The organism is Streptomyces sp. NPDC001093, from assembly GCF_040298985.1.
Classification (GTDB): domain Bacteria; phylum Actinomycetota; class Actinomycetes; order Streptomycetales; family Streptomycetaceae; genus Streptomyces.
Genome location: NZ_JBEPBF010000042.1, coordinates 1 through 57,671, shown reverse-complemented (window position 1 = coordinate 57,671; position 57,671 = coordinate 1). Strand labels below are relative to the sequence as shown.

The window sequence follows — 57,671 nt, the reverse complement described above, 5'->3', positions numbered from 1 at the left end:
GCTGGACCGGATCGGCGAGCAACCTCCAGAGCGCGTGGCTCAGCGTCTCACCGACGGTGTCCTCGCACGTGGCGGGCGCGCGCGTCACGCAGGAGTCGATCAGTTCGCCGGCTCCCGACGCTCGCAACTCGGCACGGATGGTCTGCCAGGGCAGGGCCCAACTGCGACGCAGGACCTGCTGACTGGCCAGTGGGCCCTGGGTGTGGTGATGCGCGACGACCAGGCCCACCGCGACCGTGTCGTTCCTGACCCAGAGGGGCCCACCGCTGAACCCGGGCGCGATCGCGCCCCCGGAGAGCAGGCCGTCCAGGTAGTAGACGCCCTGGTCGGCCAGTTTGGCCTCGGTGTCGGCGAAACCGCCCACCGCACCGTCACCGCCCCAGGCACGCAGCTGCTGGCCCTCGGTCATGTCCAGCCACACCACAGGGCGGACCTGCTCGGGCGCTGCGTCGGCCAGTTCGAGCACGCAGAGGTCGCCCTGCCACATGCCGGACGGTGCGGACCGAGGCGGCACCCAGACGCTCACGTGTGCGGTTCGCCGGGGTGCACCGGTGACATGGAACATCACGTCGAGCCCGTGCGCCGTGGGCCATTCAGTCGCCAACAGAGGCAGGCCCAAGGCGTCGTTGACGACGTGCGCGCAGGTGAGGACCTGACGGGGCGACAGCAGAACTGCCGCTCCCGCTTCTTGGACCGAGGCCTTCGCAGTGTCCCCCGGGGCATGCTTCAGCACAGACACGACGGGCCCGGGCGGGCCGTCCTGTCGGAACCACCCCATGGCTCAGTTCGGCTCTCCACCGAGGCGCCAGCTGGCCGTGATCTTCATGGTGGCCTGCCCGCTGCCGCCGACGATGCCGAGTTTCAGATCCTGACCGATCTGGACACCGAACTCCACGGAGACATCGCGCGGGGGGTTCGGGGCGCTCGCGATCGAGTCGTGCACCTGCTGCAGGACGGGGCCCAGGGGACGCAGCGCGGCCCTGAGCGTGTCGGCGGCCACCTCGGCGACCCTGGAGCCGCCGGCGGCCACCGGTGTCCACTGGCCACCGCCTGCGACCGGCTCCCCCACCTCGGCGACTTCCAGGCGCAAGTCCGCTCCGGCCAGGCTGAGTTCGATGTACTCGGGCATGGAGTCATTGTGCCGACCGTCGGACGGCTGAGTGACGCTGTTCCCACTCTGTTACGGGCGGCTCCCGCCGAGGCGCGCCGGAGCGGTGCACCGGCGCAAGGGCAACCTCGGTCCGCATCCCGGTGCGCAACGGCACATGTGTTCGCTCCTTCGTGCGCGACGCCTTCTCCGTGATCGCCAGGGGCTCGGGAGGAATGGCGGCGGCCACCGTCCGGACGACCTTCTGACGATCAGTCAGGTGAGCCTTATGGAGCCGCCCGGAGGGCGCCGATTGCAGCGGTGTGTGCCGTTTCACGCATTCCAATGCCGCCTAAGTTGTCTGCATCACAGCGGAAATGTCCATTTAGCATCCATGCTCGAAACGGACATCGACGACCGAAGTGGAGCCTATCGCCAACCTTTTGGGCGCAACGCTCCAAAGTGACCCATGACACAGCACTCGCGACATTCCTGCCTGTTTTCCCTGGAAAGGTGCCCCATTATGGCCGCTTATCTCTGTCCTCCTGCCGTGATACACGGCGAGCACGCCGTGAAGACCAGCGAGATCGTGGCGGAGGTGCGCGACCGGCATCCGCACGCGGCGTGGGCGCCGCGGATCGACGGCATCGCGGCCGGCACGGGCATCGAGAGCCGCGGGTGGATGCTGCCGCTGGAGACCGCCGTCGCGCCGGGCAACGGCGGCGGACTGCGGGGCGTCGGCATCGGGGCGGCCCAAGAGGCGCTGGCACGCGACGGTTTCACCCAGCAGGACGTGGACCGTGTGATCGCCGCCCTCGAGGCGATACCCGGGCCGCAGACCGTCCAGGAGCGCACCGCGCCGGCCTGGGAGGCCGTGCAGTCCTACGGCGAGCGTGCGGCGCGTGGGGCCCTGCAGATCGCCGGGCTGGACGCCGCGGACATCGACTGCCTGATCACCAGTAACTCCACCACCCCGGCACTGCCGGGCCTGGACATCTCTCTGGCCAACAAGCTTCCGCTCCGCAACGACGTGATGCTCCTGCCGGCCACGCAGTGGGCCTGCATAGCAGGGACCCGCTCCCTGGCGCTGGCGGCGGATCTCGTGGCCGCGGACCCCGACCGGGTGGTCCTGGTCGTGATCGCGGAGGCGCTGAGCACGACCTACCAGCCCGCGGACGACACCCTCGAGTCCCTGATCGTCCGGCTGCTGTTCGCGGACACCGCGGTCGCCGCGGTGGTCACGGGCCGCCCGAGGCGCGAGTCGGTGCTGCGGCTGGACTCCGCCTGGCACCACACCCTGCCCGGCACCCAGGACCTGCACCGCCTGGAGACGAGGGCGGACGGCACCCACTTCGTGATGGACCGGCGCGGGCCGCGCGCCGTACAGGAGACGGTCAGCGCGATGTGGGAGTGGCTGCGCGTCCGGTACCAGGACGACCCCGACTCCTGGCACCCCGACGTGCTGCTGGCGCACCCCGGCGGGACCCGGGTGCTGGAGTACATGGAGCAGACGATGCCCGAAGCGTGGCCGTCGGGCCTGCTGGACTACAGCCGGGACAGCTACACCAGCGGCAATCGCGGAGGCGCCGCCGTGTTCGACATCATGCGGCGGGCGCACGACGCCGGGCAGAAGCCAGGTAGTCGCGCCGTCCTGTACGCGGCGGCACCGGGCCTCACCGCCACCGCCCTGGAAGGGGAGTGGCTGTAGTGCGAGCCCGCGCCACCCGCACCGGCGAACGGGCGGTCCGCGTCGCCGGTCACGCCACCGGTACCGCTGAGGGCACCGTCCGTACGGCCGGTGGCGCCGGTGGCGTCGGCTGACGGCTGACGGCTGACGGCTGACGGCTGACGGCTGACGGCTGACGGCTGACGGCTACGCCTGTACCCCCGCCGCGCCCTCATACGCCGACCGCACCCCGCCCCACGGCCGCGTCACCGCGCCACCTCCGCCCAGACCACCTTGCCGGTGTCCGTCCACCGCACCCCCCACCGGGTGGTGAGCCTGTGCACGATGTGCAGGCCACGGCCGCCGTCGTCGAGGAGGCCGCCCCGGCTCAGACGTGGCCTGCCGTTGCCGGTGTCGCCCACCTCGCACAGCAGGCCGTGACCGGCCCTGATCAGCCGCACCGTGATGGGACCGGTGGCGAAGCGCACCGCGTTCGTGACCAGCTCGCTGACCAGCAGCAGCGCGTTGTCCCGGGTGTCATCCCTGGTGCACCATTGCCGCAGCAGCGCGGAGACCTGCGCGCGGGCACGGGCGGGGGCGTCGTCGCGGGCGGCCAGCCGCCAGGTCGCGGTGTCCCCCTTGCGGTAGCCGATCATCCGCGCGAGCAGCAGGGTCACATCGTCCCGCTGGTGCGCGGGTGCCAGCGCGGAGACGACGTGCCGTGCGGCCTGCTGCAGGGCGTCCCACGGATGCACCCTGGACACGACGTCCGCCAGCCTGGCGATGCCCTCGTCGATCGACACGGAAGGATCCTCCACCAGGCCGTCGGTGTAGAGGGCGAGCAGGGAGCCCGGGGACGCGTCGAACGTGTGCACGTCAAACGGCTCCCGTAGCGCGAACTCGGCGCCCAGGCCGGGGTGAGGGCGGACCGCGAGCGCGCCCGCGTGCCCGTCCGGGGAGACCAGGACCGGGGGGAGGTGGCCGGCGCTGGAGAGCGCCACATGGTGGCTGACCGGGTCGTAGAGGGCGATGCAGCAGGTCGACCCGAGGGCGCTGTACCCGGCCGCCAGCCCGGACTCCGCGTCGTCCAGCAGCGTCACGGTCTCGTCCAGGTGCTCCAGCACCTCGTCGGGCGCGAGTCCCGCGGACAGCAGCGCGCGGGCCTCCATGCTCAGCTGGCCCATGGTGGCCGCGGCTCCCAGGCCGTGCCCGACGACGTCACCGACCACCAGCGCGGTACGGCCGTCGGGCAGCGGAAAGCTGTTCACCCAGTCGCCACCGACGCCCGCGCTGTCGGGCGTGGCGGGCTGGTAGATGCTGGCGATCTCGATGGTGTCACCGCCGGTCCGCGGCAGCAGCCGGCGCTGCAAGGCCAGCACCTGCTTGTGCTCGCGCTGGTGCTGACGGGCCAGGTCGACGTGATGGGCGGTCCTGGCAACCAGTTCCTGCAGGTCGAACAGCTCGCTGTCGCGGAAGGGGCAGTCCGCCCGCCGCCATACCTCCGCCACGCCCAGCACGACGGGCGGCGAGCCGTCCAGGACCAGCGGTATGCACGCCACACCCGCCGACCGGTCACCGGGCACCAGGGCACGCATCACCCGCGGACTGCCGAGCACCCGCTCGACCGCCTCCCGGTCGGGTATGACGATGGCCTGCGGGGCGTCGTCCCGCCGTACCGCCTGCGCCAGCAGACGACTCGCGTCGCTGGGCAGATCATCGCCCGGAGTCACGTAGCCCTCGGGCCATGCCCGGTCCGGCACCAGGGCCGCCCGCCGTAGCCGGATGCGCCCCTGCCCCTGCCCGGTGACTCCCTCGCCCGTCCACACGGCGAAGTCGAGGTCGACGGCGGCCACGTCTCCCCAGGCCAGCAGGGACTGCGCCAGCGACTGCGCGGTCTCGCCGATGTCCAGCGAGGTGCCGATCGCGGTCTCGGCGGCGTAGAGGTGCAGCCTCCTGGCCATGGCGATCAGGGAGACGGTCAGCCCCTCCTGAGGCGCCGCGGCGGGCAGGATGCTCATCGAGACCACCAGCTCCGACCCGTCGCCGCGCCGCAGGCGCTGGATCCGGGCGACGTGCGCCTCACCAGTCTCCAGGACCTGCCGCAACCGCCGTGTGACCGTCGGTACGTCCCCGGGGGGCAGGAGATCGACGAAGGGACTCCCGGCCACGGCGTCCAGACCCGCGAACACGGGGGCGGCGAGATTGCAGCGACTGATTCTCAGATCGCTGTCCAGGTTGACCACGCCGAGAATCTGGTCCTGACCGCCGGCTGCCGGGTTGCCGGGTGCGGGCCGGCGGGTGGTGCGGTCGTCCCGCGTGTCGGCAGGACCGGCGGCCGCTGCCGCTCCGCCGCGCGGGATGTAGCGCCCCAGGGCGCTGCTGACCAGGTCGAACGGCGACGAGGACGAGGGGGAGGGTGTGGAGTCCATGCGGCTCTCTCAGCAATCCCCGGCGCAGCGCCGAGGCCGTACTCGGACCCGTGCGAGGGGGCCCCGAGATCCCCGACGGCACACCTCATTGAATAACACCGGGGGTCCCTTCGCCCACACCAGCGCATCGCGCGGTGAACACGGACAGTGAGGGACTGCCCGGCCGGTGGAGCCGTGCTCACCTTGCCGGGGCCGCGGGAACCCGTCCGAGACCGCAGCCGCGCATGCGGTAGCTGTCACCCATGAGGGAGGTCACTTCGCCCTGGTGGGCGAGGCGGTCCGGAAAGCTCATCGGAGGATGCTGCACAAGTAGAGGCCGGCCGAGCCGCCGAGCAGGACGCGGTCGTCGTGCGGGTGGAAGGAGCAGGAGGACAGGTGATTGTCGACACGCAGTCGGCACACTTGGGCCTCCGATTCGGTGTCCCACAGGAAGGCGGAGCCTCCCATCGTGACGGCGACCAAACGGCTTCCGTCCCTGGACAAGGCCACGCCCCACACCGCCGTCCCGTCGCCTTCGAGCACGCAGCGAGGCAGTCGGGTCCCCGTATCCCACAACAGCGTGTAACCGTCGTACCCACCGGTGGCCAGGTGCCGGCCGTCGGGTGACCAGGACACCGCACCGATCGAACCGACGTGGCCGTCCCACTCCCCGACCGTCCCCGTGGGCCGACCGGCCTCGTCGAGATGAACCACGCGGAGTTCCATGGACGTGGTGGCCGCGGTCAGTTGTGACCCGCCGGGTGCGAACGCCAGAGCGTTGACACTGGCGCCCACCGAAATGCTGCCGACCCGCTGCCAGTCCGCCGTCCGCCACAGCAGCACGTCGCTGTTGTCCCCGGCGGCCACCCAGCGGCCGTCGGGACTCCATGCGACGGCGCCCGGGTAGGTCAGCGTCCGGGCCAGGACGCGGACCCTCTCGTGTCCTTCGGCGTCCCACAGCAGCAGTCGGCCGTCGTCGCCGACGCTCAGCAGACGCCGTCCGTCCGGTGCCCAGGACACACTCCGCAGATCGCCGTCGTGCGCGTACACGGCGTACCGCGACCAGACGGGGAGGTCCGCGAGACCGGCCTCGGTCGCCATGAGCTGACCGCCCGTGTTCCCCGCGGCCAGGGCACTCCGTGAGGACCAGGCCACGGTGTTCACCCGGCCGGCCAGCCCGGTGTCCGGATCATCCTGCTGGTCGGGGGTCCACAGACGTACCACGGGTTGCCGGGTGCCGACGGCGATCCTGTGCTCCTGCGGATGCGGAGCGATCGCCTTCACCTGGACGCCACGGGCGGAGAAGCTGTCGGTGAGCTGCAGGCGAGGGGTGCTCCCCCACCAGGAGACCTTCCACACGAAGACGGTGCCGTCGTTGTCGCCCGTGAGCAGGGTGTCCCCGGACGGCGTCCACGCCAGCGACCGCAGCCAAGCGGCGCCGCTGGGTTCGTCGCCGAAGACCCGGGCCGTGGCGTCGGCACCGGCGCAGTCGATGAGCGTCACCTCCGCCGAGTGCCCGGCGACGGCCAGCATGTTCCCGTCCGGGTGCCAGTCCAGGGCCTGGACCACGGACTGACCGGTGTCGAGCACCGCCGGTTCACCCTCCGGCTCCCCCCTCCACCGGTGGACCCTGCCGTCGGCGAGCCCGGCCGCCAGCCCGCCCCGGCGGTGCCAGCCCAGTACCGTGCAGGTGGCCTCGCGCCGGCCGGCCAGCGGTGGTCCCAGACTGTCCTCGGTGAACGGCGCGTGCCAGAGCCGTACGTCTCTCCCGCACGCCACGGCCACGGCCCCGGAGTCGGGGGCGAAGGCAACCTGGACAGGGGGACGGTCATCGCCGCCGAGGTCCAGCCGCCGCATGATCCGTCCCTCCGACGGGTCCACCAGCAGCACCTCGCCCCGGTCGGTGCCCACGGCCAGGGACACCACGTCGGGGCTCCACGCCAGGCCGGTCACCGCTCCGCCGCCCGCCGCGTCCACCACCAGGTCCGGTTCCCCGTCCTCCTCGACCCGGTGGATCCGTACCGTGCCGTCGGCGCTGCCGGTGGCCAGCAGCCGACCGTCCGGCCGCCAGCAAAGGGCGTGCACGGCACCCGTGTGGCCGGTCAGCACCCGCCACAGCCGCCCGTCGGGACCGTCGGGAAAGGGTGCTTTCGCGACCAGTCTTCCGGCCAGGGCCTCATGCGTGTGGTGCAGCCGCGCCATCACCTCCCGTGCTGCCAGACAGCGGCTGTACAGGGTGACGGCGAGGTCGACACGCCGCGCGTGTCCGGCCAGCAGGTGTGCCTCCCCGTAGACCAGCAGACCCAGTTCCCTCGCGAAGGAATCCCTGCCAAGAGGCAGGAAGACCCGGCTGCGGCGGCCCGCTTCCGCTTCCAGGGCCGTGGGGCCGCTGCGCCAGACCCGGGCGACCAGGAACCGGAAGTCGGTGGTGGTGTGGTTCAGGCCGATGCCGTCACCGGCCGCCGCCAGGTGGTAGGTGACGTTGTCCAGGAACTCGGGGTCGGCGTCCGGCCCGGCCAGGGCGTGCCAGCCCGTTCCGGCGCACAGCGGCGCGTGGGCGTCCAGCAGGGTGCGATGCGCCTGCCGTACGGTACGCGGGTCGCGGCGCTGCAGGACGTCCCGGATGACGTCGTGCAGCCGTACGCCGTCCGCGTCGAACTGGGCCAGCAGGAAGTGGTCGTCCAGGCGGGCGCACTCGCGTCGCGCGGTCAGTTCGGTGACGTGCCAGAGCCGGGCCAGCCAGCGGTACGGGATGTGCTGGTCCTCCGGGAAGCAGGCCATGGCCAGCAGCCGGGCCAGGGAGTTGCGGCCGGTGCGCGGGATCCGGGCGAGTTCCTCGAGGCTGAGGTCGACGGTGGCTTCCACGGTGCGGGTGTGCGGGTCGGCGTACTCGTCGAGCGTTTCCTGCAGTCCGCGGTGGTCGAGGTCGTCGGCCATCTCCCGCACGGCGTCCGCCAGGTTCATGCCGAGGCGCTGCACCATGCTGCGCAGGACGCCGTTGAGCAGGCGCAGGGCGAGCGGCCAACGGCCGGAGCGCTCGAACAGCGGCAGTACGGTGGTGTTCTCGGTCCCGTCGATCCCCGCCGTCAGCAGGCTCAGCGACTGGGCGAAGGACATCCGGTCGATGCGGACCAGCGGCGCCGACGGGTCCAGGATCCCGCGGCTGCGGGTGGTCACCAGCCGCACGCAGCCGCTGCCGCCGCGCAGGAACGGCTCCAGGTCTTCCCGGCGCCACACGTCGTCCACGACCAGCAGGACGCGCCGTCCGTCCAGTGCGGCGCCCAGGTCGACACCGGCCGCCTCCACGGTGGCGTAGGCCGGGGGTTCGGCGCCGGTGAGCAGTCTGACCAGATCGCGTGCCACGGTGATGATCCGCTGCCGCGGCACGTCCCGGCCGAGCTGTACCCACAGCACCCCGTCGGGGAAGGCCGCCAGCACGTCCGGGTGATGGCAGGCCCACGCGGCCAGTGTGGTCTTGCCGAAGCCGCCGGTGCCGTGGACCCCGGTGACGGACGAGGACAGACCGACGGCGAGAGCCGTGTCGGCGGCTCCGGCCCGCGCCTCCGCTGCGGCCGCCTTCAGCAACGATCTCAGCAAGTCGTCGCCCTCTTCGAGCCGTTCGACGAAATGTGAGGGGACCGCGGGAGCCATGTGCGGCATGGCCCTGGGCCTCGGCGCATCCACGAGAGGCCGGTCGGAGGCCGGGATGGTCATCGGGACGCGTTCGCGGCGGGGGTCGGCGGGCGCGGCCACAACGGCCGCCGAGGGCGGCGGTACGACTCGCAGTGCGGTGACTGGCGGTGCCACGTCGTGGCGTGCCAGTAACTCCTTGCCGGCGTAGGCCGCCAGGCGGAAGAACCGCCACCTGCGGATGTCACCCAGGTTCTCGTACGTGGTGAAGCGCAACGCCGTGGCCAGGACGGACAGCAGCAGCTGATCCGCCCACAGATCCCGCCAGTTGTCCGGGACGACCCCGGCGCAGGCGCTGTGCATGCCGTCCAGGAGCTGTGTCAGCCGGGGGACGAGATGGGCGACATGGGCGTCCTGGGGATTGACCACATAGGCCAGCAGCGTGCGTTCCTGGTCGGCTTCGAGGTCGACGGGCACCTTGTCGGCCAGGACCGAGAGCTTCAACGTCGCCAGGTCCCGTGTCAGGGGGGCCGCCTCTGCGAAGTCCGCCAGGTCGATGAGCCGGTAGGCGTCGGGGCACAGCGTTCCTCTGCGGAAGGGCACCATGACGTTCTGCAGGTGCAGGTCGGAGTGTGCCGCACCGCGCACCACCCTGAACCGCGGATCGGGCAGCCGACGGTTTCCCAGGGCCATGAGCAGCGGGTTCGGTACGACTGTGCCGTCGACATCGATCCAGGCCCCCCGCGACCCGTCCAACAGGAGCGCGTCGATCCCGGCGGCGTGGGCCCGGGCCTCACCGCCGTCCGCGAGCAACTCGCCGAGTTCCTCCCGCAGGAACCCGGAGAGGGAGACGTCCTCGGCCTGCCGGTCCTCGACTCCCCCGTTCCAGTCGATCACCAGTCCCGTGGCCACCGCGCGGAAGGCGGACATCAGATCGTTTCCGTCCAGGCGGGCCATCGTCTCCACACCCCGCAGGCTGCCGCCGGCGGGGTTCTGGAACGTCAGCAGCCGTCCGTCGCCCACGGGATACGGCGGGTAGGCCGGCTCGGTCAGGTGCCGCTCGGCGAAGTCCCGGGAGGCGCGCCGGGCGCGTTCGTGGGCAGCGTGTTCGGCGCGCTGAGCGTCGGGACACAGTTTGACGACCACGATTCCCGTCCCCGGGATCACCGTCACCGCCGCGAGCGCGGCGCCCGTGTAGCCCTTCCCCGACGGTTTCCAGCGCGGGCTGACCGGCTTGACCGTCGTCCCGAGGTCGTCGGCCCAGCGGAGCAACGCCCGTGCCGCCTGCTCGTCCCCCAGGCAGGTGATCAGCTCGGCAAGCTCGGTCATCATCTCCCCCGCACTGAGACCTCGACACGACGGACACGACCAGCCGCGCGTCGACCGGATCCATTGTGGCACTGCCGAGAGCGGCGGCCGGTCGCTCCGGGTACGGCCACGGGGGATCAACTCGGCCTCTGTTGCCACGCGGTGGGCCGAAGCACCTGTGTACACGACACGGACCAGCGGGCAGAGTAAGGGCACGGCCGAAGACGAGGGGGGAACGTCATGGGCAGCGAGCCGCTCGGGGGCTCCCGCATCCTGTCGGAACAGAACGACGAGGCGGCCCTGCACCGGCTGCGGGCCATGACGGCATCCCATCGCAGGGCCCAGCGTCTGGCCAACGCGCGCATGGGCGTATCGGTGCTGCTGGCCGTCGCCGGGCTCGTCATCATCTTCCTCCCAGGTCTCAGCGCGTCCGTGACGGTGCTGGGCGGGGTGTGGGCGGTGGCGTACTCGATCGGCCTCACGCACTGGGAGAGCAGCGAGGCCCGTCGCGCGGCACTGCTGCAGGAGTCGTTCGATGTCAGGCTGTTCCACCTGGAGTGGAACAGCGCGATGGCAGGCTCCCCGCCCGCGGCGCAGCTGATCAACAGCCTCAGCCGACGCTTCTCGGGTGACGAGGCCGAGCTGCGCGACTACTACGAGATTCCTGAACTGCCGCATCCTTACGAGGTGCTTGCCTGCCAGCTGCAGAACCTCGGATGGGGCGCCCGAGTCCGCCGCCGCTATGCCCGCACGGTGCTGACAGCGGTCCTGTTCTGGCTGGGCGCGGGGCTCGTGGTCGGTCTGTCGACGCGTATGAACGTGCTCGACCTCGTGCTGCTGTGGTACGTGCCTTCGCTCGGCGCGGCGATGATGGGCCTGGAGGTGTGCCGTACCCAGTGGCAGGTCGCCGGGGAACGGGAGCGGGTGATGGAACTTCTTCAGGCCAGGGTCGCCGCAGGCGGTGAGACGAGCGCACTGCTGGCTTTCGCCAGGCAGGTGCAGGACGTGATCTTCCAGTCCCGGCAGCGGTACACCCGCGTGCCGGACTGGTTCTTCCGGCGCTTCAAGAGCACGGACCGGGCCGATTTCCAGGCCGCCATGGACGACATGCGAAGTCTGGTCGCCCACCGGACGCCCCAGCCGGGCTGATGCCGCGGCGTTGGGAACTGGATCTCACATCGCCCCGCGGACGGGACACGGATCAAGGGAAAGCAAGGTGGAGAACGCGGACGGCCTTGAATATCTGTTCGACGACGAGCTGGCGTCCAAGGCGCTGGTCGCCTGGGCCCGCAAGGGAGTGCATGGCCGCTCTGTCCGGCCCTTCAAGCCCCTGTGGCAGCCGTTGGGCCAGAGCGCCAGTGGGGCCCTGCTGACCGCGGTGGTGGTCAGGCCCACGCCCGGCGTCGTGGTGGTCAAGGTGTCCGCCCCCGGCCAGGAGGACGAGGGGCGCAACCACGCGGATGCCCATGAGACGGCGAAGGACCATGTGACCAAGCCGCTGCCCTGGTCCTGGCCGGTGCAGGACGGCCGCATGCTGACGTTCCAGTCGCCCGCGACCGGCAGCCTGCGCGAGGTGCGCGCCATGGCGGCCCTGGAAAGGAACGAACTGCCCGCCGGCTGCGCCCATCTGACGAAATGGCTGCTGACGGAGTGGAACAAGGGCCCGGGCGGCGGGACGTCCGACTGCCGGCCCGTCGGCGAGCTGCTGCGCGAGGAACTCGGCGCGCTCGTCTCCAGCGGTGGCTCGGCACTCGCCTACGGCTCGCGGATCGGGGGCTTGGAAGCGGACACGCCGTGGATCCGCGTCGACGGCCTGGACCTGCCGAACCCTCTGGCGCTCGCCACCGGAGACACCGGGCGCCCGGAGCTCGACGTCGTACGGGGACGGGCGCACGGCGACCTCCACCTGCACAACGTACTGGTGCCGTTTCGGGAAGGCAGGGCCCGGTTCGAGGAGTTCCAGCTCATCGACCTGGCGACGTTCTCCGACAACGCGCCGCTGTCGCGGGACGTGGCGATGCTGCTCCTGTCCGCCCTGGCACCGACGGCCCGGGCGCAGCCGACGGACGAAGGCGACGCCCTGCTGCGCCATCTGGTGCGCCCCCACGAGAGATACCTGCGCCGGATCACCCCGGCGGCCAGCGACCTCGTGCGGGCGGTGCGGGAGACCTGCGGCGACGTCTCCAAGGGCGGCCTGTACGACGTGTGGATCCCGCAGTTCCTGTTCTCTCTGGTCGCGACCGGCCTGCGGTTCAGCACCTACGAGAACCTGGGCGATGGCGGACGGTGGTGGTATTTCAGGCTGGCGGCGCACGCCGGCGGTGAGCTGTTGAGGTGGTTGGAGGACCGCCCGAGCCCCGGTGGAGTGCCGATCACCGCGCCGGTACCGGCCGGCCCGCGAGTGCCGTCCCGCACACCAGCTCCGCTGGATCAGCGGTCCACGAAGGACACGGACACGGGGCCGGCGGACAGCACGGCGCAGGCCGCGTCCGTCTCCAGGGGTGCGGCCACGGGCCGGTCCGAGGAACTGCGCCGGCTGGAGGCGTACAGCCGCACCGCCGTCGTCGCCGCGGGACACCAGGGTGCTTCAGGCACCCACGCCCAGCCCCTGGACCTGGCGGCGCTCGCCGTCCCCAGGGACCTGGAACGTGACCTGCTCGACCTGCTCGGCAAGGGCCGCTCGGCGTGCGTGAAAGGGGAGCCCGGCACCGGGAAGACGACGCTGCTGTGGCGGCTCCATCGCGTGTTCGCGGCGGACCCGGCAGGCCCGCGGCCCTACTTTCTGCGGGCCGGCGACCTCTGGAACACGGCATCCGGTGCCGGACTCACCCTGGAGACGGTGCGCGCCGCCTGCCGCTTCCTGCCGGGTCCCGCGGTATTCCTCTTCGACACCGCGGACCTGCTGGTCTCCGACACGGCAGGCCTCGTTCTGCTCCAGGAACTGCTCACGATCGCCGCGGAGAACTCGGTGCCGGTCCTGATGACCTGCAGGGAGCGGGAGTGGGACGTCCTGGAACCGTACGTGAGGGACTTCCACCTCCAGCAGCACAGACTCGGCCCGTACAGTCCACGCGAGCAGGAAGAGGCCATCCGGTCTCACGCGCGGTACTTCTACGAGGGAGAGCCCGAGGTCTCCGTGGACGAGGTGTGCCGTACCGTCACCAAGGCGGCGGTACAAGGGCTGCCGATGCGCGAGGTGTGCGCGGCTCCCCTGACCCTGCGCATGCTGTTCGAGACGTTCGCCCCCAAGCCGCCCCTGGTGGAGGAGATCGACACCGCGACCCTCTACGACCTCTACTGGACCCACCGCGTCCGCCAGGACCAGCGGGCGGGGGACGCCCTCCGGACCGGCACGGTGCCGCCGCCCGATCTCTCCGAGGCCGGCGAGGAACTGGCCCAGTTGATGCTGGAGGAGGGCAGGGTCGAGCTGTCGGCCACGGAGCTGGGCAACGGTTCACCTGCCTCCTCCCGGATCCCTGAACCGACACGAAGCCTGCAGGGGCTCGTGGCACGAGGTGTGGTCGAACGCCAGGGTGCCGGCGCCACGGAGCGCTACTCGTACTTCCATCAGACCTTGTTCGAGTACGCGGCCGGCCGCCGGCTCTGCCGGACTGCCGCGTCCGACAGCCCGTCTCCGCTCAGCGAGCTGCTCGGCTGGCTGAAGGAGCATCCCGACGATCAGTTCCGGCTCGCCGTCGCCGAGCAAGCGCTCATCCAGGCCGGCCGGGCCGGCGGCCGTGCCGCCCGGGCGTGCACGGCTCTGCTGACCAGCACGCTCGCCGACACCTGGGACGACGACTCACCGGAGCTCCATGGGTTGCGAGCCATGCAGGTGCGGGTCTACGCCCGGCTCCCGGCGCCCGATGCCGCATTGCGCCGTCATTTCACACCGGTGATCGCCACGCTGAGTCCCGCCCTGGCCAGGATCTACCTGCAGGCGCTGCCGACGACCTGTCACCAGGACCGCGAGCGGATCGTCGACGAGCTGCTGGGGCTGTGGCGCGGTGGTCATGACGAGCTGAGACAGCCGGTGCTCATCGCTCTGACATGGTTCGCCGAGCTCCTGCCGGAGAGCGTGATCACGGTCCTCGACCGGACCTGCCCGTCCTCCGCGTCCGGCAAGGGCCCCTGCCGGGGCACGCGCTGTGATCCCCGGCAATGCGTGTGGGCCTGGTTGCTGACCCTGCACAACTCCGAGATGTACAACTTCCTCGGGGTCCTGGAGGCGCTGGCGCCCAAGCGCCCCGACTGGGTGTGGCATCGGCTGCGCATGGTGATGACGGATCCGCACCGCGACCTGGCTCCGATGGCCCGTTGTCTGCGGCTGGCCGCGCGGCGGCAGGACTGGCCGGAGCGGCCCTATCCCGCGGTCCGGCACGTCGTGCGCCACCGTTGGGGTCAGGACCTCCAGGGCAACAAGAACGGTGTTCAGGTCCAGGCGGCACTGGGACGGTTGATGGCGAGCAGCTGGCTGGCCAACGGCCGGCAGCCGGCTCTGGACGCCGTCCTGAGGTCCGCGGCCCGGCGTCCCGAGGCGTTCATGTCGTACGCACAAGTACGTGCTGTGGCGCAGCTGGCGCTCCAGACATCCCCCGATGAGGTCCGCCACTTGCTCGGGGTGCTGGAGGAGGTCACAAGGCCCGCATCGCTGAATTTGCTCTCCACGTGTCTGCTCCTGCCTCTGCTGACCGCCACGCAGGAGACCGCCGACACGATCGGCGGCGACAATCCGTCCCGCCGTGTTCCCGGGCCGGAGCCGGCCGCCACGAAAGCCGTCCGCAGCTGGTTGGCCCGGAGGCTGCGGGCACACGACCGGGCCGTCCCCGCCGACGCCACGCACCGGCTTGCCGTGGACACCTGGAAGCGCGACCTGGATGTGGCCACCACGGCCCGGCTGGTCGGAGAGGCGTGGCCCGAGGACGCCGCGAACCGATCAGCTCACCGCCGCGACGAGCGCCGTACGGAGGAGGAGTTGCGCCGGATCTGGCTCACCGACCCGAACGTCGCCATTCTGCTGGTCGCCGCCGCGGCGGCAGAGCACCCGCACGCGCGAAAAGCACTGCGGCTGTGGCGAACCGACCGGGCGAGGAGCGGCAACGTCAGGGGTCTTGCCCGGGGCATCGGCGTGACACAGACGGACAAGAGGATCGCCCGCTCTCTGCAGGGACTCGTACCGCAGCACCCCGAGCTGCTGGACGAGTTGTTCGCTGGAGGATCCGTGGATCTCCGGCTGGATCCCGGCTGGCTGAACGCGGTGCTCAACCACCGCGGGGCGGACGTCGACCGTCGGCTGACGACCGTCCTGCGCCGGCATTCCGCGGCGCTCGAGGAACTGTGCGATCTCGCCTGGACCCGGGACTACGGTGCCGAGAACGCCCAGAAGGCCATCCATGTGCGCCGCATGCTGATCACCCGGGGCGTCCTCAGTCCCCCGACCCCGGCCCGGCTCTGCGAGATGCTGGACAGACGCCACCATCCACGTCACCTCAGTGCCGCGCTGCTCCTCGTCGAGACGATTGTCGAGCACAGCTCGAACGGCTCCCTGAACACTCCGGAGTGGCGGCAACTGGAAGAGAGGACCCTACGTGAGTTCGCTGCTGCCGAGTACACGCAGGGGCGTACCGGGCAGGGTGAGCGGTGGCACGAGAACGTCCAGGCCGTGGCCCGCCGGTGCCTGATGGGCCTGGTGTGCCGCCACCACCCGCTCGATACACAGGAGCAGGTCGCTCAGGCACGTCTCAGCGCACTGCGCCACTTGGCAACGGCTACGCAGGTCGACGACGTGACGGTGCTCGGACGGCTCCTCGAACGCCTCGTCGAAGCCTCGCCGCAGGATGCGGTGAAGTTGGTCAACGCGGCTGCCGGGAGACTGCGCACACTGTCGACGGGCAAGGTGACGACACTGGCCCAGCGCTGGTACAGCCCGATCTCCCGTCTCGTCGAACGGGCCACCCCGGAACAGTGGAGGGAACTCGTCGGGGGTTCGTGGGAAGGCCCCGACGAGCTCCTGCGCGTACTGATCCGGAGTGGCGTTCGCAAAGGTACCGACGAGCCGGCGAGGTATCTTCTCGCGATCGCCGACAGCAGCCCGTGGCCCGACGTGATCCGGGAGACGGTGCGTGTCGGCACCCTCCTGCGCACCGAGGGCAGCCCGCAGCGCTGGCTGCCGGCCCTGAATTCCGGTTCGAAGCCCTCCTGACCCGGTGCCACCGACCATCGGCCGACCGTCAAAATCAACCGAGTCGCGAACACGCATCCACCGTCGGTGCCGTGGTCATCCCCTCGGGGCGACCACGCCGGCTGGAGGCTCGTAGGCTGATCGGCGCCGCGGTCAACGAGGCCCAGCCCCGCAAGACCCGAGGACCGGGCTCTCACCTTGTCTTCCGGAAAGAGACTGCTCTCAGGCATCACCGCAGACCCGCGTCGTAGACAGTGACGCCCAGACGTCGGCGACGGCCGTCAGTAGTAGTCCTCCTGCTTTCGCATATGCCCCGTGGGCTCGATCTCCTCGCGGAGGAACGTGTATACCTCCTCCTCTCCGTCGATCAGCACGGCGTAGGCAGGCGGAGTCGCTTCGTCGGGCGGCTCGGTGATGCCAAGGATGCCTCCGAGCTTGCCCTCCAGATCGGGTCTGTCGGAGGCCCTGAGCACGCGCACTTCTCCGTAGAACGGGAGGGTGTCCGCCATCTTGGAGTCAGTCCTTTCCCATCACTTATGGGTGATCTCGCCGTCGAGGGACACATTAAGGTGGCTACCGTCCCTGCTGAGCCATCCCATCTTGGCCTTGCCCAGTTTGCTCAGCTGAACATCCCACTCGAACGGCTGCCCGGCGGTCCTGGACGGTCCCTTGATCCATTCGTTACCGAACCGGTCGATGTAACCCTTCCGAGCGCCACGGGGCAGGCCCGTACTGACCGACACTCTCTTGTCCGGGACGAAGCGGATGCGTCCCGTGTGGGGGAGCTGAGCGTCCTTGATGAGCCCCTTGACCCCGGTCCGGGGTGTGGGAACCACCTCTTCGCACTTCAGACCCAGCGGGTCGACCAGCAGCAGCGGCGCGTCGACGTAGGCGTGGTGATCGGGAGCGGCGTCGAGCCCCAGCGGGTCAGGACTGAGGTACCGGGCGACTTCCGGATCGTAGTAACGGAAGTAGTTGTAGTTCAGGCTTGTCTCAGTGTCGGCGTACTGGCCCGGAAAGCGCAGCGGGCAGAGGACAGATTCCGGCTCGTCGGTCCCGGCAGGGAGGTGGGTGCCCCACAACGTGCTACGACGCTGCCACACCACCTCGCCCTCTTCGGAGACGAGCTCCATGGGGGAACCGGCGTTGTCGGTGATGACTGCGAGAAAACGCGTAGCGCTCTCGGGGCCCGTCTCCTCGGCGAGTCGCGCGAGGAAGGAGCCTCCCGCGGGGACAGGCGACGGTGTGTGAACGGTCTGGGTGACGGGGCGGTGTGTGTCCGGTTCGTAGTCCCACGTGGTCACCTTGCCGTCCGGGCCCGTCTGTTCGGTCAGACGGGTGTCATCCCAGGAGAATTCGACACGGTCGGCGGGTGATCCATCCTCGGTCTCACGGTGCTTGGAGATGCGCCGGCCCAGCGGATCGTAGGTGTACCTCCATCTGTCACCGCTCGGCGTGACCACCTCGGTCAGCCGGTCCTCCGCGTTCCAGCCGTAGGACCATGTATGGGTTTTCCCACTGAGGAGTTTGCGCGTACGGCGGATGAGCCGGCCTTGGGTGTCGTGCTCGTACGTCGTCCGCCCCGCCCGGCGGACGATCGTGCCCTCGAACGCGCGCTCACCGGGGGAGCCGTGGCCAGGTGCCGACACCTGTCGCACTTTGCCGGTGGTGTCGTAGGCGTAGGTCTCGGTCCAGCCGTGGGCCCGTACCTCTGTGACCCGGCCCGTGCCGTCCAGACCGAAGCGGCGTGTACCCGAAGTCAGCTCTCGGATCTCGGTGAGATGGCCGTCGACCCGGTAGGCGTACGTGCGGTGCTGGAGGAGGCGGCCCGGATCGGTCCCAGCGGTGGCGAAGGCCAGAGACTGCGCGGTCATCTGCCCGTTCGGGTTCCAGCTCTGCGTGAGGGTCACTCCCTCGCCGAACCGGCGCTCGATCTCACGACCCGCTGCGTCGTGCGAAAAGTCCAGAGAGCCCGCCGCTGAGCGCAGTCGCACCGGTCGTCCGGCCGCGTCATACGTCCAGTCCGAAGCCAGACCGGATGGTGCCACGCGCCGAGTACGGCGCCCAAGGGCGTCGTACCGGAAGACCGACGTGCGATCGTTGACCGTCTCCGACAGGATCCGCCCCAGCGCGTCCCGTTCCAGAGCCACCTGGGCGTCCGCGTTGGCCGCGCGGCACAGGTTGCCGTCCGGTGTGTACGCGTACGTCGTGATCTCACCACTGTCGGTTTCCTGGGCCACGACCCTGCCGCGCGCGTCACGGGTGAAGCGCAGAACCTCGCCGGCGCCGTTGGTCCGGGCGATCAGCCTGCCCGCGGCGTCAAACGCGTACGTCAGCGTGCGCCCGTTGAAATCCGTCTCCGCGATCAGCCGGCCAGCCTCGTCATAGAGGTAGGACCAGGTTCGCCCCTCGGGGTTGGTGACGCCTGTCAGACGCAACTCGGTGTCGTATGTGAACCCGTACCGGGTGCCGTCCGAGTCTGTGCGGGTTGCCGGGACGTCGAAGGGTGCAGCCGTCTGCTGGGTCGTGTTTCCGGCGAGATCGGTGTGCGCGATCAGGTTGCCTTCGGCGTCCCAGGTCCAGGATTCGCGCGTGCCGTCGGGGTACGCGTGCCACTTCGGCTTGCCCTCGACGGTCCACCCCATGCGTGTGGTGTGACCGAGTGGGTCGGTCACCGCGACGATCCGGCCGAACGAGTCGCGGCCCACGGTCGTCTCATGTCCCAGCTCGTCGCTGAGCGTGATCGGCAAGCCGGCCGCGTTGGACACGATCCTCCGTGTCTGACCGAGCGCGTCTGTGACCGCGGCCAGGTGCCCTGAACTGTCGTATGCGTAGTGGGTCTCGGCACCGGTCGGGTCCACGGTGGCAATCACATTGCCACGGTCGTCGTAGGTGTGCCGCCAGGTCGCCCCACCCGGCTCGACGACCTTTGTCGGCACTCCGAGCGCGTTGTACTCCGCCTGGGCCTCCTGGCCATCGGGGAGGCTGAGGCCGGTGAGGTTGCCGGCGTCGTCGTACGCGTAGCGCGTGGTGTAGCCCAGCGGGTCCGTCACCGCGAGCGGCCGGGAGCCGTACTCGTCCCACTCGGTCCGCGTGACATGGCCCAGAGGGTCTGTCTCCTCCACCACCAACCCTTCGGTGTTGTACCGGTGGACCGAGACATGCCCCTGGGAGTCCGTGTACGTCGTCGTGCGGGCGGTGTCGTCGTAGGTCAGGGTGCCGGAGAGAATGCCGTCGATGCCCTCGGTACGAGTCACGCGGCCGCGGTCGTCGTAGACGTACGAGAACCAGGTGCCGTTGCGGTCGGTCCAGCGGGTGACGCGGCCCTCTGTGTCGTAGGTGAAGCGCAGGGGCTCGCCGCTGGAGTTGATGACCTCGGTGAGGTTGCCGGTGGCGTCGTAGCCGTACCGCATCACGACCGTGCCCTCGTCGGCTGTGCTGCCCGGGCGGTAACGGGATGGCGGCTCGTCCAGCAGGCGCAGGGCCGTGATGCGGGGGCCCTGGGTGTCGACGGCGACGTAGTAGCCGCCGGAGTGGCGGATGCCGAACGGGATGCCCTCGTCGTCGCGTTCGACGTCGATGCGGTCGCCGTTGCGGTCGGCCCAGGAATCGAGGGCCAGGTGGAACACGCCGAAGGAGGGGGACGGGACAGGAGCGGCGAAGGTGCGGGTCACGCCCGTCGACGGGTCGGTGACCGTCATCGCGCCGTCCGGTTTGCCGTCCCACTCCAGGGGCCAGCGGGCGCCCTTGGCCGGCATCGTGGGCACGCCCGGCTCGGGGATCGGGTACACCAGGCGCATGCCGTCGGCAGCGGCGAAGACGACGCCCTCACCGTCGATCTGGAGGCACTCGTCCAGGGTGGAGATCCAGGTCGGGCCGAAGCAGACGCCACCCCGGTAGGAGGAGAGGTGAGTGCGCGTGAACTGAAGCGGCAGACTGCCTGGCAGCGTGAGGTCCGTCTGCGTCATCAGCATCGCGCCGGTCGCCACGTCGATCGGCTCGCCCACGCACGGCGTGTCGTCGGCGTTGCGGGCCGCCGTGCCCAGATCGACCAGGTCCGGGCGGAGCGACGGCGGGCGCAGCAGCAGCGGGGTGGTGTCGGCGAGGCCGCCTTCCATGCTCGCCTTCAGCAGGCCGCCGCCCGCCCCGAGCGCGCCGCCGAAGATCATGCCGTCCTTGGCGGCCTGGTTGACCTCGTCCAGGCTGAAGCCGTGCTGCAGACCCGTCGCCATCTGCAGCGGCTGGGCCACGGCGAGGTCGACGGTGACCGACTCGACCCCGCCGAACGCGACGCCGGCGAAGGCACCTCCGATGATGTCGGCCACCACTGCGGAGACCCCGACGCCTATCGTGGCGCCGAACTCGATGACCGCGTCTGCCGCCGCTGCCGCCGCCCCGGAGGCGATGCCCGCGGTCATGATGGCCAGGGCCACGCCACCCGCGATCACGGCGGCGTCGATGGCTATCCGCGTCCACAGCTTGTTGATCGCGTCGTCGATGCCGTCGGCGAACTTGTCCAGCCCGTTGGCCATGTCCCGCGAGGACTCCGCGAGGTCGCTCAGCCAGCCGCTGTGCTGGTCGGTGGCGTAGCGGCCCCAGAACTTGTGGAACGCCTCGATCGACTCACCCGTGTTGTTGTGGATGATCCCGGACGCGCTGCGGTGCACAGGGGAACGGACGTCATCCACCGAGTGGGCGAACGCGCGCCAGGCCTTCGCAGCGGCCCGTAGCTTGTCGGGGTCGGCCTCGGGCCACCACAGGCCCATGTCGAGAAGGATGTGGCGGGCTTTGGACTCAATGCTCACCGGCACCGTCGCTCTGCTTGTGGGTCTTTATCTCCGTGAACATGCCGGCGATGAGCTGATCGTTGTCCACGTGTCCGTCGGCCATGTCGACCATGGCTTCGTGAATGCTCGTCAGGCCGAGCACCAGGATGCCCGCCGCGCTCTCGATCTTCTTCTGGTGCGGCTTGTAGACGTCGCCGAACTGGTTGCCCTGGTCGTCGTGCCCCCAGGGCTCGCCCAGGCCGTCCAGGGTCTTGATGAGAGTGGTCAGGGCCTTGCTCAGATCGACGGCCCCCTGGTGAAAGGCCGGTGCCGCTGCCTTGATGTCGGCGGTCTTGATGTCCAGAACCTTGCCGGGGACCTTGCCGTCGCCCATCGCTGTCGTCTCCCCCCGGTTCGCAACTGCGGCTTCCGACCCTAGAGGAGGACAGTCAAGGGAAGGCCATATCGAAGACATGCGCAGGCAATGCACGGACGGTGAGACAGCGCCCCACAACGACGTTGCGCGGCGCCTTGGGGCTGTCGGAGGGCAGCCGCACGCGCGCACAGCAGAGAGATCAAGCGGCGCTGGCTCGCCGCCGCGACACCATCCGCTCCCGGCTTCGCAGCCTGGGCCACCGCACCTGGCGCGTTCCACCCTTGCGGAGCGGTCACGGGCTGATCCGGCGGGGGCCAAGGGGCATTGGGCGCGGCCGGAATTCGGCGCTACGGTTCCGGCACATACATCAGCCGAGGAAGCTCAGCCGGACCTTGCGCTCGGGATTGTCCCTGTTCGTGTCGACCAGGCAGACCGACTGCCAGGTGCCCAGCTCCAGGCGGCCGCCGATCACCGGGAGGGTCGCGTGGGGCGGGACGAGGGCCGGGAGGACGTGGTCGCGGCCGTGGCCGGGGCTGCCGTGGCGGTGCTGCCAGCGGTCGTCGGCGGGAAGCAGGGTGTGCAGGGCGGCGAGGAGGTCGTCGTCGCTGCCTGCGCCCGTCTCGATGACGGCGATTCCGGCCGTAGCGTGCGGGACGAAAACACTGAGCAGGCCGTCGCGGCCGGCCGCCGCCTCGCGCAGGAAGTCCTCACACTCGGCGGTGAGGTCGACGACACGCTCCCGGGAGCCGGTGGAGATGTTCAGCATGCGGGTGGTGAAGGCATCTGGCATGCCCCCATCCTGGCCCATACGCGGGGTTTCGCAGTCCGGGCTACGAGCACTTCCCGAGACGACTGGTCCACAAGACGAGACGCCGCTGGCCGGGACACGGGCGTCTGGCCACGTTCTGCCGCATGGTGCGTTCGTATGTCGCCGCGGCCGCCGACTCCCCTTCCGGTCTGCTTCTCCCGTCGGGCTCCGCTGCCCTGACTGGTCGGTGTGGGTCCGCCGCCGTCGGCCATGGCGACCCGGTCCGGCGTGTCGGACGCGCCGGTGCAGATGCTGCGTACCGTGCCGTTCGTCGGTCTCATCCCGTTGTTCATCGCCTCGCTCGCGCGGGTCTTCGCCGAGTCTGCCGGGCACCGCGCTGATCGGGGACGGCGTGATCCCGGAGTTGTCGGCCGGCTCCTGCCCCGGGACGACGCTCCCGGGAAGATCCCTGCCCGGCACCAGGTTAGTAGAAGCGTGAACGAATTGCGTGAGGTCGAGGTTGTCGTCATCGGCGCTGGTCAGGCCGGGCTGTCCAGCGCCTACCACCTGCGGCGCACCGGATTCGAGCCGGACCGCGACTTCGTGGTTCTCGACCACTCCCCCGCGCCGGGCGGCGCCTGGCAGTTCCGGTGGCCCTCGCTGACGTACGGCAAGGTGCACGGGATGCACGCGCTGCCCGGCATGGAGCTGACGGACGCCGATCCCGCCCGCCCCTCGGCGGAGGTGATCGGTGCGTACTTCGCCCGGTACGAGGGCGCCTTCGACCTGCGCGTGCGACGGCCCGTCGACGTAAAGGTTGTACGGGAGGGAGACGGCGGGCGGCTGCTCGCGGAGACCTCGGACGGCACCTGGTCGGCGCGCGCCCTGATCAATGCGACCGGCACCTGGGACCGGCCGTTCTGGCCGCGCTATCCCGGTCAGGACACCTTCCGCGGGCGGCAGTTGCACACCGCGCAGTACGCCGGGCCCGAGGAGTTCGCCGGACAGCGCGTCGTGGTCGTGGGCGGCGGCGCCTCGGGCACCCAGCACCTGCTGGAGCTGGCCCCGTACGCGGCCGCGACCACCTGGGTCACCCGGCGGCCTCCGGTGTTCCGCGAGGGGCCGTTCGACCAGGAATCGGGCCGCGCGGCCGTCGCGCTGGTGGAGGAGCGGGTGCGCCAGGGGCTGCCCCCGCGCAGTGTGGTCTCGGTCACCGGGCTGCCCCTCAACGACGCCGTCCGGCAGGGGCTCGCGGACGGGGTCCTGGACCGGCGGCCGATGTTCGACCGGATCACCCCGGACGGCGTGGAGTGGGACGACGGACGGCACGTCACCGCCGATGTGATCCTCTGGGCAACCGGCTTCCGCGCCGCGCTGGACCATCTCCGTCCGCTGCGGCTGCGGGAGACGGGCGGCGGGATCCGCGTCGAGGGCACCCGGACGGTTGCCGATCCGCGCGTCCATCTCGTCGGCTACGGCCCGTCGGCCAGCACCATCGGCGCGAACCGGGCGGGCCGCGCGGCCGTCCGGGACATCAGGCGACTGCTGGACGAGGAACAACCGGTCGCCGCGTGACGTTCCGCCGGCTCAGCGGGCCCGAGACCGCGGGAAAGCCGGGCTCACACTCGGGCTCTGCGCCCGACCCGTGCCCTGGTGGAAGGAGTTGAACTCCGCCACGTTGCGCATGTGTGTCGCGTAGTCCGAGGTGAAGCGGGTGTCTCCGGGCTTGACCGTGACGAAGTACAGCCAGTCGCCCGGCGTCGGGGTGAGCGCGGCGCGCATCGCGTCCTCGCCGGGGTTGTCGATCGGTGTGGGCGGCAGGCCCATGCGCTGGTACGAGTTGTAGGGGTTCTCGATGCGGGCGTCGATCTGGCTGGTGCGGACGGTGCTGCGGTTCAGCGCGTAGTTGATCGTCGAGTCCATCTGCAGCGGCATCCCGCGCTTCAGCCGGTTGAAGACGACCCGGGCGACCTTGCCCATGTCCTCCCTGGTCGCGGCCTCGGCCTGGACGATGCTGGCGATGGTGACGGTCTGGTAGACGTTCACCGCGTTGCGCTGCGCCCCGGCCGCGATCGGCGCCGCACCGAACTTGCTGTCGGCGGTGTCGACCATGAATCGCAGCAGGGACTCGGGCGTCGCTCCCCTCTGAAGGGGGTACGTCGCCGGGAAGAGATAGCCCTCCGGGTTGCCCGCGGCGTCGCTCGGCAGCTTCAGACCGGCCTCCCCGACGGATGTGCGTGTGCTCCCGGCAGGCAGCCGGAGAGCCTTGTCGATCGCGTCGTACACCTGGCTCGCACGCCAGCCCTCCGGCACGACCAGCACGGCGGGCGGTGTCCGCTCGGATGTGCCGTCCAGCGTCAGCAGTGGCACCGCCACGGCGGTGCCGGCCACGACGGCGCCGGCCACGACGAGGACGAGTCTGCCCCGGCGGGTCAGTCGAATCGTGCTCCGTGGCGGAATGTTCGTCTGCATGCGGGAACGGTAATACGCATATCGCCACGAACCCGGCATATGTTCAGTCTGTCGGCCGCAGCGTCAGCGCGTCGGTTCGAGCTGCGCGTCCCGTCGCACCAGCGCCGCGTACCGCCCGCCCAGTTCCAGCAGTTGCTCGTGGCCGCCGCGTTCGGCGACCCGTCCGGAGTCGAGGACCACGATCTGGTCGGCGCTGCGGATCGTGGACAGGCGGTGGGCGATGGTGATCGTCGTCCGGTCGGCCGACAGGGCGTCGATCGCCTCCTGGACGGCGGCCTCCGTACGGGTGTCGAGCGCGCTGGTCGCCTCGTCGAGGATGAGGACCGGCGGATCGCGCAGGATGGTACGGGCGATCGCGAGGCGCTGCTTCTCACCGCCGGAGAAGCGGTGGCCGCGTTCGCCGACGACCGTGTCATAGCCGTCGGGCAGCGCGGCTATGTGGTCGTGTATCTGCGCCGCCCTGGCCGCCGCCTGCAGTTCCCCGTCCGTGGCGTCCGGTTTGGCGAAGCGGAGGTTGTCGGCGACCGAGGCGTGGAAGAGGTACGTCTCCTGCGAGACGACACCGACCGCGCGGGCGAGGGTGTCGAAGTCGAGGTCCCGGACGTCGACGCCGTCGATGGTGACGCGCCCGCCGGTGACGTCGTACAGGCGGGGCACCAGATAGCCGAGCGTGGACTTGCCGGCGCCGGTCGGGCCGACGACGGCGAGGCTGCCACCTGCGGGCACCGTGACGTCGATGCCGTCGAGGACGGGGCGGGTCATCCTGTCGTCGTTGTCGTAGCGGAACTCAACGCCCTCGAAGCGGACTTCGCCCTTGACCTGGTCGAGGTGGACGGGCCGCTCGCGCTCGGTGATGTCGATGGGCAGGTCCAGATACTCGAAGATGCGCTGGAAGAGGGCGAGGGAGGTCTGGATCTGGACGCCGGTGGCGAGCAGGCTCACGGCCGGCCGGAACAGTCCCTGCTGGAGCGAGACGAAGGCGACGATGGTGCCGAGCGAGACCTTGGGGCCGCCGAACTGCAGGGCCAGGCCTGCTGTCCAGTAGATGACGGCCGGCATCGCGGCCATGACGATCGTGATCACGGCCATGCGCCAGCGCCCGGCCATGTTCGACTTCACTTCCAGGTCGACCAGGCGCTCGGACTCCTCGGCGAAGGACGCCGTGAGCGAGTCGGAACGGCCCATGGTGCGGCCCAGCAGGATGCCGCTGACCGAGAGCGACTCGGTGACGGTGGCCGCCATCGCGGCCATCTGCTTCTGCCGCTGTGTGGTGATCTTCTTGCGTTCGTTGCCGACGCGGCGGCTGATCCACACGAACACCGGCAGCAGGAGCAGCGAGACGATCGTGAGCCGCCAGTCGAGGGCGACCATCGCGACGATCGTGGCGACCACGCTGGTGACGTTGGAGACCAGGGAGGTGGCGGTCGAGGTGACGGTGGCCTGCATGCCGCCGATGTCGTTGGCGATCCGGGACTGTACCTCGCCGGTGCGCGTGCGCGTGAAGAAGGCGAGCGACATGCGCTGCAGCCGGCCGTAGACAGCGGTGCGCAGATCGTGCATGACGCGCTGGCCGACAGTGGTCGAGATCAGCGTCTGGAGGACGCCGAAGACGCTGGAGAGCACGGCACTGAGGATCATGCCGAGCGCGAGCAGGCTGAGCAGGCCGATGCGGCCCTGGGGGATCGCGACGTCCAGGGTCTCCTTGAGCAGGAACGGCGTGGCCACCGAGACCAGCGAGGAGGCGCCGACCAGCAGGCCGACGATCGCGAGCCGCCCGCGGTAGGGACGGAAGAGCTTCAGGATGCGGCGCACCTGCCGGGGCTGTTCCTTGGCGTCGGCAGGCGGGGTCCAGGACGGTTCTCGGTCGGGATGCATGGGCTCCTACGGAGGTGAACGGGCGCCGGTCGGGATCGGCCGACGATGACGAACGGATCGTAGCTCATTGTTACCTATACTCACAATGAACTGCATCCTGATATTGTTCCCGCATGACCACCCCCGATCCCGACGGCCTCCTCGCCGAGCAGCTGCTGCGGCTGACCCGCCGGGTGCACCGCATCCAGAAACGCCATCTGGAACGGCACGACCTGGGCGTCACTCCGGCCCAGTCCCGGCTGCTGCGCACCCTCGCGCACTACGCCTCGCCTCCGCGCATGGCCGACCTCGCCGAGCGCCTGGAGGTGGTGCCGCGCGCGGTGACGACGCTGGTCGACGGGCTGGAGGCGAACGGGAAGGTGCGGCGGATGCCGGATCCGGCGAACCGGCGGGTGACCCGGATCGAGCTGACGGACGAGGGGCGTACGACCCTGCGTGAGCTGCGCGGCGCACGCCGCTCGGCGGCCGAGGAGATACTCGCTCCGCTCACGGAGAAGGAACGCCAGGTGCTCGGCGTACTGCTGGACACACTCATCGAGGGGGACGGCGGCCAGCGCTGCTGAACACGGCGCAACGGGCACGGCGTACGGGGCACCGGGCTCGGCGTACGGCCCGTCGGCATGGATCAGCCGGCGCGCGACGCGAGTTCCTCGACGGTCAGCCCGCTTCCGGAGCAGTTCGATCCGCCCGAAGGCCTTCAGATCGCGGCCTTGGCGATGTCGCGGACGACCACGCGGAACACCAGCGGCGAGATGACCGCCTTGACCAGGCGCACGAAACCGTCGCCGAGCGGCCGGATAGCCGTGGCCGGCTCCGGCCACGGCTTCCCGACGACGATGCCGAGCACGAATACGCAGGCGCCCAGCCGTGTAGATCACCGCGCGCGTGGCGCACTCCGCAGCGCCGTGCTCAACAGCGCTCGCGATCCTCCGTCAGCACTCCCTGAACCGTGGTCAGCGAACGGTCGTAACAGCCGTCGGAGCCGTACAGCCGATAGCGCTCGCTCGACGTGCCGACCGCATGCCGCTGGTCGCGCGGAACGTTGATCGTGTACGCCGCGTCGCCGCTGTAGGTGTCGTCGAGCCGCGACCAAGCGACGCGTCGGCCATCCCGCAGTTCCACGACCGACGCGCGGTCGCCGAGCGTCAGCACGGTACGCAGCCGGTCGTCCGCACCGATGGTCGTCGCGCCGTTCATGGTGTACGTCCGGTCGGTGCGCGTCGCCCGCGCGGGACCGTCGCCGGCGACGGTGACCGTCTGGTCGTCGGTCCAGGTCGCGTCCAGTGCGTCCGTGTTCTCCCCGTCGGTCCACCGGTGGACGGAGGTGTTGGCGAGTGTGCGGGTGACGGTTGTGGTCACGCGGCCGTGCGAGGTGTCGAGGTATCCGGACACGGTGAGCCGGTGTCCGGCATCGGTGTTCACATGGTTCTCCGAACCGGGCGTGTAGGTGGAGGAGTTGGCGATGTCCGTCGCCTTGTTCTCGGTGAGCGCCCCCGTGACGTGAGCGCGGTGCGCGTCCTGCCAGACCAGGACGTTCACCGGTGCGCTCCAGCCCGACTGGCCCGCGGGCACGCCGACGACGGAGACCTCGACGCGGTGCGGACGCCCGTCGTCGAGCAGGCCCGCGAAGGGGGTGAGGTCGTATTCGATGGGCCGGACGTCGAAGGCGTGCGGCGCCGGGATGACGTACCAGAGGAAGGGGTTGGACCAGCCGCCGGTCCAGACGTTCGGGAACGGTGCGGCGATTCCGGCCAGTTGGCCGTCGACCTTGATCTGCACCTCGCGGTAGGGGCCGTGATCGGCCTTGCAGGAGTACGACGCCGGGTCGGCCACGGTCAGGTACCAGAACTCCTCGCAGCCGCCGCCCGAACCGGTCGCGTAGACCTCGGCGACGATCCGCTCGCTGTTGCGCGGGGTGGTGAGGGTCGCGCCGTCGGGCGTGTCGGCGAGGGTGAGCACGCGGTCTGGGGTCCGCTGCGAAGGACGGCCCGCGTAGAAGGTCAGAGTGACGTGTACGTCGATGACGCCGGTGTAGGTGTCGTCCACCACGTTGCCGATCAGCATCTCGACGTCCTGCGGGCTGCGGAAGGTGTCGCTGTAGCGGGTGACGTCCTTCTCGACGTGCCATGCGATGCCGTCGGGCGAGGGCTCCGGGGTGGAGGTGCGCAGGATCTCGACCCCACCGACGTGCAGATAGCCGAGGCGGTCGTACTGACGGCCCTTCACCTTGCCGTCGAGCCGCAGGACGACCTTGCTCCAGTGGTCGCCGCAGCCCTGGGGCGGGGTGTAGGCGCCCCGGTACGGCGTGAAGTCACGGAACTGGGCGTCGGCGAGGGTGACCTGGCACGACGTGGCGTGCGGTCGCTCGACGGGCGGCGCCGCGGTGACCGGATCGTGCCAGTCGGTTCCGAACTCGGCCGGGACGTCGGCCGCTTGGGCCGCAGCGGCTCCGGTGCCGAAGAACGCGCTCGCCAGGAGGGTCGCCCCTGCGAGCATGGACATGACTATCCGTCTTCTCATGCCCGGTGTTCTACGGGCAGTCGGGGGCGACCCGCAATGACGCCTCGGGAAGAACGGCGCGATCGCACGCCGGGCGTGCCGACGCCAAGTCGCACGTCACTCACATGGATGCCCGTGCCGGGCTTGGCCATTCCTGGCCGCCGGGTCCCGCACGCGCCGGTGCGTCAGGCGCGCAGTTCCGCCTGGTCGCCCATCACCATCACCGGGTGCAGGTCCGGGTCGAGCGTGCGCAGCAGGAACTCCATGGCCTCTTTGGACACGCTGACACACGCGGACGTGCCGTCGCCGTGGTCGAGATGCAGCCAGATACTGCCGCCTTTGTCGTCGCCCTCGGGGCGCGTGGGGTCGTCCGGCCGGGTGCCCGGGAGACGGTTGTAGTCGATGGCGATGACGTAGTCGAAGTCGTGCTGGTGCGCCTCGCCCCACTCGTTCGGCGGCGCATAGCCCTCCTCGTCCTGGTCGTACGGCAGCCGGGTGCCGGGGTCGGCGAGCACACCCCCCGCGTCGGACAGCCCGAACACGCCGACGGGGCTGCGCTCGTCACCCGTGTGATGGTCCGTGGTCCAGCCGTTCCGCCCGTTGTGCCCCGGCCAGTCGGCCACCGCCCGCCACTCCGGTCCCTCCCGTGTGTACAGCACGACCATGGAATCGGCCGAGTCCTCGTCCTCTCCGTACACCGCGACGACCTGGCCGGAGTCACGCGGGATCTGCCGGAACAGCCGGTCGCCGACGCCCGGGATGCGGGTCGGGCCGGTCGTGGGGGTGGTCGACACCGTCGGGCTCTGCCCGCCGGGGCCGGGGCCCGCCGCCGCGGCGGAGCGAGTCGGGCCGGGGGCGTCCGTGCCGCACGCCGACAGCGTCACCAGAAGGCTTCCAAAAGCCGTCACCGCGACCGTCGTTCGCCGCAGAGTGGGGATCTTCACGCTTCCATGGTGGCCTGGGCAACGGCTCATTGTGCGATCTTCCGGACATCCGGGTGACGGCAGCGGCACCGGGCCCGGTGAGCGGTGGCCGGAAGCCGGTGCATTTCGGCGCTCCGTCAGAAAAACCGTTTGAAATTCACCACTCAGCGACGCGAACCTTTCACGGCTTGTCACCGCTCTTCGCCGCTTCCCCACTCCCCCTCTTCTCCCTGTCCCCTCTCCATCCCTTCCCCCTGACACGAGCCACTGGGACGTCATGCAGATTCAAGACCTTCCGTACTCCGATCCGGGCGTCCCGGACGCACGTTCGGGCCCCCGATTCCTGTGGTGGCTCGGGCGGAACCAGCTGGGCGGACAGCTGAAGTCGCTCGCCTGGGGCCTGCTGCACTTCGTCTCCGTCTCGGCCCTTCCCTTCTGTGTCGGCCTGGCCGTCCAGGCGGTCGTCGAGGGCTCCGGCTCCCGGCTCGCCCTGACGGGCGCTCTGATGTTGTTGTGCGGCACGGGCATCGCCGTCGGTGACACCTTCCTGCATCGGACCGCCGTCACCAACTGGATCACCGCCGCCGCCCGCGTCCAGCAACTGCTGGCGCGCAAGGCCGCCCACTTGGGCTCCGCCCTGACCCGGCGGGTCGCCGCCGGGGAGGTGGTGGCCGTCTCCACCGGTGACGTCGAGAAGATCGGCTGGTTCGTCGAGGCGGTCTCCCGGTTCACCGCGGCCGCGCTGACGGTCGTGGTGGTCTGTGTCGGCCTCGTCGTCTACCAGCCCGCCCTGGGCGTGGTCGTCGCCCTCGGACTGCCCGTCGTGGCGCTCGCGGTGCTGCCGCTGCTGCCCCGGGCGACGCGCCGCGCCGACGAGCAGCGCGAGAAGGCCGGGCGTGCCACCGAACTGGCCTCGGACACGGTCGCCGGACTGCGGGTGCTGCGCGGCATCGGCGGCGAGGAACTGTTCCTCGACCGCTACCGCCGCGCCTCACAGGAGGTACGGCACGCCGCGGTGCGCAGCGCCCGGATGTGGTCGCTGATCTCCGCCGTCCAGGTGCTGCTGCCCGGACTGCTGCTCATCGCCGTCGTCTGGCACGGCACCCACCTGGCCCGCCAGGGCCGCATCACCGTCGGCGAACTCGTCACCGTCTACAGCGCGGTCATGGTCCTCAACTACCCGCTGCGGCACTTCGAGGAGATCGCCATGGCGTACTCCTTCTCCCGCCCTTCGGCCACGCGGGCGGCCCGCGTGCTGTCGCTGGAGCGTTCCACGGCCACCGAGGGCACCCTCGAGGCGGAGGTGCCGGGCGGCGACCTGTACGACCCCGGCACCGGTCTGCTCGCTCCCGCCGGCCGTCTCACCGCCGTGGTCTGCGGCGATCCTGACGCGGCGGGCAGACTCGCGGAACGCCTGGGCGGACACCCGACCGAACCGGGCCGCTCGGTGCTGCTCGGCGGAGTCGCCCTGGACGACCTCCCCCTGGACAGCGCGCGCACCGCCGTCCTCGTCCAGGACAAAGACCCGGTGCTGCTCTCCGGCACGCTGCGCGAGCTGCTCGACGTGCCCGCCTCAGGAGCCGTACGGGCCGCGGACGCGCTGGCCGCGGCGCAGTGCGAGGACGTCCTGGACGCACTCGTCCAGGGATCCCTGGACACCGCCGACCCGATGGACGCCCGCATCACCGAGCGCGGACGGTCCCTGTCCGGCGGCCAGCGCCAGCGGCTCGCGCTCGCCCGGTCGCTGATCGCCGACCCCGAGGTGCTGGTGCTGGACGAGCCGACCTCCGCGGTCGACTCGCACACCGAGGCACGGATCGCGGACGGTCTGCGCCGGCTGCGCTCGGGACGCACGACCGTGGTGTTCACCTCCTCGCCACTGCTGCTCGACCGCGCGGACCGGGTCGTCCTGGTCCACGAGGGCGAGACCGTGGCGGTCGGTGCGCACCGCGAACTGCTCGACAGCGAGCCGCGATACCGGGCCGTGGTCACGCGGGAGACGGACGACGAACTGGCCACGGCCGACAAGGGCGCCCTGGTGGGCGCGCGCCAGGATCTGGAAGAGATCGAGGAGAGCGCATGATCGGCGTTGCGCCACCGGCGTACGACCCGGCGGCCCCGACGACCGCCACCACCCTGCCCGTCGGCGCGGCCTCGACCGTGCGCGCCTATGTCGTGGAGCTGTTCCGGCGGCATCGCCGGGCGTTCCTGCTGCTCATCGGCGTCAACACGGTGGCCGTGATCGCCTCCATGGTGGGTCCCTACCTGCTCGGTGGCCTGGTCGAGCGGGTGTCCGACCGGTCGCGGGAGCTTCATCTCGGCCCGATCGCCGGGCTGTTCGTGCTCGCCCTGGCCGTGCAGGCCGTGTTCACCCGGCAGGTGCGGCTGCGGGGCGCGATGCTCGGAGAGCGGATGCTGGCCGATCTGCGCGAGGACTTCCTCGTCCGGTCGGTCGGACTGCCGCCGGGCGTGCTGGAACGGGCGGGGACGGGCGATCTGCTCTCCCGCATCACCACCGACATCGACCGCCTGGCCAATGCGATGCGCGAGGCCGTGCCGCAGCTGGCGATCGGTGTCGTGTGGGCCCTGCTTCTGCTCGGTGGGCTCGTCGTGACGGCGCCGCCCCTCGCGGCCGCCGTGCTGCTGGCCGTGCCGGTGCTGGTGGCCGGGTGCCGCTGGTACTTCAGGCGGGCGCCCTCCGGCTACCGCTCCGAGGCCGCCGGGTACGCGGCCGTCGCCGCCGCGCTCGCCGAGACGGTGGACGCGGGCCACACCATCGAGGCGCACCGGCTCGGCGCCCGCCGCGTCGCCCTGTCGGAGCGGCGGATCAAGGAGTGGACCGCCTGGGAGCGGTACACGCTGTGGCTGCGGTCCGTGCTCTTCCCGGTCATCAACGCCGTCCACGTCATCGTGCTCGGCTCGGTGCTGATGGTCGGCGGGGCCTTCGTCCTGGGCGGCTGGATCGGGGTGGGGCAGCTGACCACGGGCGCCCTCGTCGCGCAGATGCTCGTCGACCCGGTGAACCTGATCCTGCGCTGGTACGACGAGGTGCAGGTCGCCCAGGTGTCGCTGGCCCGTCTGGTCGGCGTGCGGGACATCGAGCCGGACGCCGGGGACGCCTCGCTGGCGCCGGACGGGCGGGACGTGCTGGCCGACCGGGTCCGCTTCGGCTACCGCGAGGGCGTCGACGTGCTGCGCAAGGTGTCCCTAGAGGTCGCCCCGGGCACCCGGCTGGCCCTGGTCGGCCCCTCGGGTGCGGGCAAGTCCACCCTGGGCCGGCTGCTCGCCGGGATCTACGCGCCCCGCGACGGCCGGATCACCCTGGGCGGTGCCGAGCTGTCCCGAATGCCGGCGGAACGCGTCCGTTCGCACGTCGCCCTGGTCAACCAGGAACACCACGTCTTCGTCGGCTCCCTGCGCGACAACCTCCTGCTGGCCCGCACCGATGCCACGGATGCCGAGCTGTGGGCGGCGCTGGGGGCGGTCGACGCGGACGGCTGGGCGCGGGCACTGGACGACGGCCTGGACACCGAGGTCGGCTCCGGCGGGCTTGCGCTGACCCCCGCCCAGGCCCAGCAGATCGCGCTGGCCCGGCTCGTGCTCGCCGATCCGCACACGCTGGTCCTGGACGAGGCGACCTCGCTGCTGGACCCGCGCGCAGCCCGGCATCTGGAGCGCTCCCTGGCCCGGGTGCTGGACGGCCGCACCGTGGTCGCCATCGCCCACCGCCTGCACACCGCCCATGACGCGGACGTGATCGCCGTCGTGGAGGAGGGCCGCGTCAGCGAGCTCGGCAGCCATGACGAGCTGGTCGCGGCGGACGGCGCATACGCGGCGCTGTGGCGGTCCTGGCACGGGTGAGCATCCGGCGAGCCCCCGGGTGGCCGGTACCGCGGCGCAGTGCCCGGGGGGCAAGGCCGGTCCCCGCGATCGCGGCGGCGCTGCCGGCAGTACCCGGGGGTGCGCCGCCGGGTGCCGTGGCCGCGGTCGTCGGTTCTTGGGAGGACCGGACCCTCGCAGGCCGGCGCGCGCCGGGGGGGCCGCCTGCGGGGCTGCGCTGCCCCTGCCGGGTCACAGCGGGGGCCGCCACCGACACCGACCCCCGCCAGATCACAGCGGGGGCCGCCACCGACACCGACCCCCGCCAGATCACAGCGGGGGCCGCCACCGACACCGACCCCCGCCAGATCACAGCGGACAGGTGCGCGCCCCTGCCCCCGGGCGCTTCGGGCCGCCGGGACCCGGCGCGCGGGCTGCCAGGAGGGGCTGCCGACGCCTGACCGAGCGGGTCCACGGCGGGCGGGTGCGCGGTCGCGCCTGCCGACGCTTTGGGCAGTCGGGTCATGGGGCGCGGGCGCCCAGTGGGCTGTGACCGGTGCCGGTGTCCGGGTGCGGGCGATGACCGGTGCCCGTGCCGTTGCGCGGTCCCGAGCAGGGGTGGAAGTCTGGAGAACGGCACCGGTGCGGGGAACGCCCCGGAACCATCCGGTTCGCGGAGTGTGACCCTCGTGCCACACGTGCCGGCGGCTCGCCGTCCGTTGTGGTGGCACACGGCCGTCCTCACCACCTGGAGGTACTCGTGGACAGCGCCGACGGCTGGGGGGACGACGTCTACCAGCCCGATCCCTCGGAGATCCGGGAGGATTCGGGGGTGCTCGACGTCGAGGACACACTGGACTTCGACGGCGTCGCGGACCCGCTCGACCGTGGCTGGTCCCCTCCCGAGCGTCCCTGGGCGGTGGAGCACATCGGGGTGACGGCGGCCGAACGCCAGGCGGGCGAGACCCTGGACCAGCGGCTCGCCGAGGAGCAGCCCGACCTCGTCGCCCGCGACGGCGACGACATCGGTGACCACGACACCGACGGGGAACCCCTCGACAACGAGGTCGGCAACCTCCGCTCCGGCCGGCTGGTGGCCCCGGACGAGGGGGCGCACGAGGACGAGGAGGCGGCCCTCGTCGCCACCGACGTCGGTATCGACGGCGCCGCCGCGTCCGCCGAGGAGGCCGCGATGCACATCGTCGACGAGGACTCCCTGTCCGGCTGATCCGCGGGCCCCGGCAGGCCCGCCCACGCCCTGCCCGACCGCACCGCCCGAGGAGCCGCCATGCAGCAGGACAAGCACCCCGACTACCACCCTGTGGTGTTCCGCGACCGTGCCGCCGGCTACGCGTTTCTGACCCGCTCGACCGCTCGGAGCGAGCAGACCATCGAGTGGGACGACGGCCAGACCTACCCGGTGATCGACGTGGAGATCTCCTCCGAGAGCCACCCCTTCTACACGGGCAAGGCCCGCACGGTCGACACCGAGGGCCGTATCGCCCGCTTCGAGCGCCGGTACGGCGAGGCGGAGGCCGGCGGGACGACCTGATCCCGAGGGGTGCCTCGGGCCAGGTGCCGGGGCGTTGGAGAGAGGCGCCTCGGATGCGAGGAGTGGCTCAGATCCGAGGGACAGCTCAGATGCGAGGAGTGCCTCAGATGACGTTGAGGGCCGCCGCGCAACCCACGCCGCCGAGCAGCATGAACACGGGCATCAGCACCTTCAGCTCCACCCAGCTCCCGGCCCGGAACCGTATCGCCTTCGGCGGCCCCACGGGGTACCAGCGCCTGCGGCCCAGGGGGATCGGCCACAGGATCGGGCAGCCGGACACCGTCAGGGCATCCCCGATGTCGTGCACCAGCGCACCGAGCACGATCGGCAGGCCCAGCCACAGGTACTGCTGCCCCGGCGCCGAGAACAGCCAGTCGGAGCCGTTGCCCGGCTTGTCCAGGACGCCCGCGAGAATCCACGCGGTGGTCGCCGCCAGCAGCCAGACCAGGACATCGCTGCTGGAGCCCCGTGCCGCCCGCCACAGCAGCCCCTCGATCGCCAGCACCATGTGCACGAACAGGATCGCCAGCACGGCCCAGCGGCCGCCCGCGATCGCCGCGGCGGAGCAGCCGGCACCGAGCAGGACCGCCCACAGCCAGGTGTGCGTCAGCGTGCGGTGACCGCCGTTGCGGCGCGGGTCGCCCTTCATCCGGGTCGCCTTGTAGACGGCGTACGACAGCTTGTCCACGATCTCGCAGATCCAGTGGGAGATCGGACCGAAGGAGCGCGAGATGGTCGCGGCCTTGTGGTCGAGGTCCGGGGCGAGCGCGGCACCGGCACAGATCAGAGCCCCCACGAGGAGAACCGGCCAGGGCATCGGATGCCCCGCCGCCGCAGCAGCGGCTCCGACCCCGAGCCAGGCCGCGGCCCCCGACAGTGAGTGTGCTGGTCCCATCATGGCCGCTTCCCGCCCCATTCCTCGTGTGCCGCTGTCCAGTTGACCTGGTGCGCTGACGCTGCGTCGGCGACACAGCGTAGCGGCCATGATCTTCCTGCCCACAGCCGATTCCCCTCTGGGGGGCAAGGCCAGGCAAGATGGGTGCGTGACCCTCATCGATCAGCTGCCGCCGACCGCCGACCCCGACGCCCTGTACGAAGCCTTCGAGTCGTGGGCGCAGGAACGCGGCCTCACCCTCTACCCCCATCAGGAGGAGGCGCTGATCGAGGTGGTCTCCGGGGCGAACGTTATCGTCTCGACGCCCACCGGCTCGGGCAAGAGCATGATCGCCGCGGGGGCGCACTTCGCCGCGCTGGCCCGGGACGAGGTCACCTTCTACACGGCCCCGATCAAGGCGCTGGTGTCCGAGAAGTTCTTCGAGCTGTGCAAGCTGTTCGGCACCGAGAACGTGGGCATGCTCACCGGCGACGCCTCCGTGAACGCCGACGCACCCGTGATCTGCTGCACCGCCGAGGTGCTGGCGTCGATCGCGCTGCGCGACGGCAAGGACGCGGATGTCGGCCAGGTCGTCATGGACGAGTTCCACTTCTACGCCGAGGGCGACCGTGGCTGGGCCTGGCAGATCCCGTTGCTCGAGCTCCCCCAGGCGCAGTTCATCCTGATGTCGGCCACTTTGGGCGATGTGTCCTTCTTTGAGAAGGACCTCACCCGCCGCACCGGTCGCCCCACGTCGGTGGTCCGCTCGGCGACCCGCCCGGTGCCGCTCTCCTACGAGTACCAGCTCACGCCGCTCACCGAGACGCTCACCGACCTGCTGGAGTCCAAGCAGGCCCCCGTGTACATCGTGCACTTCACGCAGGCGCAGGCCGTGGAGCGGGCACAGGCGCTGATGAGCATCAACATGTGCTCACGCGAGGAGAAGGACCAGATCGCCGAGCTGATCGGCAACTTCCGCTTCACCACCAAGTTCGGCCGCAACCTCTCCCGTTACGTCCGGCACGGCATCGGCGTGCACCACGCCGGCATGCTGCCCAAGTACCGGCGCCTGGTGGAGAAGCTCGCCCAGGCCGGTCTGCTGAAGGTCATCTGCGGCACGGACACGCTGGGCGTGGGCGTCAACGTGCCCATCCGCACCGTGCTGTTCACCGCCCTCACGAAGTACGACGGCAGCCGCGTGCGCACGCTGCGGGCCCGGGAGTTCCACCAGATCGCGGGCCGGGCCGGCCGGGCCGGTTTCGACACGGCCGGCCTCGTCGTGGCGCAGGCGCCGGAGCACGTCATCGAGAACGAGAAGGCGCTGGCGAAGGCGGGCGACGACCCGAAGAAGCGGCGCAAGGTGGTGCGCAAGAAGGCGCCGGAGGGTTTTGTCGGCTGGACGGAGAACACCTTCCAGAAGCTGATCGAGTCGGAACCGGAGCCGCTGACCTCGCGTTTCCGGGTGACGCACACGATGCTGCTGTCGGTGATCGCCCGCCCGGGCAATGCGTTCGAGGCGATGCGCCACCTTCTGGAGGACAATCACGAGCCGCGCAGGCAGCAGCTGAGGCACGTCCGCCGGGCGATCGCGATCTACCGGTCGCTGCTCGACGGCGGGATCGTGGAGAAGCTCGACAAGCCCGACGCCGAGGGCCGTATCGTCCGGCTCACCGTCGACCTGCAGCAGGACTTCGCGCTCAACCAGCCGCTGTCCACGTTCGCCCTCGCCGCGTTCGAACTCCTCGACCCCGAGTCGCCGTCCTACGCCCTCGACATGGTTTCCGTCGTCGAGTCCACCCTGGACGACCCGCGGCAGATCCTCGTCGCCCAGCAGAACAAGGCGCGGGGCGAGGCCGTGGCCGCGATGAAGGCGGACGGCGTCGAGTACGAGGAGCGCATGGAGCGCCTCCAGGACATCACCTATCCGAAGCCGCTGGAGGAGCTCCTCTTCCACGCGTACAACACCTACCGCAAGAGCCACCCCTGGGTCGGCGACCACCCGCTGTCGCCGAAGTCGGTCATCCGGGACATGTACGAACGGGCGCTGTCTTTCACCGAGTTGGTGTCCTTCTACGAGCTGGCCCGCACGGAGGGCATCGTGCTGCGCTACCTGGCCAGCGCCTACAAGACCCTCGACCACACCATCCCGGACGACCTGAAGTCCGAGGATCTGCAGGATCTGATCGAGTGGCTCGGCGAGATGGTCCGGCAGGTGGACTCCAGCCTGCTGGACGAGTGGGAGCAGCTCGCGAATCCGGAGGAGATGACGGCCGAGGAGGCCCAGGAGAAGGCCGACGAGGTGAAGCCGATCACCACCAACGCGCGCGCCTTCCGGGTCCTGGTCCGCAACGCCATGTTCCGTCGCGTGGAGCTGGCCGCCCTCGATCAGGTCGAGGAGCTCGGCGAGATGGACGCCGAGTCCGGCTGGGACGCCGACGCCTGGGGCGAGGCGATGGACAAGTACTGGGACGAGTACGACGACCTCGGTACCGGTCCCGACGCCCGCGGTCCCAAGCTGCTGGTCATCAGCGAGGAGCCGGCGAACGGCCTCTGGCGCGTCCGCCAGATCTTCGACGACCCGAACGGCGATCACGACTGGGGCATCAGCGCCGAGATCGACCTCGCTGCCTCGGACGCCGAGGGCCGTGCGGTCGTGCGCGTCACCGATGTCGGTCAGCTGTGAGCCCTTGTCGACCAGTAGTGAGCCCAGGAGAATCCCATCGATGACGACGAACCCGGCCGAGCGACTGGTCGACCTGCTCGACCTGGAGCAGATCGAGGTCAACATCTTCCGTGGTCGCAGCCCGCAGGAGTCGCTGCAGCGTGTCTTCGGCGGCCAGGTGGCGGGCCAGGCGCTGGTCGCCGCCGGCCGCACCACGGACGGCGATCGCCCGGTGCACTCGCTGCACGCGTACTTCCTGCGCCCGGGCCGCCCCGGCGTGCCCATCGTGTACCAGGTGGAGCGGGTCCGCGACGGCCGGTCGTTCACCACGCGCCGGGTCACGGCCGTGCAGCAGGGCCGCACGATCTTCAATCTGACCGCCTCCTTTCACAAGCCCGAGGAAGGACCGTTCGAGCACCAGCTGCCGCCGGCCCGTGAGGTGCCCGACCCGGAATCGCTGCCGACGGTCTCCGAGGAGATCCGCAAGCACCTGGGCGCACTCCCGGAGCAGTTGGAGCGGATGGCGCGCCGCCAGCCCTTCGACATCCGCTATGTCGACCGCCTGCGCTGGAACGCCGAGGACATCAAGGGCGCCGAGCCGCGCAGTGCGGTGTGGATGCGCGCGGTCGGACCGCTCGGCGACGACCCGCTGGTGCACACGTGCGCGCTGACCTACGCCAGTGACATGACCCTCCTGGACGCTGTCCGCATCCCGGTCGAGCCGCTGTGGGGGCCGCGGAACTTCGACATGGCCTCGCTGGATCACGCCATGTGGTTCCACCGGCCGTTCCGCGCGGACGAGTGGTTCCTGTACGACCAGGAGTCGCCGATCGCGGTGGGCAGCCGCGGTCTGGCCCGGGGCCGCATCTACAACCTCTCAGGGCAGCTGATCGTGTCCGTGGTGCAGGAGGGACTCTTCCGCAAGCTGGGCTGACCTGCGGTTTCACCGATCGTCGGCCGACCCGCGTGGCGTCGTGCGGTTGTGCACACCCCCGAGCCGGTCGCGGACCAGGTTGCGGAAGGCATCCTTGTGGGAGTCGTTCAGGCTTCCTCGTCAGGGAACCTGGTCGCTCTTCGGCCCTATGCCTTTGATCCTGGTCGGAGTTCCGTCCGGGGCGAACGAGTGGTGGAAGGTGAAGGCGTGCGGCGCGGAGCCGTGGTCGTGGAGGTGCTCCAGCCTGGAAACCCCGTCCCGCCAGGTGGGTATCACGCCGTCGGAGACCCACCAGCACACGTAATTCGGGTGCCCTGTCCTCTCGAACCAGTCGTAACGCCTGTTCAGCGCCTCACGGTGCAGACCGGTGTAGACGGCGTCGAAGGCGGGGCGCAGGTCGGTCCAGAGCGAGAGGGTCGCGGCCAGCGCGGTGGTTTCCACCGTACGGCCCTTGCCGTACCAGGTCGGTACGGCGAACTCTCCCCATGCACCCCAGTCCGCCTCGAAGAGCATGCCCCGGTCACCGCCTGCCGCTTCGGCACGCGCGAGGTATCCGGGGTGCTGACTGATCTTCCGGTAGACGGCCTCACCCATGTCGTAGAACTCGCGCGTGAGAGGTGCGGGATCGGCGAGAGGTGACTTCAGGACGCCGAATGTGTACAGAGCAAGATGGGGCATGCGTCTCTCCCTGGTTGGGCTGCCTGGCGTGGACCCGGTTCGGTGGCTTACGCATGGGGGCGAGGGTTCGTGGGGCGTGACCGACTCATCCCGTCGCGGCCGGCCCAGCCTGAAGGAATCCCTGTGCGACCGTGGCGACCACCGAGGACCAGACGAAGGTAGCTGCCTCCGCGAGCCATGTCGAAGTTGCAATTTCCCTGTCCAAGTGGCCTCTTGTACAGGTCCTCGCGGGAACTGGGGCGGTGGTGCTGCCTGCCGCGGGAGGGATCAGGACGTCGGTGCCGGTTCGGCGATGCGGGCTTCGAGGTCGGCGACGCGCCGGTCCTGGAAGCGCAGGTTCGAGCGGGCGGCCTTGAGTCGCTCGTCGAGGGTGCGGTTGTCGGTGGTGAGCCGGCTTTGAGGGCGTCCTCGGCGTTCAGGGCGCGTTCGCGCCAGGTCGCTTCGCGTTCGTCGTCCTGTTCGGCGAGCGTGCGGGATTGGTGTTCGCCGGCCTGAGCCATCGCCGCGGCGACCGCGGCTCTGGCCTCGACGTTGTCGTAGAGGAAGGTGCGTGAGACGTCCGCTCGACGGGCGAGGTCGGCGGCGCTGACCTGGGCTTTCTCGCGTCGGAGCCGGGCGATGGCCTGGTGGACGCGGTCAAGGGCGGCTTCGGTCTTGCGGCGGCGTGCGGCCAGGGCCACCGCGGTGCGAGGTTCGTCGGTGGCACATCTGGTCGGACCTTGCCGAGGCCGTCGAGAAGACCGTCGTCCAGCGTCGCGCTCTGCTTCGCGAACCGCACGACTCCGCCACGGTCCAGGTCACTGGGGTGATGGTGACGCTGGATCTCGAACCGGTCTCCCCCTCGGGACCGCGGACAGCCCAGCATGCCGCCGTCCACGCCCTCCTCGACAAGGGAGTTGGGCCGCGAGCGATCGGCCGTGAGCTCGGACTGGCTCGCCACACCGTCCGCCGCCTCGCCCACGCGGCGAGCGCGGACGAACTCTGGTCGGACGGTGGGCCGGCCGCACCAGCATCCTCGACCCACACAAGCCCTACCTCCACCAGCGATGGGCCGAGGGCTGCGTCATCGCCCGCCGCCTGTTCGAGGACGTACGCGAGCGCGGCTGCACCGGCGGCGAGAGCGTCGTTAAGAACCGTCTCACCGACGACCAGGCACAGCGCCTCAAGGAGATCCTGGCCCGCTGCCTCGCACTCGACCGCACCCCCGGCCACGTCCGCGTGTTCGCCGAGCTCATGAACAACCGCAAGGGCCGGGACCTGGACCAGTGGATCACCAGCGTCCAGGCAGACGACCTGCCTGCCCTGCGCACCTTCGTGACCGGCCTCGGCCAGGACCTCGACGGCGTCGTCGCCGGTCTCAGCCTGCGCTACAGCTCCGGCGCCGTCGAAGGCCACAACAACAAGAGCTCCTCGCCGCGCAAGGCCGTTCATGATCGCGGTTTCGGTGATCCGCCGTGGCTCTGGCACTGAAAGTGATCCAGAACCACAATTCAGCCGTCGCCGACAATCGATGGCAGGAACCTCGTCGATGACGTGACCGCACACGCTGTGAGAGGTATGCAGGCGTGACTTTTGATCCGCGAGGCGGGCCGTGGCCCGGTCGGAGAGGTTCATGCCGGTGGTGAGGGAGAAGCGGGTGCCAGGGCGGTGGCCGGTGCCGCGCTGACGAAATCCGGGGCGCCGCGGGAGTTGGTTGCCTTGCCGCGGCGCATCCGCACGGTGGCGATCACCCGCCGGGAGGTCAGTTGGCAGTCTTCGTGCCCCGCCCGGGCCGACGATCCGGTAGGGCGTCAGCCCAGCGGGTTGGTCGTGTCGCGGAGCTTGGTGAGGGCAGGGGCGTACATGCGCGTCTTGATGGTTCCGAGGCTGTCGCCGGCCTTGCTCGCGTGAGCCTGGGCAAGTTCGAGGGCGGCAGTGCGCAGGGCGCCCTCGTCCACGGCCTGATCGACGATTCCGGCGGCTGCGGCTTCCTGGCCGCCGAAACGACGGGCGGAGACCATGGCCTGGTGGGCCGTTTGCGGGGTCAGCCGGGACTGGATGAGGGCGGACATGCCCGGGGTGAAGGGGATGTTGATCTCTGCCTCGGGCAGGCACCAGAAGCCGCGGTCGGCGCGCATGAGACGGAAGTCGTGGGCCAGGGAGAACATCGCTCCGGCGGCGAACGTGTGTCCTTGCAGCGCGGCTACGGTGATCAGTGGGAGGGACAGGAACCTTGCGAACAGAGCGTGGACGGAGCTGACGTAGTCCAGGTGCTCGTCGCTGTGCGCGGCGAGCCATTCGAGATCGAGACCGTTGGAGTAGAACTTCCCGGTCGCAGCGGTCACCAGGGCGCGGGGCCCTTCCGACTTCTCCACCTCGTCCAGGGCTGCGTTGACCGAGGCGATCCAGTCGGGGTGGAAGCGGTTCTCCCCGTCACCGAGGTCGAGAACGAAGACGGCGTCGTGGCGGTCGAGCTTGGGCATGATGGCTCCTCGAGATATCTCGGCGGGTCAGGGCACATTGCCGGGGGGAATCGGGGTCGGCCCGCGAACGGGGCTGCGGGCTCTCACCCTCCGGTGAACCGGGGCTGGTCAGCACACGAGGACGAGGTGATGCCTCCGGCGGGCATCTCTCCGCGGCCGGAGCGGAAGTCAGCTGGGAAGCGCTCGCCGGGCGCGGTGGAGCAGGGTCGCCGCGGCCAGCAGGCCCAGCGCCGAGGTCGCACCGGCAAGGAGGATGCCGGTGAGGGCCGGCCCACCGGGAAGTTCGGACGCGTGGATCCAGCGGATGGCGAAATTGGTGCTTGCCGCTATGGGGAAGCTGAAGATCCACAGGCCCGGATGGAACGAGGGCTGGCGCAGCTCGGGGAGGAGGAAGACGACGAGGAGGACGGTGAAGAGCAGGGTCCCGGCGAAGCCGTATCCGACGGCATCGAAGACGCCCTTGTGAGCGGCGGTCCAGGCGATTCCGCCGGTCGCCGGCGGGATGGTCAGGACGGTGAGGGCCGGGCGGGCGGGCCCGGGCAGGGGGCCACCGGTGACGAGGCCGCCGAGGATGACGGTGCCGAAGGCGAGCCAGTACAACAGCCCCACCGCGAAGGCGGCGTCAGCGACATCGGGCAGTCTGAGCGTGGAGGCGACAGCACTCGCCACGAACGGTGCGGAGGAGACGGGCAGCAGGTAGCCCGGGTGCAGGACTGTTGCGCTCAGAGCACCCGTGAGCCAGTGGGCGAGCAGGCGTGCGGCGATGAGGGCGGCCAGGGTGACGAACACGGCGTAGGCCCATCGTGGGCCTGTGATCCCGTACCGCGAGAAGTGGCCTGTGATCAGCATGCCGATGATGGGGACGTACCCGAGGGTGAAGCCATCGCCGGGATGACGCAGGTCGTGGCGCAGGTTGCGCCACCTGGTCCCGCCATGGCGCAGGTACTGGGCCAGCAACACCAACCAGATGAGACCGCTGACGGTGAACAGCGCGTCGCTGACCTGCAGAGCGGGCGGAAAGGTGGTTACCGCCGCCTGCCAGGCTCCGCCGAGGCCGGCGGTGCCGAGGGAGATGGACAGCAGCCTGATCCGTGCAGCGCGGGTTGCATCGGCACCGTTGACTTGGGGGACGATGCCGGCGGCTGAACGCGCAGGCCCGCTGCCGCGCGGGGCCGTGCTGGTGTGCTCTGTCGTGTCGACCATGTCGGTCATGTGGGGAAACCTCAAGGGGATTGCCAGGGGCGCGGGCCGGGACTCGCCTGCCCGGCGGCGCGGGTCGTGGCGTGGTCAGGCGTCCATGTCCAGGACGACGCGGAAGCGGGCCTTGCCCGAGAGCATCCGCTCGTAGGCGTCCATGGCGCGGGTGAAGGGCATGGTCTCGGTGGCGGGGCGGATGCCGTGGGCGAGGCTGAAGGCGAGGTTGTCCTCGTTCTGGATCGACGATCCGGTCAGGCTGCCGACGATGCGGCGGGTGCCGAAGATCAGGTCGGCCGTGGCGACCGTCAGCGGGTCGGGGGCGGCACCGACCACGACCAGGCTGCCGCCCGGGGCCAGGCCGCGGACCAGCGGGTTCATGGACGTACCGCTGGATGCCGTGGCGACGATGACCGAGGCGCCACCCAGGTCGGCCAGCGCCGCGCCGGGGTCGGTGCCGGTGCTGTCGATGTACTCGTGGGCGCCCAGCTCCCTGGCGAGTTTCTCCTTCTCCTGGCCGCGGGCGATGGCGGCCACACGGTGTCCGAGGCTGCGTGCGTACTGCAGGGCCAGGTGCCCCAGCCCGCCGATCCCCTGCACGGCGACCAGGGCGCCCGCGCGGGTGGAGGCCTGCTGGAGCGCGGTGAAGGTGGTCAGTCCGGCGCACAGCAGCGGGGCCGCCTCGATGGCGGGCATGCCGTCGGGGATGCGCACCAGTCCGCTCGCGCGGGCGTAGGTCACCTCCGCGTATCCGCCGTCGATGGTGGTGCCGGTCTGTGCCTGGTCGAGGCAGTTGACGAAGTCGCCGCGGCGGCACGGTTCGCACTGCCAGCAGTGCCCGTTCAGGAAGCCGACGCCGACGCGGTCGCCGGGCCGCCAGGCGGTGACACCCGCGCCCACGGCATCGATCACACCGACGATCTCGTGGCCGGGGACGACGGGGCGTGACGGGTCGGGGCGCAGTCCCTCCACCGCCAGCACGTCGGAGTGGCAGACACCGCACGCCTCCACCCTGAGCCGGACATGTCCGGGCTCCGGGTCGACCAGCTCGCGCTCGACGAGCCGGAGCTGGTGCACGCCGGTGGCCTCGAATGCTCGGTACGCGGACATGACGCTTCTCCTCGGTGCTGCCTCTGACCGACACGCGGAGGGCCGAGGCTGGGGCGGGACCGGCATCCAATATGACCGGTCACTTCAATATGACCGGTCGCTTTAAACTTAGTCAAGCAGGTCCGAGGGCCGAGACGTGGGCCACGTGTCGATGTGGGCGGGGGCCGCTTCCCCGGTGGCCTGGGTTTGACCTGCGGTAAGGCGACCGGACATATTGACCGGGAGGTGGTGGTGAGGATGGCACGCGCGTCCAAGCGCGAGGAGATCGCGCAGGCAGCCCTGGAGCAGTTCCGCACGCGGGGCTTCCATGCCACGGGCATCAGCGACATCACCTCGGCGGCCGGGGCTCCCAAGGGCTCGTTCTACAACCACTTCGCCAGCAAGGAGGAGAGCGCCCTCGAGGCACTGAGCCGCTACGCCGCCGGGTTGCGGTTCGACCTGCTCGACACGCCCGGGCGCCCTGCTCTGGAGCGGCTTCGGGCGCACTTCGAGTTCCTGGGCGCGGACACGGTCGACAGCGGCTTCGCCCGCGGATGCCTGGTGGGCAATCTCGGCGCCGAGGTGGCGGACCACTCCGAGGAGATCCGCTCCGCCGTCCAGGGCGGATTCCAACGGTGGGCCGCGCATATCCGGCGGGTGCTCACCGAAGCCCGGGAAGCAGGTGAGCTGGACGCCGCTCTCGACGTCGAGGAGGCCGCGCTGTTCATCCTCAGCGCCTGGGAGGGCACGCTGATCGCGGCCCGGGCCGACAAGACCTCCGCTCCCTTCGACGCCTTCTTCCACATGGTCTTCGGCGTCCTGCTGCGCTGATCGCGGCCGGCCGCTGACGACTCGCAGCCACCGCCACCACGCCATGGTTCCTCCGGCCGGCACGGCAGGCGCGGGTGAGCCTGAGCGCCTCGGTACACGACGCGTCGCCGCAGGGGTCCTCCGCGGGACGGGAGAGGGCTTGCTCGGCCCAGACCGCCGTCGCGTCGTTGGTGTAGCGGATACTCCGGTCGTGTGTGAGCTGAGTGCAGATGAACAGGCCGCGGCCGCCTTCGTCGACCGACCGTCGAGGACATGAACCGACCCGGGCGGCGGACCCCGGCCGCTTGAACACCGGCTGCATCGGGCCCAATGACCGGGCCGAGCCGCCTCGTCGCCGACGCAGTGAACGATGCAGTACGGCGTACGGCGTGACGTCACAGACATCAGCCACATACGCATCAGCCAAATACGATGGACATGTCCGCCTTTGCGGCAAATGAGAGGCCATGGCATGGACGGTATTGCCGACATGGGAGGCACCCAGGGCTGGGGACGCGTTCATCCACCGGATCGCGAGGAGCGCGTCTTCGCGGAGGACTGGGAGCGCAAGGCATTCGCGCTGGCGATTCTCTCCAGCCGCGTTGCCTTCGGCGGCGTCAACACGGATGCCTTCCGGCATGCGTTGGAGCGCCTGGACCGCGCCGCCTACCTGGACGACGGCTACTTCGGGCGATGGCTCAACGCCGGAGAGCTGATGCTCACCGAACACTCCGTGCTGGCGCCCGGTGCGGTCGAGGCCCGCGCCCGTAACCTGCACGGCGAACACGTGGAGGAGCCACCGCTCCCGGAACCGGCCCCGCCCCGGTACGCCCCCACCGCCGAGGGCTCACTGCGGTCCGTGGAGACCTCACCGGCCTTCGGCGTAGGCGATCGCGTACGCGCCAGGAACATGTCCGTGCCCGGGCACACTCGACTGCCGCGCTACGTCCGGGGACACAGCGGAGTCGTCGAGATCATCCAGCCCGCCCATGTGCTGCCGGACACCAATGCGCACTTCATGGGCGAGAACCCCGAACACGTCTACTCGGTGCGGTTCGACTCACGGGAACTGTGGGGCGCCGATGCCGAACTCTTCACCGTCACCGTGGACATGTACGAGAGCTATCTGGAGACCACCGCATGACCACCACCGGCGGCTCCGACGAGAGCCCTTCCGTGGCGCTGCGCACCGAGGCACTCGAGCAACTGCTCACCGAGCGCGGCCTGATCGACCCGAAGGCCATGGACGCGATCATCACCCGCTATGAGACGAGCGTGGGTCCACTCAACGGTGCCAAGGTCGTCGCCAGGGCGTGGACGGACCCCGACTACCGGCGGCGTCTGCTCGAGGACGGCACCGCCGCCATCAAGGAACTCGGCTTCTCGGGACAGCAGGGCGAGCACATCGTCGTGGTCGAGAACACCCCGACCACCCACAACGTCGTGGTGTGCACGCTGTGCTCGTGCTACCCGTGGCCGGTCCTCGGCCTGCCGCCGAGCTGGTACAAGGACCCCGCCTACCGCGCGCGCATGGTCAGGGAGCCGCGCACGGTGCTGGCCGAGATGGGACTCACGCTCGACGACGATGTGCGGATCATCGTCCGGGACTCCACCAGCGAGGTGCGCTGGCTCGTACTGCCCGAGCGTCCACCCGGCACCGAGCGCCTCACGGAAGAAGAACTCGTGCCGCTGATCACCAGGGATGCGATGGTCGGCGTAGCCAGGGTGGGGACACCGTGAGCACGCCGCTGGACGCCGAGGGCCCGGCAGCACCTCCCCGCTCCAACGGCGAGCTGGTGTTCGCCGAGCCGTGGGAAAGCCGTGCCTTCGGCATGGCCGTCACCCTGTACGAGGCGGGCGTCTTCAGCTGGCCGGAATTCCAGACCGCGCTGATCGCCCGGATCACCGCCTGGACAGCCTCACGGGAGCAGGACGAGCCATACCACTACTACCGGCTATGGCTGGGCGCCCTGGAAGACGTACTCGCCGGCCTCGGCGCCGTGTCCACGGACGAGGTCATCACACGCTCCCAAGCCCTGGCACAACGCTCCCCAGGGCACGACCACCGTGACCACGCGCGTTGACTCCGGCGCCTTCAGGGCAGACTTCCCTGCCGGCGAGCTGATCCTCCGGGAGTTTTCAGGACGAGTGAACGCAAGGGCTCCGCTCGGGCCACCGAAGTAGCCACCCGCACGCGAGTGGCCGGCAGCCCGGCACGAGGACATGCGGCGACCGTCCACCCCGACATCATCTCCTGGAGCAAGGAGGGCACCCCGCCTTCCCTCCTCGCCTTCACCATCACGTCACCGACGGCCACATCACCGAGATCACCGCCGTGGTCGACCCGGCCGGACCGGCCGGTCATGGGGCTCCGTGCAGCGCCGCATCAAGCGCGGTCGCTCAGCGTGTCCTGGCCGGCGATGATTCCGTTTGTCACCGCTGTCCGAGACCTCGGCTTCGTGCCGAATCATGATCATTAATCCGTTGACCTGCGTGATCACCATGTGTCGCAGAGCCGAGTGGCATGGGAGGCAGCGGCGGGCCAGGATGGGCGGCAACGGGAGGTCGCCGTCGGCGTCACCAGGGGGCCACGCTCAGAGCGAGACGGGGTTACCGGCACAGTGATCGACACGGACGAGCTAGCCAAGCGGAACGCCGGGTTCGCCGACGGCGGATCATTCGCCAGTCTCAAGATCATGCCCAGCGGCAGTCTGACGGTCATCGGCTGCGTCGACCCACGTGTCGACCCGTCCACCGTGCTCGGGCTCGAGCTCGGCGAGGCGGCGGTGATCCGCAACGTCGGAGGGCGGGTCACGCCCGCGACACTCCGAACGCTGGAGATGCTCTCCAAGGTCGTGCAGGCCCGCACGGGCGGCCCTCGCCCGGGTGACAACCACTATGCGGTCCTGCACCACACCGACTGCGGCATCACGGACCTGGCCGCGTTCCCCGAACTGCTGGCCGATTACTTCGAAGTTCCGGCCGGAGACCTGGACGCCAAGGCGGTCACCGACCCGGTCACCGCCGTCCGCGTCGACGTCGAAACCCTCAAGCAGAAGCTTCGGGCCGGAGTCTTCGTCTCAGGGCTCGTGTACGACGTGGCCACCGGGCTCATCGACGTCGTCGTCCCGCCCGCGCGGGTGGAAGCATGACCCCGCCGCACGGCGCCTGCGGCCGGTCCGGCCGGCGCGACCGCCGTGGGCCTGCGGCTTGTACCTGGTCCTGCTTCGCCGGCCGGTCGTATGGGCGGGGAGGCGCTTTCTAGCATGTGCGACGATCATGGGCACTCGGCGACCGAGGCGGCGTGGACGGCGCCTCGCATCGCGGAGGGGCCGGCCGTCGAGCCGGTGACGCTGCCCGAGGCCGACGAGGTCAGGGTCACGACGATGGTCGACAACACCTTCGACGCCCTGCTGGCCTCTGCCGAGGGAGTCACCCGGGCGTCGGTGGGCGCCGGGCGCACCGCCGCGCGGCAGTTCGCCGGCGGAGAGGCCCTCGCGGGGCTGCGTGCCGAGCACGGCTTCTCCGCCCTGGTCACCGTCCAGAGCGGGAACGCAAGCAGCACGCTGCTGTTCGACACCGGAGCGTCGCCTGACGCGCTGGCGGTGAACGCCGAGCGTCTTGGCATCGATGTCGGCGGCCTGCAGGGCGTCGTGCTCAGCCACGGGCACTTCGACCACGCGGGCGGCTTCGACGGCCTGGCCCGGCTGCGCGGGCGCTCCGGCCTGCCGCTGACCGTCCACCCCGCGGTCTGGACCCGCCGCCGCCTGGCACTGCCCGCCGGCCAGGGTCTGGAGATGCCGACCCTGTCACGGGGTGCCCTGGAACGCGAAGGGTTCGAGGTGATCGAGCGGCGGCAGCCGTCGCTGCTGGCCGGCGCCATCCTGATCACCGGCGAGGTGGACCGCGTCACCGAGTTCGAGCACGGCATGTCGCAGGCACACCAAGCCTGGGACGGGAACAGCTGGCGACACGACCCGGCCGTCATCGACGACCAGGCACTCGTCATCAACGTGCGCGGCCGGGGACTTGTCGTCATCACCGGGTGCGGCCACGCCGGAGTGGTCAACATCATCCGGCACGCCATGAGGCTGACCGGCGTCAGCCAACTGCTGGCCCTCATCGGCGGCTTCCACCTGAGCGGTCCCGCCTTCGAGCCGGTCATCGGCCCGACGGTGGCCGCGCTCACCGAACTCGCACCCGAGCTGATCGTCCCCGGTCACTGCACCGGCTGGCGCGCCCAGCACACCCTCGCCGCAGCCCTCCCGGACGCATGGGTGCAGACCAGCGTCGGAACCACCTACACACTCAGCGCCCCCCAGGCGAGTGATGCCTGATCCCGAATCGGCAGTGCGACTCGACCGGTGCAACGGAGAATCGGGATCACGGGCGAGGCCGGCAGGCTCTCGTGAGCGGACCGTCCAGCGGGCCGCCTATGAGAGTGGCGTAGGTCTGCTGGTCCTGGCCGTACACGCGGCGGCGCAGCAACTGCTCATCGCCGTTCATGACACCGGCCGCTGCCCCCACGGGCCGTTCGGGGCCCGCTGCTCCTTCAGTCGCGCACCCGTCGTTCCCTGTCCGGTCGCCGCGGTCCGCCCGGCGTGCTGGCGTGGGGCTCTGCGAGTAGCGTGGCTGATACGACGCGCTCATGGGCCGCTTCCGCTGTCGGCCTCTCCGTCGCCTTTTGCGTCCGCTGCCGGTCGTTGCGTGACATTCCCCTTGCGGCCCGTGCGCTGAATTCTTATGAAGCGGAACTTCCGGACAAGTGTTGGAGGAGCGATCATGGCCTTCGCCACTGCCGAGGACGGCACGCAGATCTATTTCAAGGACTGGGGATCGGGTCAGCCGGTGGTCTTCTCCCACGGCTGGCCGCTGATCGCGGACGCGTGGGATCCGCAGCTGATGCTGATGGCGGACAACGGCTTCCGGGTCGTGGCCCACGACCGGCGCGGGGGCGGACGCTCGGGCCAGCCCTGGAAGGGGAACGACCTCGACACGTACGCCGACGATCTCGCCTCCGTCACCGAAGCCCTCGACCTCCGCGACATGATCCTGGTCGGTCACTCGACCGGTGGCGGAGAGGTCACGCGCTACATCGGCCGGCACGGCACGGGCCGTGTCGCCAAGGCGGTCCTGCTGGGTGCGATCCCCCCGTTGATGCTCAGGACGGATGCGAATCCGGAGGGGCTGCCGATCGAGGTCTTCGACGACATCAGGAAAGGCGTGCTGACGGACCGTTCCCAGTACTACAAAGACCTCAGTGCCCCCTTCTACGGCGCCAACCGCGAAGGAACGACCGTCTCCCAGGGAACCCGCGACGAGTTCTGGCTCTGGAGCATGACGGTCGGCATCAAGGCCGCCTACGACTGCGTCAAGGCGTTCTCGGAGACCGACCTCACCGAGGACCTGAAGACGTTCGACATTCCCACGCTGATCATTCACGGCGACGACGACCAGATCGTCCCCATCGTGGCCTCCGCGCAGAAATCGTCACAGCTCGTCAAGGACGTGACCTTCAAGGTCTACTCGGGTGCTCCGCACGGCCTGTCGATGGTGCCCGAGTTCGCGGAACGGTTCAATGCCGACCTCCTCGAATTCGCCCGCGGCTGACCGGCGTGGTTCAGGCGCTCCGATGACAGCCGGGGTGCCGGTGAGGACGCCGGTATCAGCATCGCTGTTGTCCGCAGCGGCCACCGAGTTCCTCGGGCCCTGAGAGACGGAAGATCACTCATGCCTCGCTCCACGCGCGCGATTCGTGGTCTACGGCACGCTCTCGACCCGTCGGCAGACCGACCCTGCGGCACTGACGATCCCGTTGCAGGCAGGCTCGGTCATCTACGAGACGAAAGCGGTCCGTGACTTCTGACTGAGCCTCTGGTTCGGCGCCGCCTCACCCGGGATTGCGCTGCGCAATCAACCATTCGGGCATTCACCGAACCCCTGCTGGCGGGCCGGGCCGCCCGATCGACGCCGCTTCGGCCACCGCCGCCCGGCACGACCGAGCAGGAGACCGACATGAACTCGTTGCTCGCAGAGGCCCTCGACGCCCATGGTGGCCTCGACCGCTGGAACGCACTCACCGCGGTTCGCGCCACCATCGTCAGCGGTGGCGACATGTTCGTCATCAAGGGGATGCCGCAGGACCCCACCCCCCCGGGAGATGACCGTCTGGCTGCACGAGCAGCACGCCTCCGTGATGCCGTTCGGCGCTCCCGACCAGAAGACCGACTTCACCGCCGACCGAATCAGCATCGAAAAACTCGACGGCCGCGTCGTGGCCGAACGCGACGAACCGCGCAAGTCGTTCACAGGGCACGACCTCAACACCCCGTGGGACCCACTGGACCGCGCCTACTTCAACGGATATGCGCTGTGGACGTATCTCACCACGCCCTTCCTGCTGGCGATGCCCGGCTTCGCCGTCACCGAGATCGAACCATGGCGGGAAGGAGACGAACTCTGGCGGGGGGTGCGGGCCACCTTCCCGTCCCACATCGCCGGCCACAGCACCCAACAGGACTTCTACTTCGGCCCCGACCATCTCCTGCGCCGGCACGACTATCACGTCGACATCGCGGGCGGGTTCGCCGCGGCACAGTACGTCTACGACACCGTGGAGGCGGACGGGATCCTCCTGCCCACCAAACGCCGGGCTTATCGAAGCGATGCGGAGAACCGCCCGATCCTGGAACAGACAATGGTCTCCATCGACGTCAGCAACCCTCGGTTCACCTGACGGCGGGCTCAGACACCAAGGTTGGCCAGCCAGCGCAACGCGCTCAGACTCGGCAGGAACAGGTACTCGCCGCCACGAGTGATGACGAAGCGCTCGACGCCGTGCAGGCGACGCCGGACAGGGCGTTGCGGGATCGTGAAAACGCCCGAGCCGTCGTTGTCGCCCGTGAGCAGGTCCTTCTCCACGTCCAGGCCGGTGAAGTTGCCGTCGTTGAACCATTGCGACTTCACGAACTCGAACTGACGGTCGAGATGCGCGTTGACCGCGATGAACACGATGCCGCGGTCGGCGCCGTCGTCGTCGAGAGCGCCGGCCGGCAGCGGTGGCCCGTAGCTGGTGCTCCGCCGGATCAGGCGGTGGAGGTGCACGTCACCGATGATCTCCGAGTCACGCGGATTGGCACGCCTGGCGTGGGCGCCACGGGGGCAGACCGCGCCGTGCGGATCGGACGCGTAGAGGAAGTCGTTGTTGCGCTGCTCGTCCGCCCCCAGGTCCGGGTCGTCGTGCTCGGGCGCCAGGATCAACGGGGCACCGCTCGGCCAGCGGCCCACGATCTTCGCGGCGAGCAGCGACTCTTCTTCAGGGCCGGCGGCGTTCGCCTTGAGATACTGCCGGAAGGCGGCGACGCGCGTGTGCAGCTTCCGCCAGACCACGAACGTGCCGTTACGGCCCAGCACGTCCGGCTCCGGCATCGGGGGCAGGTTTCCGGTCTGGTCGGGATAGCCCAGCACGAACTCGCCCGCCTTGAGGACGGGACCGCCACCCGGTGGGCTGTCCGCGCCGCTGCCTTCCACCGCGGGGTTGCTGATGCCGTCCTTGTAGCCGAAGCTGGTGTGCCCCGAAGCCAGTTGGTAGAGGTCCTGCCGGTACACCACTTGAAGGCCGGGAAGCTGCGCGCGCGCCTGACGGGCCCGCTCGAGGACGACGGCCAGTGACTCCTGGTCGGCGGCGACGAGGGACAGTACGACGTGTACCTGGCCGGTGCCGAAGGGCGGCTCCCAGTGTGCGGGTGCGCTCTCGCCGGTGTCGCCCAGGAACTCGGCCCGTGCCGCCATGCCCTGCCGGAACTCCTCGGGGAAGCTGTTCAGGGAGCTCTGCGGCACCTGGAGCGCTTCGAGCCCCCGGTACGTCACGGCGACGTTGAGGAGCGCCGGCAGGGGCGGCTGCCACCAGTTGGCAGCTGAGTCGACCAGTCCGGCCAGGCGCCCCATCAGCTCACGGCCGGCGCCGGGGTCGTCCACACGCAGCAGGATGTAGGTGCCGACGTAGGGTGACGGCCGGGTGCGCAGCACAATGCCCTGAATCTCGTCCAGCTGCAGGGCTGCGCCTTCGACCGTCGCCATGTCGTCCCCTCGATCAGACGTCGGCCGATTTGTATCAATTTTCGGATCTATTGGTGCTGTCCGACACGGCAGGTCGCGCGATCCACGAGCGCCCGGGCGCGTGGCGTCGGCCGGAGGGCGAGGTTCTGCCGCGCCAGGGCAAGGGCCCGCTGAGGGTCGGCGCCGGCCGTCAGCCAGAACTCCGCCGCGTGATCGGCGTACGCCTCAGGATGGCGCGCCATCAAGCTCTCGTAGCGAGCAGCGGCGTGCGCGCGCCAGAACTCTGCCTCGACCCGTGCCTCCCGCGCGGCCAGGATGCGGGCGAGCTGGGCCGCGTACTGCGGATCGTCACTCTCCAGCGCCAGCCGGCGCAGGTGGCCGATCGCCACGGTGGCCCTGCCTTCGGCCGCATCGATCTCGGCGATCCGGCCCTGCGCCGGCACGTAGGCCGGCAGTCGGCGAACCGCCGACTCCAGCCATATGCGCGCGCGTGCGAGGTCGCCCGTGCACAGCCACGTCTGCCCGCACTGGAATGCGAGCACCGCGAGCGGGAACGGACTCACCCCGCGGTAGCCGCGTCTCGCCGCCAGAAACCACCTCTCGGCCTCGGCCACCTGCCCGCGCTCGGCGTGACAGCGGGCCAGGGCGGCCAGGGCGCTGAAGCCGTGCCGTCGCAGCAGCGCCTTCTGATACTGGGCGAGGGCCTCGTCGTACCGCCCGACCCCCTGATGGATGGCAGCCCGCTCCTCGTCCAGGCTCCGCCGATCGAGTCCCAGCGCGGCTGCCGCGTCGAGATCGGCCAGCGCTGCCGGGAACCGATGAAAGAGGGCGGCCAGCCTGGCGCGGGCCACACGGGACCGCGGATCGTTCGGTGCCCGGTCGACGAACGCCTCGGCCAGCGACGCGGCGCGCTCGGCCTCGTCGATACGGCCCAGCACGTGCCCGCGCAGGGCGGTCAGCTCCACCAACTCGCCCCACCCGTCACCGCTCAGGCTTTCCCGTGTCGCCTGGCCGGTAAGGCCCTCGATGCGAGCATTCAGGTTGCCCATGGCGATCACCCCGGCCGTCGTCGCCGGACCGTCGGCAGGATCGAGTCGCATCCCGTTGCTCACGCAGCCGGCCGTTGCGGAACCGCTCTCATTGGCTCGCGGTGGGCGTAGGAACGGACACGGGCACAGGTGGGTCGGGGTTGGGCGGTGCCAGATACGGGAATTCGCGGGAGGCCGGCGTGGTCGCCCGGTCGACGCCGTCGCTGATCCGTGGGCCGTGGAAGGCGTTGACGATCAGCGTGTACAGCGTGTCGATGACGTCGTCGTTGAGCGTGCGGCCGCCACAGGTCGTGTGCGCCCGTCCCTCCAGCAGGGCGCGCTCGATCTCGAAGTAGCCGTCCTCGGCGTACGGCTTGGCCACGTCCACGACCAGGAAGTCGGCGAGCAGCAGGTTGGTCAGCGGATGGGCCCCGTCCTGGTCTGTCTGCCAGTCCAGCTTGCCGTCCAGACCGTCGAAGAAGGCCAGGTTGGCGTTCAGCCGCGACCGGTAGGCGCCCATGTAGTGCGGCCCGGGCCGGAATGGATCTTCTTCGTTGTAGAGATCGCGCAGATCCACGATCCTGTTCGCGGTGTCGACCCCGTTCTCCGACATCAGGACGTTCTTCACCTCCGGGCGGCCGAGCCGCTCCAGGCGCACGGGATAGGGGCCGGCCGTGACGGTTTCCGCGGCAACGGCGAACACGGTGCCCGCGGCCGGTCCGAGCAGCCTTGCCACATCGAACTCGACGACGACGGTCAGGACATCGACGCCTTCCAGGGAGTTGGTGCCCCTCGGGAGGAAGGCGAGCCGTCGCTCCGCCCGCGTCTCCACCTCCTTGCCGACATCCATGAAGAAGGGATCCAGCCGCAACCCGGCGTAGACGCGAACGCCGTGGCCGTCGCCGCCCCGGTCGTCGTTCACCTGGAACGCGACCGCCTCCCCGTCCGGGAGCACGCACGTTCCCCACTGCGTCACCTCCCCGTCGGCGTCGGACTCGACCGGGCCGGAAAACGTGCAGGTGAACGCATACTCATGGGCGCCCACCTCGAAGAGCGCACCGGGATGATCCGCCGCAATGGCTGCGGGACGGACTCGGAACCGGTAGCTGGCGGCGTCGGAGAACAGAGCCCCTGGGCGGGCATTGGGAAAGACGTCCATGACGAGGACGAGCCGACCCGTTTGGGAGGGGCTGGGAAAGGCGTAGAGGTCGGCCAGGTCAATGGCTGGGTCGACCTCGGCGCGGGTACCGGAGAGGTGGTCGGACATGGCGGTGCGACCTTCACTGAAGGGCCGGGTCCGGCGATCGCGCGCCGTTGCCGGGCCGCCTGGATGATGTGCCAGGTGCCACGGCCACGGCACCTGGGACGGAAAACAACTCCTGGAGGGAGGGTTTCCGACGGCTGGCCCGCCCAGGGGGCTTCGACCGACGGGAGCCATGCCGTTAGTCGGCCGCCGCGTCCAGCAGCGTGTTGAACGCCTGCGTGACCTTCTGTGCCTTGGCGGTGTCCTCGACTGTCATGGTCGGATTGGAGGCGTACCACATGTCGGCCTCCACGATCTTCGTCGCCAGCCAGTCGACGATGTGCGGATCGGTCGCCCCGGGATAGCCCTCCGCGACACCTTCGAACATCTCGTCGAACCACGGTCCGGCGTTGGCGAAGATGTCCGCCATGTACGGCTTGAAGTCACCGTCATAGGTGACCGCGCCGATGATCTGCGTGTCATTGTTGATGAAGGTGACGCGGAAGTCGTGGACAGTGCCGACGAGCTTCTCGTAGTGAAAGGCCTCGTCCTGGATCTTGGCGGCGTTCTGGCGGAATCTCTCCGCCCCGCCCGGCTTGGCATCGAAGAGAACGGTTATTTCCGCTACCTCCCCGATCCGCTTACCGTAACCGTCGGGCTGCCTGGCCACGGTCGGAGTCGCGTCCTCCGGAGTCGCCGACGTCTCGGACCTTTGCGTCGTCATGACTCCCTCTTCCTTTGGTCTTCTCTTCTCCGGTCTGCGGGCTCCTTCTCCGCTCTGAGGTTGTTCGAATTCTTCACACTGCCAGCTTTGTCGCCCTGCAGGGCGTCGGCAAGACGATCAGGACAGCATGGGGCGAGGGCTCAGGAAGGGCCCTCCGGAACCGGCTTTGAGCCGGAGTCGAGCCGACGGTGGCCGTCGAGGGGGCGGGCCGTGGTGTGCGGTCGGTGGAGGTGGTGGGCGCCGTAGCGTTCGATGGCCAGGAGAGCGGCGTCGTCGCCCGGTTCGTGGCCGACGTGCTCCAGCAGGTCGCGGTGGATGTGGCGGAGCAGGGCCTCGGGCCCGGACGTGGGGGCGGAGGCGGCGCGCTCGGTGAGGGGGTAGAAGGCTCCTTTGGGCGAGCGGGCTTCGGTGACGCCGTCGGTGTAGAGCAGCAGCATGTCGCCGTCCTCGAAGGTGAAGGGATCGGCGCGGTGGCTGGGGGCAGGCAGTTCACACATGCCCAAGGGGGGTACGGGGCGTCGTGCGTGCAGGACGGTGACCTGGCCGTCGTGCAGCAGCAGGGGCGGCGGGTGGCCCATATTGATCATCTCGACCTGCGTGTCGTGGTC

45 protein-coding genes and 1 pseudogene (1 of these 46 running past the window's edge) are annotated in these 57,671 nt (G+C 70.1%); 21 read left to right on the top strand and 25 right to left on the bottom strand.

Going from position 1 to position 57,671, the window contains the following annotated elements:
- Together ABT288_RS22010 and ABT288_RS22005 are read right to left on the bottom strand one after the other, a co-directional pair.
- A protein-coding gene (locus tag ABT288_RS22010; RefSeq protein WP_351610306.1) for a VMAP-C domain-containing protein crosses the window boundary here: on the bottom strand, nucleotides 1-778 show its 5' portion. Its footprint begins 1,406 nt before the window's first position; only the first 778 of its 2,184 coding nucleotides appear in the window; it begins with the start codon at nucleotides 776-778; its stop codon lies off the left edge, out of view.
- A gap of 3 nt (nucleotides 779-781) precedes the next feature.
- Nucleotides 782-1,129: a CU044_2847 family protein gene (locus ABT288_RS22005; RefSeq protein ID WP_351610304.1), complete on the bottom strand. Its 348-nt coding sequence runs from the start codon at nucleotides 1,127-1,129 to the stop codon at nucleotides 782-784.
- 481 nt (nucleotides 1,130-1,610) lie between these two features.
- Between ABT288_RS22005 and ABT288_RS22000 the strand changes: the two genes are divergently transcribed.
- Entirely contained in the window at nucleotides 1,611-2,795 is a 1,185-nt protein-coding gene (locus ABT288_RS22000) for a beta-ketoacyl-[acyl-carrier-protein] synthase family protein (RefSeq protein ID WP_351610302.1), read from the top strand.
- On the top strand, nucleotides 2,786-2,908 hold the full coding sequence (locus ABT288_RS21995) for a hypothetical protein (protein ID WP_351610300.1): 123 nt from the start codon (nucleotides 2,786-2,788) through the stop codon (nucleotides 2,906-2,908). The genes ABT288_RS22000 and ABT288_RS21995 overlap by 10 nt, the downstream gene beginning before the upstream one ends.
- 111 nt (nucleotides 2,909-3,019) lie before the next feature.
- Here the strand turns inward: ABT288_RS21995 and ABT288_RS21990 are convergent, their stop codons facing one another.
- Together ABT288_RS21990 and ABT288_RS21985 are read right to left on the bottom strand one after the other, a co-directional pair.
- Entirely contained in the window at nucleotides 3,020-5,182 is a 2,163-nt protein-coding gene (locus ABT288_RS21990) for an ATP-binding SpoIIE family protein phosphatase (RefSeq protein ID WP_351610297.1), read from the bottom strand.
- A 288-nt stretch (nucleotides 5,183-5,470) separates the two neighbouring features.
- Nucleotides 5,471-10,120: a WD40 domain-containing protein gene (locus ABT288_RS21985; protein ID WP_351610295.1), complete on the bottom strand. Its 4,650-nt coding sequence runs from the start codon at nucleotides 10,118-10,120 to the stop codon at nucleotides 5,471-5,473.
- A 219-nt stretch (nucleotides 10,121-10,339) separates the two neighbouring features.
- On the opposite strand from ABT288_RS21985, the gene ABT288_RS21980 reads away from it, so the two are divergent.
- Together ABT288_RS21980 and ABT288_RS21975 are read left to right on the top strand one after the other, a co-directional pair.
- Entirely contained in the window at nucleotides 10,340-11,248 is a 909-nt protein-coding gene (locus ABT288_RS21980; protein ID WP_351610293.1) for an S-4TM family putative pore-forming effector, read from the top strand.
- 67 nt (nucleotides 11,249-11,315) lie between these two features.
- On the top strand, nucleotides 11,316-16,298 hold the full coding sequence (locus ABT288_RS21975; protein WP_351610290.1) for a hypothetical protein: 4,983 nt from the start codon (nucleotides 11,316-11,318) through the stop codon (nucleotides 16,296-16,298).
- A gap of 260 nt (nucleotides 16,299-16,558) precedes the next feature.
- On the opposite strand, the gene ABT288_RS21970 is transcribed toward ABT288_RS21975, so the two are convergent.
- The 4 genes from ABT288_RS21970 to ABT288_RS21955 all read right to left on the bottom strand — a co-directional run bounded on the left by ABT288_RS21970 (nucleotide 16,559) and on the right by ABT288_RS21955 (nucleotide 22,209).
- Nucleotides 16,559-16,786 (bottom strand): hypothetical protein, encoded by a 228-nt coding sequence (locus ABT288_RS21970; protein ID WP_228617260.1) that lies wholly within the window; start codon nucleotides 16,784-16,786, stop codon nucleotides 16,559-16,561.
- 21 nt (nucleotides 16,787-16,807) lie between these two features.
- Nucleotides 16,808-21,082: a polymorphic toxin type 17 domain-containing protein gene (locus tag ABT288_RS21965; protein WP_351610288.1), complete on the bottom strand. Its 4,275-nt coding sequence runs from the start codon at nucleotides 21,080-21,082 to the stop codon at nucleotides 16,808-16,810.
- A complete protein-coding gene (locus ABT288_RS21960) occupies nucleotides 21,072-21,437 on the bottom strand; it encodes a hypothetical protein (RefSeq protein ID WP_351610285.1) in 366 nt (121 codons plus the stop codon). The genes ABT288_RS21965 and ABT288_RS21960 overlap by 11 nt, the downstream gene beginning before the upstream one ends.
- 349 nt (nucleotides 21,438-21,786) lie before the next feature.
- The gene (locus tag ABT288_RS21955) at nucleotides 21,787-22,209 is read right to left on the bottom strand and encodes a secondary thiamine-phosphate synthase enzyme YjbQ (protein ID WP_351610282.1); all 423 of its coding nucleotides are present in this window, start codon (nucleotides 22,207-22,209) and stop codon (nucleotides 21,787-21,789) included.
- Between the two features lie 453 nt (nucleotides 22,210-22,662).
- On the opposite strand from ABT288_RS21955, the gene ABT288_RS21950 reads away from it, so the two are divergent.
- On the top strand, nucleotides 22,663-23,742 hold the full coding sequence (locus ABT288_RS21950; RefSeq protein ID WP_351610320.1) for an NAD(P)-binding domain-containing protein: 1,080 nt from the start codon (nucleotides 22,663-22,665) through the stop codon (nucleotides 23,740-23,742).
- Between the two features lie 12 nt (nucleotides 23,743-23,754).
- Here ABT288_RS21950 and mltG read toward each other — a convergent pair whose 3' ends face one another.
- Together mltG and ABT288_RS21940 are read right to left on the bottom strand one after the other, a co-directional pair.
- Nucleotides 23,755-24,639 (bottom strand): endolytic transglycosylase MltG, encoded by an 885-nt coding sequence (gene mltG / locus ABT288_RS21945; RefSeq protein ID WP_351610279.1) that lies wholly within the window; start codon nucleotides 24,637-24,639, stop codon nucleotides 23,755-23,757.
- A gap of 63 nt (nucleotides 24,640-24,702) precedes the next feature.
- Nucleotides 24,703-26,514 carry an ABC transporter ATP-binding protein gene (locus ABT288_RS21940; RefSeq protein ID WP_351610275.1) on the bottom strand — a complete coding sequence of 604 codons (1,812 nt, stop codon included), beginning with the start codon at nucleotides 26,512-26,514 and terminating at the stop codon, nucleotides 24,703-24,705.
- A gap of 113 nt (nucleotides 26,515-26,627) precedes the next feature.
- Here ABT288_RS21940 and ABT288_RS21935 point away from each other — a divergent pair, with 113 nt between their 5' ends.
- Nucleotides 26,628-27,077: a MarR family winged helix-turn-helix transcriptional regulator gene (locus ABT288_RS21935; RefSeq protein ID WP_351610273.1), complete on the top strand. Its 450-nt coding sequence runs from the start codon at nucleotides 26,628-26,630 to the stop codon at nucleotides 27,075-27,077.
- Nucleotides 27,078-27,188: 111 nt separating this feature from the next.
- Here ABT288_RS21935 and ABT288_RS21930 read toward each other — a convergent pair.
- From ABT288_RS21930 to ABT288_RS21920, 3 genes and pseudogenes are all read right to left on the bottom strand, one after another.
- Nucleotides 27,189-27,379: pseudogene (locus ABT288_RS21930) on the bottom strand (cation:dicarboxylate symporter family transporter); the annotation flags it as partial.
- 44 nt (nucleotides 27,380-27,423) lie between these two features.
- Complete coding sequence (locus tag ABT288_RS21925; protein ID WP_351610270.1) at nucleotides 27,424-29,034, bottom strand: peptide-N4-asparagine amidase; 1,611 nt, start codon at nucleotides 29,032-29,034, stop codon at nucleotides 27,424-27,426.
- A gap of 164 nt (nucleotides 29,035-29,198) precedes the next feature.
- Complete coding sequence (locus tag ABT288_RS21920; protein ID WP_450860272.1) at nucleotides 29,199-29,987, bottom strand: hypothetical protein; 789 nt, start codon at nucleotides 29,985-29,987, stop codon at nucleotides 29,199-29,201.
- Nucleotides 29,988-30,213: 226 nt separating this feature from the next.
- Between ABT288_RS21920 and ABT288_RS21915 the strand changes: the two genes are divergently transcribed.
- The 4 genes from ABT288_RS21915 to ABT288_RS21900 all read left to right on the top strand — a co-directional run bounded on the left by ABT288_RS21915 (nucleotide 30,214) and on the right by ABT288_RS21900 (nucleotide 35,307).
- A complete protein-coding gene (locus tag ABT288_RS21915; protein ID WP_351610266.1) occupies nucleotides 30,214-32,019 on the top strand; it encodes an ABC transporter ATP-binding protein in 1,806 nt (601 codons plus the stop codon).
- Nucleotides 32,016-33,797, top strand: coding sequence for an ABC transporter ATP-binding protein (locus tag ABT288_RS21910; protein WP_351610264.1), 1,782 nt, complete (start codon nucleotides 32,016-32,018; stop codon nucleotides 33,795-33,797). The genes ABT288_RS21915 and ABT288_RS21910 overlap by 4 nt, the downstream gene beginning before the upstream one ends.
- A gap of 718 nt (nucleotides 33,798-34,515) precedes the next feature.
- On the top strand, nucleotides 34,516-34,983 hold the full coding sequence (locus tag ABT288_RS21905) for a DUF5709 domain-containing protein (protein WP_351610262.1): 468 nt from the start codon (nucleotides 34,516-34,518) through the stop codon (nucleotides 34,981-34,983).
- A 60-nt stretch (nucleotides 34,984-35,043) separates the two neighbouring features.
- Nucleotides 35,044-35,307, top strand: coding sequence for a type B 50S ribosomal protein L31 (locus ABT288_RS21900; RefSeq protein ID WP_351610260.1), 264 nt, complete (start codon nucleotides 35,044-35,046; stop codon nucleotides 35,305-35,307).
- A 103-nt stretch (nucleotides 35,308-35,410) separates the two neighbouring features.
- On the opposite strand, the gene ABT288_RS21895 is transcribed toward ABT288_RS21900, so the two are convergent.
- The gene (locus ABT288_RS21895) at nucleotides 35,411-36,205 is read right to left on the bottom strand and encodes a metal-dependent hydrolase (protein WP_351610257.1); all 795 of its coding nucleotides are present in this window, start codon (nucleotides 36,203-36,205) and stop codon (nucleotides 35,411-35,413) included.
- 145 nt (nucleotides 36,206-36,350) lie between these two features.
- Between ABT288_RS21895 and ABT288_RS21890 the strand changes: the two genes are divergently transcribed.
- Together ABT288_RS21890 and ABT288_RS21885 are read left to right on the top strand one after the other, a co-directional pair.
- Nucleotides 36,351-38,864 (top strand): DEAD/DEAH box helicase, encoded by a 2,514-nt coding sequence (locus tag ABT288_RS21890; RefSeq protein ID WP_351610254.1) that lies wholly within the window; start codon nucleotides 36,351-36,353, stop codon nucleotides 38,862-38,864.
- Between the two features lie 40 nt (nucleotides 38,865-38,904).
- Complete coding sequence (locus ABT288_RS21885) at nucleotides 38,905-39,777, top strand: acyl-CoA thioesterase (protein WP_351610251.1); 873 nt, start codon at nucleotides 38,905-38,907, stop codon at nucleotides 39,775-39,777.
- A gap of 120 nt (nucleotides 39,778-39,897) precedes the next feature.
- Here the strand turns inward: ABT288_RS21885 and ABT288_RS21880 are convergent, their stop codons facing one another.
- Nucleotides 39,898-40,455 (bottom strand): DUF3291 domain-containing protein, encoded by a 558-nt coding sequence (locus ABT288_RS21880; RefSeq protein WP_351610248.1) that lies wholly within the window; start codon nucleotides 40,453-40,455, stop codon nucleotides 39,898-39,900.
- 47 nt (nucleotides 40,456-40,502) lie between these two features.
- Nucleotides 40,503-41,135, bottom strand: coding sequence for a DUF6262 family protein (locus ABT288_RS21875; protein WP_351610246.1), 633 nt, complete (start codon nucleotides 41,133-41,135; stop codon nucleotides 40,503-40,505).
- Between the two features lie 301 nt (nucleotides 41,136-41,436).
- Here ABT288_RS21875 and ABT288_RS21870 point away from each other — a divergent pair, with 301 nt between their 5' ends.
- Nucleotides 41,437-41,925 carry a transposase gene (locus tag ABT288_RS21870; protein ID WP_351610318.1) on the top strand — a complete coding sequence of 163 codons (489 nt, stop codon included), beginning with the start codon at nucleotides 41,437-41,439 and terminating at the stop codon, nucleotides 41,923-41,925.
- A 320-nt stretch (nucleotides 41,926-42,245) separates the two neighbouring features.
- Here the strand turns inward: ABT288_RS21870 and ABT288_RS21865 are convergent, their stop codons facing one another.
- The 3 genes from ABT288_RS21865 to ABT288_RS21855 all read right to left on the bottom strand — a co-directional run bounded on the left by ABT288_RS21865 (nucleotide 42,246) and on the right by ABT288_RS21855 (nucleotide 45,221).
- Nucleotides 42,246-42,917 (bottom strand): enoyl-CoA hydratase-related protein, encoded by a 672-nt coding sequence (locus ABT288_RS21865; protein WP_351610243.1) that lies wholly within the window; start codon nucleotides 42,915-42,917, stop codon nucleotides 42,246-42,248.
- A gap of 168 nt (nucleotides 42,918-43,085) precedes the next feature.
- Nucleotides 43,086-44,129, bottom strand: a complete 1,044-nt coding sequence (locus tag ABT288_RS21860; RefSeq protein WP_351610240.1) for an SLAC1 family transporter — start codon at nucleotides 44,127-44,129, stop codon at nucleotides 43,086-43,088.
- A gap of 75 nt (nucleotides 44,130-44,204) precedes the next feature.
- Nucleotides 44,205-45,221 (bottom strand): alcohol dehydrogenase catalytic domain-containing protein, encoded by a 1,017-nt coding sequence (locus tag ABT288_RS21855; protein WP_351610238.1) that lies wholly within the window; start codon nucleotides 45,219-45,221, stop codon nucleotides 44,205-44,207.
- 237 nt (nucleotides 45,222-45,458) lie between these two features.
- On the opposite strand from ABT288_RS21855, the gene ABT288_RS21850 reads away from it, so the two are divergent.
- From ABT288_RS21850 to ABT288_RS21825, 6 genes are all read left to right on the top strand, one after another.
- On the top strand, nucleotides 45,459-46,031 hold the full coding sequence (locus tag ABT288_RS21850) for a TetR/AcrR family transcriptional regulator (protein WP_351610236.1): 573 nt from the start codon (nucleotides 45,459-45,461) through the stop codon (nucleotides 46,029-46,031).
- A 451-nt stretch (nucleotides 46,032-46,482) separates the two neighbouring features.
- Nucleotides 46,483-47,154 carry a nitrile hydratase subunit beta gene (gene nthB, locus ABT288_RS21845; RefSeq protein ID WP_351610233.1) on the top strand — a complete coding sequence of 224 codons (672 nt, stop codon included), beginning with the start codon at nucleotides 46,483-46,485 and terminating at the stop codon, nucleotides 47,152-47,154.
- Complete coding sequence (gene nthA, locus ABT288_RS21840) at nucleotides 47,151-47,750, top strand: nitrile hydratase subunit alpha (RefSeq protein ID WP_351610231.1); 600 nt, start codon at nucleotides 47,151-47,153, stop codon at nucleotides 47,748-47,750. Before nthB ends, nthA begins: the two co-directional genes overlap by 4 nt.
- Entirely contained in the window at nucleotides 47,747-48,094 is a 348-nt protein-coding gene (locus ABT288_RS21835; RefSeq protein WP_351610228.1) for a nitrile hydratase accessory protein, read from the top strand. The genes nthA and ABT288_RS21835 overlap by 4 nt, the downstream gene beginning before the upstream one ends.
- Before the next feature lie 612 nt (nucleotides 48,095-48,706).
- Nucleotides 48,707-49,162 carry a carbonic anhydrase gene (locus tag ABT288_RS21830; protein WP_351610226.1) on the top strand — a complete coding sequence of 152 codons (456 nt, stop codon included), beginning with the start codon at nucleotides 48,707-48,709 and terminating at the stop codon, nucleotides 49,160-49,162.
- Nucleotides 49,163-49,276: 114 nt separating this feature from the next.
- Nucleotides 49,277-50,347: an MBL fold metallo-hydrolase gene (locus tag ABT288_RS21825; protein ID WP_351610223.1), complete on the top strand. Its 1,071-nt coding sequence runs from the start codon at nucleotides 49,277-49,279 to the stop codon at nucleotides 50,345-50,347.
- A gap of 46 nt (nucleotides 50,348-50,393) precedes the next feature.
- Here the strand turns inward: ABT288_RS21825 and ABT288_RS21820 are convergent, their stop codons facing one another.
- A complete protein-coding gene (locus ABT288_RS21820) occupies nucleotides 50,394-50,516 on the bottom strand; it encodes a hypothetical protein (RefSeq protein WP_351610221.1) in 123 nt (40 codons plus the stop codon).
- A gap of 276 nt (nucleotides 50,517-50,792) precedes the next feature.
- Here ABT288_RS21820 and ABT288_RS21815 point away from each other — a divergent pair, with 276 nt between their 5' ends.
- Together ABT288_RS21815 and ABT288_RS21810 are read left to right on the top strand one after the other, a co-directional pair.
- Nucleotides 50,793-51,620, top strand: a complete 828-nt coding sequence (locus ABT288_RS21815; RefSeq protein WP_351610219.1) for an alpha/beta fold hydrolase — start codon at nucleotides 50,793-50,795, stop codon at nucleotides 51,618-51,620.
- A gap of 550 nt (nucleotides 51,621-52,170) precedes the next feature.
- Entirely contained in the window at nucleotides 52,171-52,746 is a 576-nt protein-coding gene (locus ABT288_RS21810; protein ID WP_351610216.1) for a hypothetical protein, read from the top strand.
- Nucleotides 52,747-52,754: 8 nt separating this feature from the next.
- Here the strand turns inward: ABT288_RS21810 and ABT288_RS21805 are convergent, their stop codons facing one another.
- From ABT288_RS21805 to ABT288_RS21785, 5 genes are all read right to left on the bottom strand, one after another.
- The gene (locus ABT288_RS21805; protein WP_351610214.1) at nucleotides 52,755-54,089 is read right to left on the bottom strand and encodes a Dyp-type peroxidase; all 1,335 of its coding nucleotides are present in this window, start codon (nucleotides 54,087-54,089) and stop codon (nucleotides 52,755-52,757) included.
- A 47-nt stretch (nucleotides 54,090-54,136) separates the two neighbouring features.
- Complete coding sequence (locus ABT288_RS21800) at nucleotides 54,137-55,180, bottom strand: tetratricopeptide repeat protein (RefSeq protein WP_351610211.1); 1,044 nt, start codon at nucleotides 55,178-55,180, stop codon at nucleotides 54,137-54,139.
- 25 nt (nucleotides 55,181-55,205) lie between these two features.
- Complete coding sequence (locus ABT288_RS21795; protein ID WP_351610209.1) at nucleotides 55,206-56,363, bottom strand: DUF4331 family protein; 1,158 nt, start codon at nucleotides 56,361-56,363, stop codon at nucleotides 55,206-55,208.
- Nucleotides 56,364-56,538: 175 nt separating this feature from the next.
- Nucleotides 56,539-57,063: a hypothetical protein gene (locus ABT288_RS21790; RefSeq protein WP_351610206.1), complete on the bottom strand. Its 525-nt coding sequence runs from the start codon at nucleotides 57,061-57,063 to the stop codon at nucleotides 56,539-56,541.
- A gap of 140 nt (nucleotides 57,064-57,203) precedes the next feature.
- A partial coding sequence (locus ABT288_RS21785; protein ID WP_351610204.1) for a PP2C family protein-serine/threonine phosphatase occupies nucleotides 57,204-57,671 on the bottom strand: 468 nt, incomplete at its 5' end.

Coding starts and splice junctions, on each gene's coding strand:
- ABT288_RS22005 (WP_351610304.1), bottom strand. CDS start 1,129: ATGCCCGAGTACATCGAACTCAGCCTGGCCGGAGCGGACTTGCGCCTG.
- ABT288_RS22000 (WP_351610302.1), top strand. CDS start 1,611: ATGGCCGCTTATCTCTGTCCTCCTGCCGTGATACACGGCGAGCACGCC.
- ABT288_RS21990 (WP_351610297.1), bottom strand. CDS start 5,182: ATGGACTCCACACCCTCCCCCTCGTCCTCGTCGCCGTTCGACCTGGTC.
- ABT288_RS21985 (WP_351610295.1), bottom strand. CDS start 10,120: ATGACCGAGCTTGCCGAGCTGATCACCTGCCTGGGGGACGAGCAGGCG.
- ABT288_RS21980 (WP_351610293.1), top strand. CDS start 10,340: ATGGGCAGCGAGCCGCTCGGGGGCTCCCGCATCCTGTCGGAACAGAAC.
- ABT288_RS21970 (WP_228617260.1), bottom strand. CDS start 16,786: ATGGCGGACACCCTCCCGTTCTACGGAGAAGTGCGCGTGCTCAGGGCC.
- ABT288_RS21960 (WP_351610285.1), bottom strand. CDS start 21,437: ATGGGCGACGGCAAGGTCCCCGGCAAGGTTCTGGACATCAAGACCGCC.
- ABT288_RS21955 (WP_351610282.1), bottom strand. CDS start 22,209: ATGCCAGATGCCTTCACCACCCGCATGCTGAACATCTCCACCGGCTCC.
- mltG (WP_351610279.1), bottom strand. CDS start 24,639: ATGCAGACGAACATTCCGCCACGGAGCACGATTCGACTGACCCGCCGG.
- ABT288_RS21940 (WP_351610275.1), bottom strand. CDS start 26,514: ATGCATCCCGACCGAGAACCGTCCTGGACCCCGCCTGCCGACGCCAAG.
- ABT288_RS21935 (WP_351610273.1), top strand. CDS start 26,628: ATGACCACCCCCGATCCCGACGGCCTCCTCGCCGAGCAGCTGCTGCGG.
- ABT288_RS21925 (WP_351610270.1), bottom strand. CDS start 29,034: ATGAGAAGACGGATAGTCATGTCCATGCTCGCAGGGGCGACCCTCCTG.
- ABT288_RS21920 (WP_450860272.1), bottom strand. CDS start 29,987: ATGAGCCGTTGCCCAGGCCACCATGGAAGCGTGAAGATCCCCACTCTG.
- ABT288_RS21915 (WP_351610266.1), top strand. CDS start 30,214: ATGCAGATTCAAGACCTTCCGTACTCCGATCCGGGCGTCCCGGACGCA.
- ABT288_RS21910 (WP_351610264.1), top strand. CDS start 32,016: ATGATCGGCGTTGCGCCACCGGCGTACGACCCGGCGGCCCCGACGACC.
- ABT288_RS21900 (WP_351610260.1), top strand. CDS start 35,044: ATGCAGCAGGACAAGCACCCCGACTACCACCCTGTGGTGTTCCGCGAC.
- ABT288_RS21895 (WP_351610257.1), bottom strand. CDS start 36,205: ATGATGGGACCAGCACACTCACTGTCGGGGGCCGCGGCCTGGCTCGGG.
- ABT288_RS21885 (WP_351610251.1), top strand. CDS start 38,905: ATGACGACGAACCCGGCCGAGCGACTGGTCGACCTGCTCGACCTGGAG.
- ABT288_RS21880 (WP_351610248.1), bottom strand. CDS start 40,455: ATGCCCCATCTTGCTCTGTACACATTCGGCGTCCTGAAGTCACCTCTC.
- ABT288_RS21865 (WP_351610243.1), bottom strand. CDS start 42,917: ATGCCCAAGCTCGACCGCCACGACGCCGTCTTCGTTCTCGACCTCGGT.
- ABT288_RS21860 (WP_351610240.1), bottom strand. CDS start 44,129: ATGACCGACATGGTCGACACGACAGAGCACACCAGCACGGCCCCGCGC.
- ABT288_RS21855 (WP_351610238.1), bottom strand. CDS start 45,221: ATGTCCGCGTACCGAGCATTCGAGGCCACCGGCGTGCACCAGCTCCGG.
- ABT288_RS21850 (WP_351610236.1), top strand. CDS start 45,459: ATGGCACGCGCGTCCAAGCGCGAGGAGATCGCGCAGGCAGCCCTGGAG.
- nthB (WP_351610233.1), top strand. CDS start 46,483: ATGGACGGTATTGCCGACATGGGAGGCACCCAGGGCTGGGGACGCGTT.
- nthA (WP_351610231.1), top strand. CDS start 47,151: ATGACCACCACCGGCGGCTCCGACGAGAGCCCTTCCGTGGCGCTGCGC.
- ABT288_RS21830 (WP_351610226.1), top strand. CDS start 48,707: ATGCCCAGCGGCAGTCTGACGGTCATCGGCTGCGTCGACCCACGTGTC.
- ABT288_RS21825 (WP_351610223.1), top strand. CDS start 49,277: ATGTGCGACGATCATGGGCACTCGGCGACCGAGGCGGCGTGGACGGCG.
- ABT288_RS21820 (WP_351610221.1), bottom strand. CDS start 50,516: ATGAACGGCGATGAGCAGTTGCTGCGCCGCCGCGTGTACGGCCAGGAC.
- ABT288_RS21815 (WP_351610219.1), top strand. CDS start 50,793: ATGGCCTTCGCCACTGCCGAGGACGGCACGCAGATCTATTTCAAGGAC.
- ABT288_RS21810 (WP_351610216.1), top strand. CDS start 52,171: ATGACCGTCTGGCTGCACGAGCAGCACGCCTCCGTGATGCCGTTCGGC.
- ABT288_RS21805 (WP_351610214.1), bottom strand. CDS start 54,089: ATGGCGACGGTCGAAGGCGCAGCCCTGCAGCTGGACGAGATTCAGGGC.
- ABT288_RS21795 (WP_351610209.1), bottom strand. CDS start 56,363: ATGTCCGACCACCTCTCCGGTACCCGCGCCGAGGTCGACCCAGCCATT.
- ABT288_RS21790 (WP_351610206.1), bottom strand. CDS start 57,063: ATGACGACGCAAAGGTCCGAGACGTCGGCGACTCCGGAGGACGCGACT.